This window comes from Sporosarcina ureae, from assembly GCF_029267015.1.
GTDB classification, from domain to species: domain Bacteria; phylum Bacillota; class Bacilli; order Bacillales_A; family Planococcaceae; genus Sporosarcina; species Sporosarcina ureae_D.
Genome location: NZ_JARIEA010000030.1, coordinates 1 through 57,129 on the forward strand (window position 1 = coordinate 1; position 57,129 = coordinate 57,129).

Annotated in this window: 59 protein-coding genes and 1 other RNA gene; 52 read left to right on the forward strand and 8 right to left on the reverse strand. The window is 41.0% G+C overall.

Annotation, left to right across the window (positions count from 1 at the left end):
* The 22 genes from Q7P97_RS04475 to Q7P97_RS04580 all read left to right on the forward strand — a co-directional run.
* Positions 1–210, forward strand: a 210-nt coding sequence (locus tag Q7P97_RS04475; protein ID WP_303967143.1) for an HU family DNA-binding protein, incomplete at its 5' end; no start/stop codon positions are given.
* A gap of 178 nt (positions 211–388) precedes the next feature.
* Positions 389–958 carry a GTP cyclohydrolase I FolE gene (gene folE, locus Q7P97_RS04480; protein WP_303967146.1) on the forward strand — a complete coding sequence of 190 codons (570 nt, stop codon included), beginning with the start codon at positions 389–391 and terminating at the stop codon, positions 956–958.
* Between the two features lie 65 nt (positions 959–1,023).
* A complete protein-coding gene (gene mtrB / locus Q7P97_RS04485) occupies positions 1,024–1,245 on the forward strand; it encodes a trp RNA-binding attenuation protein MtrB (RefSeq protein ID WP_085428802.1) in 222 nt (73 codons plus the stop codon).
* A gap of 30 nt (positions 1,246–1,275) precedes the next feature.
* Positions 1,276–2,007: a heptaprenyl diphosphate synthase component 1 gene (locus Q7P97_RS04490; RefSeq protein ID WP_303967150.1), complete on the forward strand. Its 732-nt coding sequence runs from the start codon at positions 1,276–1,278 to the stop codon at positions 2,005–2,007.
* 18 nt (positions 2,008–2,025) lie between these two features.
* The gene (locus tag Q7P97_RS04495; RefSeq protein ID WP_303967152.1) at positions 2,026–2,721 is read left to right on the forward strand and encodes a demethylmenaquinone methyltransferase; all 696 of its coding nucleotides are present in this window, start codon (positions 2,026–2,028) and stop codon (positions 2,719–2,721) included.
* Between the two features lie 26 nt (positions 2,722–2,747).
* Positions 2,748–3,722, forward strand: coding sequence for a polyprenyl synthetase family protein (locus tag Q7P97_RS04500; RefSeq protein WP_085429114.1), 975 nt, complete (start codon positions 2,748–2,750; stop codon positions 3,720–3,722).
* 90 nt (positions 3,723–3,812) lie between these two features.
* Positions 3,813–4,259: a nucleoside-diphosphate kinase gene (gene ndk, locus Q7P97_RS04505; protein WP_085428805.1), complete on the forward strand. Its 447-nt coding sequence runs from the start codon at positions 3,813–3,815 to the stop codon at positions 4,257–4,259.
* A 114-nt stretch (positions 4,260–4,373) separates the two neighbouring features.
* Entirely contained in the window at positions 4,374–5,147 is a 774-nt protein-coding gene (locus Q7P97_RS04510) for a CheR family methyltransferase (RefSeq protein WP_303967156.1), read from the forward strand.
* 23 nt (positions 5,148–5,170) lie between these two features.
* On the forward strand, positions 5,171–6,352 hold the full coding sequence (gene aroC / locus Q7P97_RS04515) for a chorismate synthase (protein ID WP_085428807.1): 1,182 nt from the start codon (positions 5,171–5,173) through the stop codon (positions 6,350–6,352).
* A gap of 1 nt (position 6,353) precedes the next feature.
* Positions 6,354–7,460, forward strand: coding sequence for a 3-dehydroquinate synthase (gene aroB / locus Q7P97_RS04520; protein ID WP_303967158.1), 1,107 nt, complete (start codon positions 6,354–6,356; stop codon positions 7,458–7,460).
* Positions 7,457–7,822, forward strand: coding sequence for a chorismate mutase (aroH, locus tag Q7P97_RS04525; RefSeq protein WP_303967161.1), 366 nt, complete (start codon positions 7,457–7,459; stop codon positions 7,820–7,822). The genes aroB and aroH overlap by 4 nt, the downstream gene beginning before the upstream one ends.
* Positions 7,823–7,851: 29 nt before the next feature.
* On the forward strand, positions 7,852–8,940 hold the full coding sequence (gene hisC / locus Q7P97_RS04530; RefSeq protein ID WP_303967164.1) for a histidinol-phosphate transaminase: 1,089 nt from the start codon (positions 7,852–7,854) through the stop codon (positions 8,938–8,940).
* A 15-nt stretch (positions 8,941–8,955) separates the two neighbouring features.
* Entirely contained in the window at positions 8,956–10,068 is a 1,113-nt protein-coding gene (locus tag Q7P97_RS04535) for a prephenate dehydrogenase (RefSeq protein WP_303967167.1), read from the forward strand.
* Positions 10,069–10,083: 15 nt separating this feature from the next.
* On the forward strand, positions 10,084–11,379 hold the full coding sequence (gene aroA, locus Q7P97_RS04540) for a 3-phosphoshikimate 1-carboxyvinyltransferase (RefSeq protein ID WP_303967168.1): 1,296 nt from the start codon (positions 10,084–10,086) through the stop codon (positions 11,377–11,379).
* Between the two features lie 27 nt (positions 11,380–11,406).
* A complete protein-coding gene (locus Q7P97_RS04545) occupies positions 11,407–12,669 on the forward strand; it encodes a tetratricopeptide repeat protein (RefSeq protein WP_303967170.1) in 1,263 nt (420 codons plus the stop codon).
* A 1-nt stretch (position 12,670) separates the two neighbouring features.
* A complete protein-coding gene (locus Q7P97_RS04550; RefSeq protein WP_303967173.1) occupies positions 12,671–13,231 on the forward strand; it encodes a ReoY family proteolytic degradation factor in 561 nt (186 codons plus the stop codon).
* Between the two features lie 79 nt (positions 13,232–13,310).
* Positions 13,311–13,766: a DUF2487 family protein gene (locus Q7P97_RS04555; protein WP_303967177.1), complete on the forward strand. Its 456-nt coding sequence runs from the start codon at positions 13,311–13,313 to the stop codon at positions 13,764–13,766.
* A gap of 391 nt (positions 13,767–14,157) precedes the next feature.
* Entirely contained in the window at positions 14,158–14,661 is a 504-nt protein-coding gene (locus Q7P97_RS04560; RefSeq protein WP_303967287.1) for a QcrA and Rieske domain-containing protein, read from the forward strand.
* A gap of 22 nt (positions 14,662–14,683) precedes the next feature.
* Positions 14,684–15,358 (forward strand): menaquinol-cytochrome c reductase cytochrome b subunit, encoded by a 675-nt coding sequence (qcrB, locus tag Q7P97_RS04565; protein ID WP_081244540.1) that lies wholly within the window; start codon positions 14,684–14,686, stop codon positions 15,356–15,358.
* 51 nt (positions 15,359–15,409) lie between these two features.
* Positions 15,410–16,177, forward strand: coding sequence for a menaquinol-cytochrome c reductase cytochrome b/c subunit (locus Q7P97_RS04570; RefSeq protein ID WP_303967187.1), 768 nt, complete (start codon positions 15,410–15,412; stop codon positions 16,175–16,177).
* Positions 16,178–16,269: 92 nt separating this feature from the next.
* Positions 16,270–16,881, forward strand: coding sequence for a lipoprotein heptaprenylglyceryl N-acetyltransferase LhaT (lhaT, locus tag Q7P97_RS04575; RefSeq protein WP_303967290.1), 612 nt, complete (start codon positions 16,270–16,272; stop codon positions 16,879–16,881).
* 66 nt (positions 16,882–16,947) lie between these two features.
* On the forward strand, positions 16,948–17,622 hold the full coding sequence (locus tag Q7P97_RS04580) for a zinc metallopeptidase (protein WP_303967293.1): 675 nt from the start codon (positions 16,948–16,950) through the stop codon (positions 17,620–17,622).
* A 41-nt stretch (positions 17,623–17,663) separates the two neighbouring features.
* Here Q7P97_RS04580 and Q7P97_RS04585 read toward each other — a convergent pair whose 3' ends face one another.
* Positions 17,664–18,536, reverse strand: a complete 873-nt coding sequence (locus Q7P97_RS04585) for a YitT family protein (RefSeq protein WP_303967189.1) — start codon at positions 18,534–18,536, stop codon at positions 17,664–17,666.
* 181 nt (positions 18,537–18,717) lie between these two features.
* Between Q7P97_RS04585 and Q7P97_RS04590 the strand changes: the two genes are divergently transcribed.
* The 14 genes from Q7P97_RS04590 (at position 18,718) to Q7P97_RS04655 (ending at position 32,021) form a co-directional block, all read left to right on the forward strand.
* Entirely contained in the window at positions 18,718–19,050 is a 333-nt protein-coding gene (locus Q7P97_RS04590) for a nucleotide pyrophosphohydrolase (RefSeq protein WP_085429116.1), read from the forward strand.
* Positions 19,047–19,847, forward strand: a complete 801-nt coding sequence (gene dapB / locus Q7P97_RS04595; RefSeq protein WP_303967193.1) for a 4-hydroxy-tetrahydrodipicolinate reductase — start codon at positions 19,047–19,049, stop codon at positions 19,845–19,847. Before Q7P97_RS04590 ends, dapB begins: the two co-directional genes overlap by 4 nt.
* A gap of 25 nt (positions 19,848–19,872) precedes the next feature.
* Complete coding sequence (gene bshA / locus Q7P97_RS04600) at positions 19,873–21,012, forward strand: N-acetyl-alpha-D-glucosaminyl L-malate synthase BshA (protein ID WP_303967196.1); 1,140 nt, start codon at positions 19,873–19,875, stop codon at positions 21,010–21,012.
* Positions 21,009–22,190, forward strand: a complete 1,182-nt coding sequence (locus tag Q7P97_RS04605) for a CCA tRNA nucleotidyltransferase (protein ID WP_303967198.1) — start codon at positions 21,009–21,011, stop codon at positions 22,188–22,190. The genes bshA and Q7P97_RS04605 overlap by 4 nt, the downstream gene beginning before the upstream one ends.
* Positions 22,168–23,151 (forward strand): biotin--[acetyl-CoA-carboxylase] ligase, encoded by a 984-nt coding sequence (locus Q7P97_RS04610; protein WP_303967201.1) that lies wholly within the window; start codon positions 22,168–22,170, stop codon positions 23,149–23,151. The genes Q7P97_RS04605 and Q7P97_RS04610 overlap by 23 nt, the downstream gene beginning before the upstream one ends.
* A 246-nt stretch (positions 23,152–23,397) precedes the next feature.
* Positions 23,398–24,237, forward strand: coding sequence for a 3-methyl-2-oxobutanoate hydroxymethyltransferase (panB, locus tag Q7P97_RS04615; RefSeq protein ID WP_303967204.1), 840 nt, complete (start codon positions 23,398–23,400; stop codon positions 24,235–24,237).
* On the forward strand, positions 24,234–25,106 hold the full coding sequence (gene panC, locus Q7P97_RS04620) for a pantoate--beta-alanine ligase (protein ID WP_369684315.1): 873 nt from the start codon (positions 24,234–24,236) through the stop codon (positions 25,104–25,106). Before panB ends, panC begins: the two co-directional genes overlap by 4 nt.
* Before the next feature lies 1 nt (position 25,107).
* Complete coding sequence (gene panD, locus Q7P97_RS04625) at positions 25,108–25,491, forward strand: aspartate 1-decarboxylase (RefSeq protein ID WP_085428825.1); 384 nt, start codon at positions 25,108–25,110, stop codon at positions 25,489–25,491.
* Between the two features lie 235 nt (positions 25,492–25,726).
* Positions 25,727–28,516 (forward strand): ATP-dependent DNA helicase DinG, encoded by a 2,790-nt coding sequence (dinG, locus tag Q7P97_RS04630; protein ID WP_303967207.1) that lies wholly within the window; start codon positions 25,727–25,729, stop codon positions 28,514–28,516.
* Positions 28,517–28,570: 54 nt separating this feature from the next.
* Positions 28,571–29,050 carry a cell wall elongation regulator TseB-like domain-containing protein gene (locus Q7P97_RS04635; protein WP_303967210.1) on the forward strand — a complete coding sequence of 160 codons (480 nt, stop codon included), beginning with the start codon at positions 28,571–28,573 and terminating at the stop codon, positions 29,048–29,050.
* A gap of 37 nt (positions 29,051–29,087) precedes the next feature.
* On the forward strand, positions 29,088–30,281 hold the full coding sequence (locus Q7P97_RS04640; protein WP_303967213.1) for a pyridoxal phosphate-dependent aminotransferase: 1,194 nt from the start codon (positions 29,088–29,090) through the stop codon (positions 30,279–30,281).
* A gap of 44 nt (positions 30,282–30,325) precedes the next feature.
* Positions 30,326–31,033 (forward strand): DnaD domain-containing protein, encoded by a 708-nt coding sequence (locus Q7P97_RS04645; RefSeq protein ID WP_303967216.1) that lies wholly within the window; start codon positions 30,326–30,328, stop codon positions 31,031–31,033.
* Positions 31,034–31,041: 8 nt separating this feature from the next.
* Positions 31,042–31,689 carry an endonuclease III gene (gene nth, locus Q7P97_RS04650; RefSeq protein ID WP_303967219.1) on the forward strand — a complete coding sequence of 216 codons (648 nt, stop codon included), beginning with the start codon at positions 31,042–31,044 and terminating at the stop codon, positions 31,687–31,689.
* Complete coding sequence (locus Q7P97_RS04655) at positions 31,686–32,021, forward strand: YpoC family protein (RefSeq protein ID WP_303967222.1); 336 nt, start codon at positions 31,686–31,688, stop codon at positions 32,019–32,021. Before nth ends, Q7P97_RS04655 begins: the two co-directional genes overlap by 4 nt.
* Before the next feature lie 54 nt (positions 32,022–32,075).
* On the opposite strand, the gene Q7P97_RS04660 is transcribed toward Q7P97_RS04655, so the two are convergent.
* The gene (locus tag Q7P97_RS04660) at positions 32,076–34,751 is read right to left on the reverse strand and encodes a transglycosylase domain-containing protein (RefSeq protein WP_303967224.1); all 2,676 of its coding nucleotides are present in this window, start codon (positions 34,749–34,751) and stop codon (positions 32,076–32,078) included.
* A gap of 24 nt (positions 34,752–34,775) precedes the next feature.
* Positions 34,776–35,387, reverse strand: a complete 612-nt coding sequence (gene recU / locus Q7P97_RS04665) for a Holliday junction resolvase RecU (protein ID WP_303967228.1) — start codon at positions 35,385–35,387, stop codon at positions 34,776–34,778.
* Between the two features lie 200 nt (positions 35,388–35,587).
* On the opposite strand from recU, the gene Q7P97_RS04670 reads away from it, so the two are divergent.
* The 6 genes from Q7P97_RS04670 (at position 35,588) to Q7P97_RS04695 (ending at position 43,190) form a co-directional block, all read left to right on the forward strand.
* Positions 35,588–35,965 (forward strand): YppE family protein, encoded by a 378-nt coding sequence (locus tag Q7P97_RS04670; protein ID WP_303967231.1) that lies wholly within the window; start codon positions 35,588–35,590, stop codon positions 35,963–35,965.
* Complete coding sequence (locus Q7P97_RS04675; RefSeq protein ID WP_303967234.1) at positions 35,958–38,222, forward strand: DEAD/DEAH box helicase; 2,265 nt, start codon at positions 35,958–35,960, stop codon at positions 38,220–38,222. The genes Q7P97_RS04670 and Q7P97_RS04675 overlap by 8 nt, the downstream gene beginning before the upstream one ends.
* Before the next feature lie 177 nt (positions 38,223–38,399).
* Positions 38,400–40,601, forward strand: coding sequence for a 5'-nucleotidase C-terminal domain-containing protein (locus Q7P97_RS04680; RefSeq protein WP_303967237.1), 2,202 nt, complete (start codon positions 38,400–38,402; stop codon positions 40,599–40,601).
* A gap of 387 nt (positions 40,602–40,988) precedes the next feature.
* Complete coding sequence (locus tag Q7P97_RS04685) at positions 40,989–41,546, forward strand: SMI1/KNR4 family protein (protein ID WP_303967240.1); 558 nt, start codon at positions 40,989–40,991, stop codon at positions 41,544–41,546.
* A gap of 417 nt (positions 41,547–41,963) precedes the next feature.
* The gene (locus tag Q7P97_RS04690; protein ID WP_303967243.1) at positions 41,964–42,404 is read left to right on the forward strand and encodes a hypothetical protein; all 441 of its coding nucleotides are present in this window, start codon (positions 41,964–41,966) and stop codon (positions 42,402–42,404) included.
* A gap of 228 nt (positions 42,405–42,632) precedes the next feature.
* Positions 42,633–43,190 carry a GNAT family N-acetyltransferase gene (locus Q7P97_RS04695; protein ID WP_303967246.1) on the forward strand — a complete coding sequence of 186 codons (558 nt, stop codon included), beginning with the start codon at positions 42,633–42,635 and terminating at the stop codon, positions 43,188–43,190.
* A 144-nt stretch (positions 43,191–43,334) separates the two neighbouring features.
* Here Q7P97_RS04695 and Q7P97_RS04700 read toward each other — a convergent pair whose 3' ends face one another.
* Positions 43,335–43,910 carry a TMEM175 family protein gene (locus tag Q7P97_RS04700; protein ID WP_303967249.1) on the reverse strand — a complete coding sequence of 192 codons (576 nt, stop codon included), beginning with the start codon at positions 43,908–43,910 and terminating at the stop codon, positions 43,335–43,337.
* A 245-nt stretch (positions 43,911–44,155) separates the two neighbouring features.
* On the opposite strand from Q7P97_RS04700, the gene Q7P97_RS04705 reads away from it, so the two are divergent.
* From Q7P97_RS04705 to Q7P97_RS04715, 3 genes are all read left to right on the forward strand, one after another.
* On the forward strand, positions 44,156–44,509 hold the full coding sequence (locus Q7P97_RS04705) for a hypothetical protein (RefSeq protein ID WP_303967253.1): 354 nt from the start codon (positions 44,156–44,158) through the stop codon (positions 44,507–44,509).
* Positions 44,510–44,741: 232 nt separating this feature from the next.
* A complete protein-coding gene (locus tag Q7P97_RS04710; protein WP_303967256.1) occupies positions 44,742–45,110 on the forward strand; it encodes a DUF488 domain-containing protein in 369 nt (122 codons plus the stop codon).
* A 75-nt stretch (positions 45,111–45,185) separates the two neighbouring features.
* Positions 45,186–46,481, forward strand: coding sequence for a DUF2254 domain-containing protein (locus Q7P97_RS04715; protein ID WP_303967258.1), 1,296 nt, complete (start codon positions 45,186–45,188; stop codon positions 46,479–46,481).
* 45 nt (positions 46,482–46,526) lie between these two features.
* Here Q7P97_RS04715 and Q7P97_RS04720 read toward each other — a convergent pair whose 3' ends face one another.
* Entirely contained in the window at positions 46,527–46,973 is a 447-nt protein-coding gene (locus tag Q7P97_RS04720; protein WP_303967261.1) for a DUF4385 domain-containing protein, read from the reverse strand.
* 126 nt (positions 46,974–47,099) lie between these two features.
* Between Q7P97_RS04720 and Q7P97_RS04725 the strand changes: the two genes are divergently transcribed.
* From Q7P97_RS04725 to gpsB, 3 genes are all read left to right on the forward strand, one after another.
* Complete coding sequence (locus Q7P97_RS04725) at positions 47,100–47,321, forward strand: transcriptional regulator (protein ID WP_099693219.1); 222 nt, start codon at positions 47,100–47,102, stop codon at positions 47,319–47,321.
* 280 nt (positions 47,322–47,601) lie between these two features.
* Entirely contained in the window at positions 47,602–48,876 is a 1,275-nt protein-coding gene (locus tag Q7P97_RS04730) for a ribonuclease H-like domain-containing protein (RefSeq protein WP_303967264.1), read from the forward strand.
* Positions 48,877–48,953: 77 nt separating this feature from the next.
* Positions 48,954–49,253, forward strand: coding sequence for a cell division regulator GpsB (gene gpsB, locus Q7P97_RS04735; RefSeq protein WP_083036176.1), 300 nt, complete (start codon positions 48,954–48,956; stop codon positions 49,251–49,253).
* A gap of 62 nt (positions 49,254–49,315) precedes the next feature.
* Here gpsB and Q7P97_RS04740 read toward each other — a convergent pair whose 3' ends face one another.
* On the reverse strand, positions 49,316–49,981 hold the full coding sequence (locus Q7P97_RS04740; RefSeq protein ID WP_303967269.1) for a DNA-3-methyladenine glycosylase family protein: 666 nt from the start codon (positions 49,979–49,981) through the stop codon (positions 49,316–49,318).
* A 33-nt stretch (positions 49,982–50,014) separates the two neighbouring features.
* Positions 50,015–52,279, reverse strand: coding sequence for an ATP-binding cassette domain-containing protein (locus Q7P97_RS04745; protein ID WP_303967272.1), 2,265 nt, complete (start codon positions 52,277–52,279; stop codon positions 50,015–50,017).
* Positions 52,280–52,524: 245 nt separating this feature from the next.
* Here Q7P97_RS04745 and rnpB point away from each other — a divergent pair.
* The 3 genes from rnpB (at position 52,525) to Q7P97_RS04760 (ending at position 56,133) form a co-directional block, all read left to right on the forward strand.
* An RNA gene (gene rnpB, locus Q7P97_RS04750) (RNase P RNA component class B) lies at positions 52,525–52,900 on the forward strand.
* 141 nt (positions 52,901–53,041) lie between these two features.
* Positions 53,042–54,169, forward strand: a complete 1,128-nt coding sequence (locus tag Q7P97_RS04755; RefSeq protein WP_303967276.1) for a THUMP domain-containing class I SAM-dependent RNA methyltransferase — start codon at positions 53,042–53,044, stop codon at positions 54,167–54,169.
* A gap of 62 nt (positions 54,170–54,231) precedes the next feature.
* On the forward strand, positions 54,232–56,133 hold the full coding sequence (locus Q7P97_RS04760; protein WP_303967279.1) for an ATP-dependent DNA helicase: 1,902 nt from the start codon (positions 54,232–54,234) through the stop codon (positions 56,131–56,133).
* A 59-nt stretch (positions 56,134–56,192) separates the two neighbouring features.
* Here the strand turns inward: Q7P97_RS04760 and Q7P97_RS04765 are convergent, their stop codons facing one another.
* Complete coding sequence (locus Q7P97_RS04765; protein WP_085428853.1) at positions 56,193–56,651, reverse strand: chemotaxis protein CheX; 459 nt, start codon at positions 56,649–56,651, stop codon at positions 56,193–56,195.
* 260 nt (positions 56,652–56,911) lie between these two features.
* On the opposite strand from Q7P97_RS04765, the gene Q7P97_RS04770 reads away from it, so the two are divergent.
* Positions 56,912–57,129: dynamin family protein (locus Q7P97_RS04770; RefSeq protein ID WP_303967284.1), on the forward strand; the 218-nt coding region annotated here is incomplete at its 3' end.

The following is a 57,129-nucleotide window of genomic DNA, read 5'->3' on the forward strand; positions in this document are numbered from 1 at the left end:
ACTAAAGCTGTTGAAGCTGTATTCGATACAATTCAATCAACTCTTGCTAACGGTGATAAAGTTCAATTGATTGGTTTCGGAAACTTTGAAGTGCGCGAACGTGCTGCACGTAAAGGACGTAACCCACAATCAGGTGAAGAAATCGAAATCGCTGCAAGTAAAGTTCCAGCTTTCAAAGCAGGTAAAGCACTAAAAGACGCAGTAAAATAATTCGAGATTTTACATAGGAGTCCGTCCAGCAAATCTGTCAATCAGATGGCCATGGATGGACTCCTTTCCATTTTTTTAATGGAATACATAAGGAAGTACAAGTCACTATACGGAATGATTGGAATGTGCTAGTATTTTGGTGAAATAGGTTTTGTTCCTACAAGGAGGACATGCTGTTATGAAAGAGCAAGATGTAAATAAATTAGAGCAGGCAGTTACGATGATCTTGGAAGCGATCGGTGAAGATCCGGCTCGTGAAGGATTAGTTGAAACGCCGAAACGTGTAGCGAAAATGTACCAAGAAGTTTTTGAAGGTCTAACTAAAGATCCAAGAGATTATTTTGATACGGTATTTCATGAAAATCATGATGAAGTCGTATTAGTGAAAGATATACCATTTTATTCTATGTGTGAGCATCACTTAGTGCCATTTTTCGGTGTAGCCCATGTAGCATATATTCCACGTAATGGAGTGGTCGCTGGCTTAAGTAAATTGGCTAGAGCGGTTGAAACAGCAGCACGTCGTCCGCAATTGCAAGAACGCATAACGTCGAGCGTGGCAGATGCTATGATGGAAAAACTGAATCCGCATGGTGTCTATATCATTATTGAAGCGGAACATATGTGCATGACAATGAGAGGAATCAAGAAGCCTGGAGCGAAAACTATTACGACAGTCGCTAGAGGAATCTATGAACACGATGATGTCAAACGGGCTGAAATTTTATCTCTTATTAGAACAAACTAAGGTCTTTGCCGAGCGCTTGCTGTATATGCTATCATTAGAATTATATATAGACTGGAGATGCGAAAATGACACAACCGGATTATCTAATTATCAAAGCAAAAAAAGATGGCGTGAATGTCATTGGACTCACTAGAGGCAATGACACAAAGTTTCACCATACCGAAAAATTAGATAGAGGAGAAGTCATGATCGCGCAGTTTACCGAGCATACATCCGCTATAAAGATTCGGGGAGAAGCTGAAATTCATACAGCTCATGGCGTAGTTTCAAGCGAAGAAAAAGAATGACCGTATATTTTACGGGAATGGAGCTTACTGATGGAGACAAAAGGATTCACTGACCAAGTCGACAATTATATACATGATTTGCGACGCGCTATTTACCAGCCAGTGGTCGAACGAGATGCAGGGCGTGCATCGATTGACAGGCGAAAAGCAGCGTTGCTCCTATTGCCTTTGCTCAATGGAGAGCAGTGGACGGACGAGATGCAGACCGCAGCTTTAGCGATTGGTGCCATCCATACAGCATTTGACGTCCATGACCAAATTGATATCGCAGATGCATCATCCAAAGAACAGCAATTGATGGTTCTCGCCGGTGATCACTTCAGTGGTATCCATTACAAGCTATTGGCATCGATTCCGAATTTCCATCTCATTCGTTCCTTGTCTGCAGCAATCGGTAGAGTCAATGAATGCAAGACGACATTGTTACAAACTCCGCCAACCACACTCGAAGAGCGATTACAGTTGATTACTGAAGTGGAAAGCGCATGTATTGTAGAATTCTTCGACACATTTGGCTTTACACGGTACACACACATCATCGAGACGCTTGTTCCATTCCTATGGTTGCTTGACAGTAGACAGCATGATTTAAATCGGATGAAATTTCCGCATTTAGTGCCAAATACAAGCGATACACAAGACTGGATCGATCAATTGCAGCAACAGCTGAAAGATAGATTAGAAAACAGTTTTTATTTACATACTGAATTAGTGGAAGCGTTGCAAAAAATGACGAACGAACCAGAAAGTAAACTGAAGTGAAGAAAGAAGGGACGAACTGTGGCGGTCTCAAAAGAAGAAAAAGTTCATAACGTCTTTGAAAAAATTTCGACAGACTATGATAAAATGAATTCCGTGATCAGTTTCAATCAACATATTAAGTGGCGAAATGATATCATGGCGCGCATGAATGTACAGCCAGGGGCGAGAGCACTTGACGTTTGTTGCGGTACAGCAGACTGGACCGTAGCATTGGCTGAGGCGGCTGGACCTACTGGTGAAATTGTTGGGTTGGACTTCAGTGCGAACATGCTGGATTCCGGCAGAGATAAAGTAGCACCTTATCCGAATCTAACGTTGATTCAAGGTAATGCCATGTCTCTTCCTTTCCCGGATCATTCATTCGATTATGTGACTATAGGTTTTGGTCTACGAAATGTTCCGGATTACTTAACTGTATTAAAAGAAATGCGACGTGTTTTAAAACCGGGTGGTATGGCAGTATGTTTGGAAACATCTCAACCCAAAATACCTGTCTATCGTCAAGGCTTCCGTTTCTATTTCAAATATATCATGCCGTTATTCGGTAAACTCTTCGCGAAGAGCTATAAAGAATATTCTTGGCTACAAGAATCTGCAAATGATTTCCCAGGCATGAAAGAGTTGGCGCAACTTTTTGTCGATGCAGGATATCAAGAGGTTTCTTATAAGTCTTACAGTGGCGGTGCGGCTGCGGGCCATATCGGTTATAAATAATGAGTACACGGGAGAAGGTAATGGGTTTGGAAAAAATTAAGTTGATGTCGCTTTATACGGATTTCCGCAAAGACATGTCCTATATTGAAAAAGAACTTGAGCGTTCCGTGCAATCTTCTTCTCCCATTGTTCGTCAAGCTTCTTTGCATTTATTGAAAGCGGGCGGAAAAAGGATTCGGCCGATTTTTGTAATTTTGGCTGCGCAATCTGGAAACTATTCGATGGAAAATGCTGCAAAGGTCGCTGTATCACTAGAATTAATTCACATGGCGTCTCTTGTCCATGATGATGTAATCGATGATTCGGATATGCGGCGCGGATTAGAAACTGTTAAAGCGAAGTGGAACAACAGGGTAGCGATGTATGCAGGCGATTTCATCTTTTCACGTGCGCTGACATCTATAGGCAATATCGAAAAAGCTTCTGTCCATCAAATTTTAGCAGAGACAATGCTTGAGATATGCAAAGGGGAAATCATTCAAATTGATTTCCAGCAACAAACTGATCAAGGATTACGTGATTATTTAAAGCGTATTAAGCGTAAGACGGCTTTATTGCTTTCTTCAAGCTGCGAACTTGGCGCATTAAGTTCGGATGCAGATGCAGAAACTGTTCGGAAATTGAAGCGTTATGGCTATTTCACAGGGATGGCATTTCAAATTATTGATGATATCCTGGACATTACTTCTACAGATGCGGAGCTTGGAAAACCAGCGGGAAGCGATTTATTGAATGGTCATATTACTTTGCCGGTTTTATACATAAAAGATGATGAACAATTCAAGCCCTTTATGGAACGTGCGTTTACTGGAGAGATGGAAGAGTCAGATAGACAAGCGATGCTTCGTTATATTCGACAAAGTGGTGCGATCGACAAAGCACAGCATGTGAGTGATTTGTATTTGATCAAAGCGTTGAAGGAATTGGAAAGTCTACCAAATAGCAAATCGAAGAAAGCATTGATTCAAATCGCTGATTTCATCGGGCAACGAAAATATTGACGATGTTTGTTAATAGTTGAAAGAAAAAGGCGTCAATGTTACGATTTAAAAGGGATATTCCCTATACATGATTGAAGGAGTGTTTTAGAGATGGAAAGAACATTTTTAATGGTAAAGCCTGACGGCGTACAACGTAACCTAATTGGTGAAATCGTTGGTCGTTTCGAAAGTAAAGGATTCCAATTGGTTGGCGGGAAATTAATGAACATTTCTCAAGAACTTGCTGAACAGCATTACGGAGAGCACAAAGAACGTCCATTCTTCGGAGAGCTTGTAGAATTCATCACTTCTGGACCAGTTTTCGCAATGGTATGGGAAGGCGAGAACGTAATCTCTACTTCACGCTTAATGACGGGTGCTACAAATCCGAAAGAATCAGCTCCAGGAACTATCCGCGGAGATTTCGCTGTAACAGTAGGCAAGAATATCATTCATGGTTCAGACTCAACTGAGTCAGCAAGCCGCGAGATCAACTTGTTCTTTAAAGAAGAAGAGCTTGTGACTTATGACAAAACAGTGAACAACTGGATTAACTAATTGCCAAAAACAGCCGAGCGAATTTCGCGTGGCTGTTTTTCTTATACATACGATATACTTTTTCCGCTATAATGAGAACGTACATAGAAAGAAAAGGCAACAGGGGGTCATGAGATGTCTGATTATTCGATATTAATTCAAGGCGTAAAGAAGAAGACCGGGATCGATTTATCTTTATATAAAGAAGCTCAAATGAAGAGAAGACTCACTTCTTTATATGAAAAAAAAGGCTTCCGTAATTTTAAAGATTACTCTCAAGCTATTCAAATAGACAAAGACTTGTTGGAAGAATTCCTTGACCGAATGACGATTAATGTGTCAGAATTTTACCGCAACGCTGTTCGTTGGAATGTCTTAGAGAAGAAGATTTTCCCGCAATTATTAGAGAAAAATAAACGCTTGAAAATTTGGAGTGCCGCTTGTTCTACGGGAGAAGAGCCTTATTCACTTGCGATGGTCCTATCCTCACATGTTCCATTGCGTGATATCTCCATCTACGCAACGGATCTGGATATGGGCGTATTGAATCGTGCGAAAGTAGGCTTGTACAATGAACGTGCGTTAAAAGAAGTCCCCAAACCAATCATTGATAAATATTTCATAAAAGAAGGCGCATCTTATCAAGTGGTAGATGATATTAAGAAAACAGTTACGTTTAAACAACAAAACTTGCTTGAAGATCGCTATGATACAAACTATGACTTGATCGTATGCCGTAATGTGATGATCTATTTCACGGAAGAAGCGAAAGACCAAATCTATTCCAACTTCTCCAAAGCATTAAAGCCAGGGGGGATTCTGTTCGTTGGAAGTACAGAACAGATCTTCAATCCTGAAAAATACAACTTTGAATCAGTAGATACATTTTTTTATAGAAAAAAACAATAATCCACGTTACGGAGGAATCGAATATGCGCTTTATAACAGCTGGAGAATCACACGGCCCGAAACTTACAGCCATCATTGAAGGATTACCTGCACAGATGGAACTAACGGCTGAAATGATCAATAAAGAATTAAAGAGAAGACAAGGTGGACACGGTAGAGGTCGTAGAATGCAAATAGAGAAGGACCTTGTGGAAATCTCTTCAGGTGTACGCCATGGTAAAACGATAGGCTCACCGGTCACGCTGACGGTTGTCAACGATGATTGGAAGCATTGGACTGGTATTATGGGTGTAGAACCACTTCCTGAAGATATGAATCCCGAAGATGTGAAGCGTCAGATCACTCGTCCACGTCCAGGGCACGCGGATCTTGTAGGTGGCATGAAATATGGTCACCGTGATTTGCGAAATGTCCTTGAACGTTCGTCGGCACGTGAGACAACGATGCGTGTAGCAATCGGAGCAGTTGCGAAGCAATTCTTGCGTCAACTCGGTATCGAAACTGTAGCGCATGTAACAGAAATTGGTGGCGTTCAAACAAATCCTGCTGCTTATGCAGACTTATCCATAGAAGAACTTCGTGCCATCGTAGAAGAAGATGCAGTGTACTGTGCGGATCAAGATGCGTCAGCCAAAATGACAGAAGCGATAGATGCTATTAAAAAACGCGGCGATACACTGGGTGGCGTAGTGGAAGTGATCATCGAAGGATGCCCTCCAGGAATCGGTAGTTATGTACAATTTGATCGTAAAATGGACGGCAAACTTGCTGGGGCTATGATGAGCATCAACGCATTTAAAGGTGTGGAAGTAGGTCTTGGATTTGATATGGCGAAAATGCCAGGCAGTGAAGTGCACGATGAAATTGCATGGAATGCAGATCAAGGCTATTACCGTAAATCCAATCGTTTAGGTGGACTTGAAGGTGGAATGACGACAGGTATGCCAATCGTAGTTCGCGGCGTAATGAAACCTATTCCGACGCTTTATAAACCACTCGAAAGCGTAGATATCGATACGAAAGAAGCATTTGTTGCGACAATTGAGCGATCTGATCCTTGTGCGGTTCCTGCCGCATCCGTTGTAGCTGAGCATGTCATCGCAACTGAAATGGCAAAAGCTATCATGGAGGAATTCCGTTCGGATACAATGGACGGCCTACAGAAGGATATTGAGCAATATAGACAATATGTAAAGGAGTTTTAAGATGGATAAGTTAACGGTTTCCGTCCGCGATCACCGATATGATGTCTATATAGGTTCGAAAACATATGATTTATTTTCGACTGAATATGCAGAGTTACTTAGTTCAACAGATAAAATTGGTATTATTGCCGATGCGCATGTTGCGGAGTTGCATCTTCCTTTATTACAACAAGCTCTATTACGTTCCGGTCGTGAGGTATCGGTGAAAATTGTGCCTGGCGGCGAGAAGTGTAAAATGCCAGAGGTTTACGTAGAGTGTCAGTCTTTCTTACTGACTGAAGGGTTTACGCGTAATTCACTTCTCATCGCTTTCGGCGGTGGAGCATGCGGAGATCTGACAGGATTTGTCGCAGCTACGTTTATGCGTGGAATTCGTTTCATTCAATGCCCTACAACTGTTCTTGCGCATGATAGTGCAGTCGGTGGTAAGACAGCCATCAATATGCCTGAAGGGAAGAACATGGTCGGTTCATTCCATCAGCCTTCAGCGGTGTTATTTGATACCGATGTATTTAACACGTTGCCGGCTTCAGAAATGCGTTCAGGACTAGCAGAATTAGTCAAACACGCCTTTATTTCGGATGCGCAGTGGACAGAGCAATTATTGGAAAAGAAGGGGTTCTCTACTCCATCCATCGAGTGGCTTGAAAAAGAATTATTACAAGGTATCCAAGTGAAAGCCGACATTGTAGGAGAAGACGAGTTTGAAGGTTCTACCCGTAAGTTTTTGAATTTCGGTCATACATTTGGTCATGCAGTAGAAGCGGCATCAGGATTCGGCGCTCTCAGTCATGGAGAATGTGTCATGATCGGTATGGGATATGCTTTCTTGCTAAGTGAAAAATATGGTGATATTCCTGAAGGATTTACGAATCGTTATCTTCACTTTGCTAACCGTAACGGTTATACATTTAAGCCCGTATTCTCTTATAGTTTCGAAGAGTTATTATCCTATATGCAAAAGGATAAAAAAGCTTCATTTGGCAAGATGAATTTTGTGTTATTGCAAAAAATTGGTGAACCGTTTGTGAAGGAAATTAGTGCAGAAGAGTGTCAGAAAGCATTTATAGAATTCAAAGAGAAATTGGAAAGCGAGGGAATCGTATGAGTGTAAGAGGAATTAGAGGCGCCACAACTGTGGAAACTGATAACGCGCAAGAAGTGTTACAAGCGACAGAATCTCTTGTACTCGAAATGGCAGAGGCGAATCAATTTAAACCCGAAGATATTGGTTCGGTTATTGTTTCAACGACAGTGGATGTCAAAGCAGCATTCCCAGCAAAAGCAATCCGCTCGATTGAAGGCTGGACGTATGTGCCGGTTATGTGCACACATGAGATCGATGTACCAGGCTCTATGCCTATGTGTATACGTGTCATGATGAATGTAAATACATCAAAAAAACAAAATGAAATACAACATATCTATCAAAATAAGGCAGTTCAATTACGACCTGATCTACAAAAATAAATCAACGAAAGTAAAGGAGGAGCCATCCCATGAAGTGGAAACCAATTTTACGTACGATGAAACCTTATACCCCAGGCCGTTCACTAGAAGATGTAAAACATACATACGGCTTGCAAGAAGTAAATAAGCTCGCTTCAAATGAAAACCCTTATGGTTCATCACCGAAAGTCGCAGAGTATTTACGTTCAAAAGCAGCCCAATTTGAAATATACCCAGATGTATACACAGCAGGTTTACGTGGAAAGCTAGCAGAATTCCATCAAGTTGAATCGAATGAAATTCTTTTCGGAAACGGTTCAGATGAAATTGTTACTATCATTTCACGTGCCTTACTGCAACCGGGTACGAATACAGTGATGGCTTCCATAACATTTCCTCAATATGCACATAATGCAAAAATTGAAGGAGCTGAAATTCGTGAAGTGGCCATGCTTGAAAATGGTGACCACGATCTAGAAGGCTTTTTAAAAGTGGCGGATGAAGAAACAGCAGTCATATGGATTTGTAACCCGAATAACCCGACAGGAAATCTTTTGTCGAGTACAGCGGTGAAAAAATTCTTGGATCGAGCGCCTAAGACAGCTCTTATAGTTCTCGATGAAGCATACTTTGAATTTGTTACGGATTCTTCACAGGAAGACGCAATGAAGTGGATTCATGACTACGATAACTTAATTATTCTTCGTACTTTCTCTAAAGCATATGGACTAGCAAGTTTCCGCATTGGGTACGGTGTGACGAACGCGGATGTAGTATCAGAACTCAATAAAGTACGAAATCCTTTCAACAACAGCTCATTGGCGCTTGCGGTAGCGGAGGTTGCGCTTGAAGATCAGGAGTTTCTTCAACATTGCGTGACTCACAATGAGGAAGAACGAAAACGTTATGCGGATTATGCAAAACAGCATTCATTAGCAATCTATCCTTCGGCTACTAATTTTGTATTAATCGCTGTGCCTGGAGATGCAGATGAAGCATGCGAAGTGTTATTACAAAACGGATATATTGTCCGCAGCGGAAATCTGCTGGGCGTACCAGGATTTGTTCGCGTGACAATTGGAACGCATGAGCAAAATACAGGTTTATTCAAAGCATTTGATCAATTATTAACTAACTAGTAAGGATAGATGACAATGAAAACGACTGTAAGTATTATTGGACTCGGGTTGATCGGTGGATCCCTTGGTCTAGCATTAAAGCGAAATCCAGAAGTTCATATTATAGGTTTTGACCGTTCGTACGCTACTGCTGATGAAGCATTTCGAAGAGGAATCATCGATACGGTTGCACCTTCCGCAAAATCAGCTTGTGAACAGGCTGACTTTGTTGTTTTTGCGACGCCTGTGAACACGACAGTGGCTCTTTTTGAAGAAGCGGTAGAGTGGGACTTTAAAGAACATGCAATTGTCAGTGATACAGGCAGTACGAAAAAACCTATTATGGATGCAGCTAAAGTATTGCAGAAAAAAGGGATTACCTTCATTGGCGGTCATCCGATGGCGGGTTCTCATAAAAGCGGTGTGTCTGCTGCGATGGAGCATCTCTTTGAGAATGCGTATTATATTCTCACCCCTAATGAAACAACAACTGAAGAACAAATCATGCATATAGAAAATTTGCTATCTTCAACTAAAGCGAAATTAATTGTATTACAAGCAGAAGAGCATGATCGTATGACAGCAATTATTAGCCACTTCCCGCATATTGTTGCCTCTTCATTAGTCGGTCGTTTAGCTGCACAAGAAGAAGGTCAACCCTTCGTAAAAAAATTGGCTGCAGGTGGTTTCAGAGATTTAACACGAATCGCTTCGGCAGATCCTGTCATGTGGCGAGATATTACTATTCAAAATAGAGAAGAGTTATTGTCACAAGTGGATGGTTGGCTGCATGAGATGAATTCGATCCGCGATATGCTGGAAGAGAATAATCCAGAGCATATTTTTGATTTCTTCGCACAGGCGAAAACGTACCGCGATCAATTGCCTTCCACAAGTCAAGGTGCAACGCAAGGGGCACTTTATATGACATTTGATTTGCACATCGACGTACCGGATCATCCTGGTGTTATTTCCGAAATTACTAAAATTCTAGCGGATTCGAATATTAGTTTGACCAATATACGTATCGTCGAAACACGTACAGATGTGTACGGTATTTTGGTTATTAGCTTTCAATCAGCTTCTGAACGTAAGCGAGCTCGTCAAGTGTTGACGTCAGAAACGGATTATTCCATGCACGTACTTTAAGAGGGGGAGAGCGCAATGTCAGAACAACAAACCGTTTCATTTGAAAAACCGGTCCTCCGTGGCACTTTGCAAGTACCTGGAGATAAATCTATTTCCCACCGTGCCGTAATGTTGGGGTCAATCGCAAAAGGCAAAACGACTATCAGTGGATTTTTGGATGGTGAAGATTGTCTGAGTACGATTGAAATGTTCAAACAGCTTGGTGTGAAGATTACTCGTAACGGAACAGATGTCACTGTTGAAAGTCCTGGCATCGCGAATTGGCAGACGCCTGCGAATGCATTGGATGCAGGCAACTCGGGAACGACTGCCCGTTTAATGTTAGGTATTTTATCAGGATCTTCGGTTACTTCTGAAATGTGTGGAGATCAATATTTGTCGAAGCGACCGATGAAGCGTGTAACAGATCCTTTAGAACAAATGGGTGCTACTATTACGAGTGAAGGTAAGGCGGATTATTTACCTCTGACTATCACTGGAAAAACGTTGCAAGCCATCGACTATTTAATGCCTGTTGCCAGTGCGCAAGTGAAGTCTGCCATTTTACTGGCTGGTCTTCAAGCGCAGGGCACGACTTCTGTTACTGAAATTGCTGTCTCTCGTGATCATACAGAGCGTATGCTAGTCCAATTTGGTGCGGAGCTTGAACAACAAGATAAAGTGATTCGTATAGAAGGTGGACAGCAACTGACAGGGACTGATGTTGTAGTGCCAGGGGATATTTCATCCGCGGCATTTTTCATGGTAGCAACAGCATTAGTGGAAAATAGTGATGTTTCGTTTCTAAAAGTTGGATTGAACCCTACTCGGACAGGTATACTAGACGTACTGGAATCGATGGGTGTACAGATCGAACTATCGGATGAACAAGGGTTTACAGGTGAGCGCTACGGTACTGTGCGTATCCGACATTCTAAACTGCGAGGGACGGAAATTGGTGGCGAATTGATTCCAAGACTGATCGATGAACTTCCCGTACTTGCATTGTTGGCAACACAAGCGGAAGGAAAGACCGTGATCAAAGACGCGGAAGAACTTCGTGTTAAAGAGACGGACCGTATTGAAGCAGTTGCTACAGAATTACGGAAACTCGGAGCGAATATCGAGACCACGCCGGATGGGATGATTATACAAGGACCGACACCTTTAACGGGAGCTACACTGCAATCATACGGTGACCACCGTCTCGGAATGATGGCAGCCGTTGCAGGATTGATCACGTCTAGTCCTGTTCAAATCGATAATCCATCTTGTATTGCTATTTCCTACCCTCACTTTTTCGAAGATCTATCGGAGCTAGTGAATCAATAAAGTAGAATAGAAAGCTCAGGTGAAGAAATGAATGTACTGCAGGAGTTGGAGCAAATTTTACTCGACGGAGATTTAGATGCTCTACAGGATAAAATACAGAAACTGCAAGCGGCGAATGAATATGATGCCCTATATGATGTCGCGAATAGGTTAGTCGAATATGGATTTGTCGGACAAGCAGACGGGATATTCTCAGAACTACTAGTAGTATTCCCGGATGAAGCGCAGCTGAAAATAGATCGAGCTGCTGCTTTGCTTGAACTAGGTGAAGAGGATGAAGCGCTATTATTGCTAACGGATATCTCACCAGACGAGGAAGAGTATGTTCAAGCGTTGCTCGCGCAGGCGGATTATTATCAAATGCTCGGCCTTGCTGAAACAGCATTAGCTAAAGTACGGGAAGCTGCAGAACTGGCTCCTCATGAACCGGTAATCCAGCTAGCGCAAGCGGAGCTTCTATTGGACTCAGGAAGATACAGTGAATCGGTTAGGATTTATCAGAAGCTTCACGAGTCATCTGACGAGGTTGCGGGCGTACGTCTGTCTTCACGTCTTGCGGAAGCCTATAGCGCAGGTGCTGCGTATGAAGAAGCCATTCCTTTCTATGAGGAATTACTTGAGAATGCATCAAATCCTGAAGAATTATTCGGATTGGCTTTGGCTTACTACCAAACTGCACGCTATTCTGAAGCCGTAACACGTCTCGAGCAATTAATTGAAATGGATCCAGATTATTTCTCGGCATATATGCTAGCAGGTCAAAGTTATGCCCAGCAAAATGAAGATGATAAAGCGTATGAGATGTTCAAAAAAGGTATTGAGCGTGATGAATTTGATAAAGAATTACAACTCGCTGCAGGTAAATCTGCTTTAAAACTGCAAATGCCCGAACAAGCAGAAATACATTTGAAAGAAGCACTCGTACTGGATCCGGAATATATCGATGCACTCGTAACGCTTGCTGCAGTCTACGAAAATCAGGAAGAAGACGAGGCATTAATTGAATTGCTACTATACGCAGAAGCAGATCAATTGGAGATACCTTTACTCGATGCTTTTCTTGCATATGCCTACGAGCGTAAGGAAGATTATAAAAAAGCGAATGAAATGTATTTGAAAGCATATGATGGGATGAACGAAGATGCTGCTTTCTTAGATCAATATGCACGATTCTTGCTAGAGGAAGGCAAACGCGATGAAGCATTGCCGATTATCCAGCAGCTAGTTAGAATTGCACCGCATGAAGAAGAATGGACAGCATATATCGCGCAATCTGAAGAGGAGGGGTAAGATGAATGCCATGGTTCCTGTAGCTGCCAAGAAAGAATTTTTAAGGTGGTTTTTAAAGCGCTATCGATTAAAGCGACGGGAATGTGTATGGATTTTAAATTATCTTCTCAGCAACGAACATTTATTGACTAATGTTCACTTCACAGATGAAGCTCATCACTGTCCGCGGGCTATGATTATTTCCACGACAGAAGTGGATAGTATTCCCTTCCGTTTCTACAAGGGGAGTTTGATGACAGCTGACGCAGAAAAATCATTTCACGACCTTAGGCTGCATCCAGATGAAGATATGTTCATCCAGCTGAATTTCAAAAACAGCAATAAGTGTCCGGAGTATGCGAGTGTGGCAGAAGAGAATCCTTATTTGCCTGAAGATCTCTTGAAGAAAAAGAAGGACCAGCAAATAGCGGAAAAACTTCTCGAAGAGAGCTTCACATTGACGACGAATGAAATGTTGCTGAAGAAAATCGACGAAGCGCTAGACAAAGGCGACCGTGAGCTATTCATCAGCTTAACGGCTATGCTGAATGAAATGAAAAAAGATAAAGACATTCACCTATGATTTCACCCTTCGCGGTGGAATCATTGGTTTGCGTTGAGGGAACATATGCGCTAAACTTTACTAAGTAATGTAAGGAGGAATGACAATGAACTGGGTTCCGAAAGATGTAGATACCTACATAAATCAGAAAGAATATATTGATACAATCGTTGTGCCTTTGATTGCCATAGATACGCGACCTGAAACTATGAAAAACAGCGCTTCCTCTTCCGAATTCTTGATGAATCTTTCCATGTTCATCGAGAAGCAGTTCAAGGGGCGTATGATGTTCATGCCGCCTGTGTCCTATACACAGTCGACAGACTTGCAGCAAATGGCAGATACGCTGTCAGAGGACTTGCAGAAGTCTTCCTTTACGCATGTTTTCTATCTCACGACGGATCCAAAGTGGACAAGCGTCACAGTGGAGGGTAAGATTGTCTGGCTGCCGTCTATCCCACTGGAGACAATGGATGACCATCTACGTCAGACCATCATGGAAGACCAACTACGGCAAGTTCTGACACACTTCATGGAGAGTTGGAACGTGCAGTGAGAAGCTGATTGTGATTAGTGAATGATTGCTGAGCTTTTGGGAGATGTTTCTTACAGTCGATTGAAGCTGAAGTGGTAATCGATTTGGAAATTGAACTATGTTAAACTTTACTCTGTATACGTATTAAACATAAGTCCAAAGGCCACGCTATTTGACACAAAGTAATCACGCAGAAATACCGCTATCAAGAGGATGCAAGCATTATTTTGTACGTAATTAAAGAACTATGTCGGTTTGTCACCAAATCTTAATATTTGTCCACAAACTTAAGCACCTACTAAAAGCATTATTGAATTTAGTTTCATATTGATATATCATAGATATGTCCTAGTATTACAATTAGCAAAAGAATGTCCGTGGGACTGACTTTGGAGTAAGAGGAGGGAAATTACTGATGAGCAATAAAGTGTCAAGACGCACGTTCCTAAGTTATACATTAATGGGAACTGGTGGGTTCATGGCCTCTGCAATGCTGATGCCGATGATTCGTTTCGCAATTGATCCCGTTCTGGCTAGCGCTGGCGGTTCCGACATGATTCCAACACCGCAAAAAGAAGCCGATCTTTCAGAAGTACCAGTTCGTGTAGACTATACAATCAAAGATCGACAAGATGCATGGTATACTTCTGACGAATCTAACACGGCTTGGGTCTACAAAGAAGGCGACAAAGTCATAGCACTTTCTCCAGTCTGTAAACACTTAGGGTGTACAGTAAACTGGGAAGGCGACGAGCATAAAAACGAATTTTTCTGCCCATGTCACGCTGGACGTTACAAAAAAAATGGTGATAACATTCCAGGAACACCACCGCTTGGACCGCTTGATGAGTTTGAAGTAGAAATCATCGACGGATTTGTCTATCTTGGTGCAACAATACCGAACACATTAGTCTAAAGGGTAAGGGGGTACGACCGCAGTGTTAAATAAAATTTATGATTGGGTGGATGAACGGTTAGATATCACACCAATTTGGCGAGATATCGCTGACCACGAAGTACCTGAGCACGTAAACCCTGCACATCATTTTTCTGCATTCATCTATTGTTTCGGAGGTTTGACGTTTTTCGTAACGGTTATCCAAATCTTGTCTGGTATGTTCCTGACAATGTATTACACACCGGATATTGAAAACGCTTGGAAATCAGTTTTCTACCTTCAAAATGATGTTGCATTCGGTGAACTTGTGCGAGGGATGCACCACTGGGGAGCTTCGTTAGTTATCGTAATGATGTTCCTACATACTTTGCGTGTATTCTTTACAGGGTCTTATAAGAAACCTCGTGAATTGAACTGGATCGTCGGAGTGTTAATCTTCGTCGTTATGCTAGGTCTTGGATTCACAGGATATCTATTGCCTTGGGATATGAAAGCTTTATTTGCAACAAAAGTTGGGATTGAGATTGCCGCGTCAGTACCTTTCATCGGAGAACAGATTAAAATTCTTCTCGCGGGTGATTCCACGATTTTAGGTGCACAGACGTTAACAAGATTCTTCGCGATTCATGTATTTTTCCTACCAGCTGCTTTGCTTGGGTTGCTCGCAGCACACTTTATCATGATCAGAAGACAAGGTATTTCCGGACCACTATAAGAACCAGTTTTTTGGTTAGGGTCATCTGAAATTTAAGAAGGAGGGAATAACATGCACCGCGGAAAAGGGATGAAATTTGTTGGTGATTCGCGTATCAAAGCTTCAGGCAAGATGGCGAATACACCAAAAGACTACTCAGAATATCCGGGTAAAACCGAAGCATTCTGGCCAAACTTTCTATTGAAAGAGTGGATGGTTGGATCGATTTTCTTAATCGGCTATCTAATCGTCACACTTGCACATCCGTCACCGCTTGAGCGTCAAGCGGACCCGACGGATACAATGTATATACCGGTTCCAGACTGGTATTTCCTATTCATGTATCAATTATTGAAATATGAATTTGCTTCCGGTCCTTATAACGTGATCGGCGCAATCGTAATTCCAGGATTGGCTGTTATGGCTTTAATGCTAGTTCCTTTCATGGATACTACAAAGGAAAGACGTCCATTTAAGCGTCCATTACCAACTGGATTCATGATTCTTTCATTCTTGGCGATCTTCTACTTGACTTGGGAATCAGTTGAAAACCACGACTGGGAAGCAGCAAAAGTTCAAGGTGCAATCGTTGATGAAGTAGAATTTGATGAAACAGCAGAAGGGTATGAGATCTATCAGGGCTCTTCCTGTATTGGCTGTCACGGTGACTCTTTCCAAGGTGGATTGGGCTTACCGTTAACTAACACAGGTATGACACCTGAAGAAATCATCGAAATCGCTCATGATGGCCGAGGTTCAATGCCTGCTGGTACATGGGAAGGTTCAGATGAAGATCTTCAAGTACTTGCTGAATTTATATCTGAGCTAGAAACGAAGTAAGAAAAAAGAGTCAGGAAACTGGCTCTTTTTTTCTATCTATTTATACGTAACCAAATTATACATAGAAGTAGGATAATTCAATGGAAGAGGTGATGTTTTTGCGAATGCTATGGGCACAAATTTGGATGATTCTTTCACATAAATCATTCTTATGGATTCTTCTCTTTATTAATATAGTAGGGTCCGTGTATGGATATGATTGGTATATGTGGCAACTGGAAATTACTGAACCAAAGTTTTGGGTTTTCGTACCGGATAGTCCGACTGCTACATTATTCTTTTGTTTCGCTATCATCGGCTGGCTACTCAACCGAAACTTCAAACTGATGGAAGCTCTTGCACTCATTACACTAGTCAAATACGGATTATGGGCAGTGGCTATGAACTTGCTGACACTTGTTGTAACGGGTTCTATTGGCTGGGTTGGTTGGATGCTAATTGGTTCGCACTTTGCAATGGCTTTGCAAGGCATTCTGTATTTACCGAAATATAGGTTCACTGGGTGGCATATTGCCATTGCCACAATTTGGACACTTCATAACGATGTAATTGATTATGTGTTTGGGCAAATGCCTATTTACCATGACCTGACGCAATTCAGTCCCCAAATCGGTTATTTCACATTTTGGTTATCGATCGCTTGTATTGTAATTGCAATATGGGATTATAGATCAAGATTGAAAGCACGGGCTTTGAAAGTGTAGCTAATAGTTGCAGTAACCAAGCAAACATTATAAAATGTAGGATAGAGAGAAAGAGAAAGGGGAGAGATTGACGTGTTCTGGATTTACTTTGCCGTCATTTTATTGCTACCTATTTACGCGCAATTTAAAGTGAAAAGCACATATAAAAAGTATTCGAAGATCCGTTCTACTTCCGGAATGACCGGTGCTCAAGTAGCAAGGCTTATATTGGATCAAAATGGTTTACATGATGTGAAAGTAGTAGAAAGCCAAGGATTCTTAACGGATCACTATAATCCATTGACAAAGATTGTGGCATTGTCCACAAGTAATTATCATGAAGCATCTGTAGCTGGCACAGCAGTAGCTGCGCACGAAGTTGGTCACGCTATTCAAGACAAAGAGGCTTACTCTTTCTTGCGTTTCCGCCACAGATTGGCGCCAGTCGCAAGTATAACTTCTAACGCATCTTGGGTATTCATCATGATCGGAATTATCTTCTCAAGCATGAATTCTTTGCTAGGTATCGGGATTCTGTTGATGGCGGTTGGGGTACTATTCCAAATTGTCACATTGCCAGTAGAGTTTAACGCATCATCACGTGCGATGGATCAAATTGTTCAACTAGGTATCATCCGTAACGATGAAGAACCACAGGCGAAAAAAGTATTGAGTGCAGCCGCGATGACATATGTTGCCGCAACTGCAGTAGCTGTACTTGAGCTAGTGCGTTTGATCTTAATCTTTACAAATCGCGACTAATAAATAGCGAAAATCCTTCTGCTAAATGCAGAAGGATTTTTTTAATCAGCAATTGGCCGTTTTTGTTCATCCAGTGTGAAACCTTCACCCATGACATCATGTACTTCCATCATGGAGACAAACGCTTCAGGATCGACGGAGACGATTAAATTCTTCAATCGAATCATTTCATTTTTACCGACTACACAATAGAGTATTTCACGATCTTCCTTTGAAAAATGTCCGTATCCTTTGAACACAGTCACGCCGCGTTCCATTGAATCCGCGATTTTACTAGCAATTTCATCGGGGAAGTTCGTTACGATGAAAGCACCTCTTGCGGAATATGCACCTTCTTGAACGAAATCAATGACTCGCGCACCAACGAATAACGCAACCAATGTGTACATCATCGAACGATAGTCTAAATACACAGCCCATGACAATAAGATAATGGCCGCATCAAATGTGAACATCGTCTTGCCCATTGTAATGCCGAATTTCTTATGTGCAAGCCTTGCTATGATATCCGAGCCGCCTGTCGTACCACCGCTTCTAAATATAATACCGAGCCCAACACCGATGAAAACTCCCGCAAATAATGAAACTAAGAACAGATCGCCTTCCATATGGATATTCACTTCATATTTCATAAACAATTTAATGAATACGGAGACGGCTACTGTACCAATGACGGTATAAATGAAGGAGCGTCTACCAAGCATTTTCCATCCTATAATGAACATGGGAATATTCAGCAACAAGTTCATCAATGCGGGATCCCAATTGAAGGCGAACAGTAAGATCAACGTAATTCCCGTGAATCCGCCTTCCGCCAATTCATGTTGGATCGTAAAGTTTACGAGTCCGAAACTAAATAATGCTGCACCCAAGAAAATTAATAAGATATTGCGTACACGAATTCCAGCGAACAAATACAACACTCCTTTGATAGATGCACTCTTGATGTCATCAAGCTTTTGTTTCTAGATAGCTTGTCCATTCAACGCACGTATTTTCATGTCACAATTCGTGCATTATACATAGTATGTGCTAAATATTATATTTTGACAATAGCCAGAAGAATGCATACGATAGGAAGGGGAGTTGATTGCGATGACTAAAACGATGGAACAACTGCAACAGGAAGTTGACACATACATAACAGGCTTTAAAGAAGGATATTTTCCTCCTATGGAACTCATCGCGCGATTGACAGAAGAGTTAGGGGAATTATCACGGGAAGTACAAGATCGCTATGGTATGAAGAAGAAAAAATCTACTGAAGCTGTGCGGACTTTGGAGGAAGAGACAGGCGATCTATTATTCGTCCTTATCTGTTTCGCCAACTCACAGCAAATCGATTTATCTACAGCACTTGAGACCGTCCTGACAAAATTCAACACAAGAGATAAAGACCGCTGGACTAAAAAGGAGGAAATGGAATGACGATTAAATTAGCGATAGCAGGTGCACGTGGAAGAATGGGTGGAACTGCGGTAGTCGCAGGTACGGAAGCAGCAGACATTGAAATCGTAGCGGCGCTAGATTATAAACACGATGGAGAATATTTACATAATGGCTCAGTAACAGATACGAAAGACGGGATTCCAATTTATACATCTCTTGCAGCGTTACATGCGGCACACCATCCAGATGTATTACTCGATGTGACGGATCCTGATGCGGTATTCGCTAACGCAAGCGAAGCATTATCTCTAGGTATGGATGTCGTGATCGGAACATCAGGATTAACTGCTGAAATGCTAAAGGACTTGGAGAACCTTTCCAATGAACAGCAAAAGAGCTGTATTATCGCACCGAACTTCTCAATAGGCGCTGTGTTAATGATGAAATTTGCTCAACAAGCTGCACGTTACTTGGGAGACGTTGAAATACTTGAAATGCACCATGATCGGAAACTCGATGCACCGTCAGGAACTGCTGTTAAAACTGCAGAAATGATTCGTGAAGTCCGTGCAGCTCATATTCAAGGTCATCCTGAAGAACAAGAAACGCTAAAAGGGGCACGCGGTGCAGACGTAGAAGGAATGAAGATTCACAGCATTCGGTTACCAGGATTGCTTGCACATCAAGAAGTGCTCCTTGGCGGTGAAGGAGAGTTACTCAAAATCCGTCATGACTCATTCGATCGTAAGTCCTTTATGCCAGGGATATTACTGGCGATTCGTGAATCCGTTTCTACACCACGATTCGTATACGGGCTTGAAAAAATTATAGATTAAACTTTTGCGGTGAGGCGGTTAATGTATGCAACATAGAAAATTAAAAGTAGGGGTCATTTGTTATCCTTCGCTCGGAGGATCAGGCGTAGTGGCAACGGAATTAGGACTGAAAATGGCGAGTAAAGGTCATGAGATGCATTATATTACATCGAGTAAACCTTTTCGCTTTTTAGATGTTCATCCAAATATCCAGTTTCATGAAGTGACGATCGAAGGATATGCGGTATTCAAGTACCCTCCTTACGACATTGCCCTTGCGAACCGTATTGCGCAAGTCATCGAATCGGAACAGCTGGATTTGCTCCACGTTCACTATGCGGTGCCACACGCGATCTCTGCTATTCTGGCAAAAGATATGGCAGAATCCTCTATCGGTATTATAACGACCCTACATGGTACCGATGTGACGATTCTCGGCCACGACCCTGCATTACGAAATACATTGTCGTATGGTATTAATAAATCGGACCGTGTAACAGCTGTTTCACGGTCATTACGCAATGAAACGATTGAGTTGCTACAACCGAAGACGGAAATACGAACGATTTATAACTTTATCGATGAGGAAAAGTATTATCCACGTGAAGTAGCGCATCTGCGTGAAGAACTAGGTATTACAGAAGATGAAAAAGTATTGATCCATATATCTAATTTCCGTAAAGTGAAGCGTATTCCCGATATTATCGAAAGCTTCCGTTTAATTGATAAGCAACATAAAGCAAAATTGCTATTAGTTGGTGAAGGTCCTGAAAAGTTTGATTTGGAAGAGTATGTAGAAAGTATTGGATTGCAGAACGATATTCTGTTCTTAGGGAAACGGGATGATCTACCTGAATTATTATCAATCAGTGATGTGATGTTGTTACTTTCCGAGAAAGAAGCATTCGGTCTCGTCTTACTCGAAGCTTTTGCATGCGGTGTGCCTGCCGTAGCTAATGCAATAGGCGGAATCCCGGAGGTTGTTCAGGATGGTGTCAACGGATTCTTAGTGCAACTAGGCGATGTACAAGCTGTTGCAGATCGGGTCACACAGTTGCTGAGCGATTCAGCTTTATATCAACAAATGAAGAAACATGCGATTCAAACAGTGCAAGAAGAATTCAGTTCTGATTCCATTGTAGAACAATATGAGGAATTATATTATGAAGTGGCGGCGATAAAATGACGTCTACATTTGGTTCTGCAGCAAGCCGGCAAGTCATTATTGAATTAACTACGGCAGGCTACGAAGCGGTCTTTGTCGGCGGTGCAGTACGTGATGCTGAACTCGGTAAAAAGCCGCTCGATATCGATATTGCAACGTCTGCTACACCACATCAAGTTAAAGAAGTGTTTAGGCATACTATCGATATCGGCATTGAACACGGTACGATTCTGGTGCTGATGCACGGTGAGCCGATTGAAGTGACGACGTACCGTACTGAATCTACATACAGCGACCAGTGTCATCCTGAAATCTATGTGAATTCATTGAAAGAGGATTTACAACGACGTGACTTTACGATCAATGCGCTTGCGATGACAGTGGATGGTGAACTCATAGATTTATTTAATGGGCTGAAGGATTTGAAACAAAAGATCATTCGTTCCGTGGGAAACCCTGAAGAACGCTTTCGGGAAGACCCACTGCGTATTTTCCGCGCTTTGCGTTTTTCCTCTGTCTTGGATTTTGAAATTGAATCAGAAACATTGCATTCGATGAAAAACCTAGCTCCTTCATTACGGCATGTCGCAATTGAACGCATCAAAACCGAAATGGATAAACTGTTTCTAGGGAAGAATCCTTCCCGTGCATTTCATTACGGACGTCAAATTGGCTTACCCGAACTTTTTCCGGAGTTACTTGCGGCATTTGATACACTGGATCGCTACACACCGTTTCTTCACGCGCGTCATGGCTTCGCAGCAATGCTTGCAGTAACGGACACGGATGCCGCAAATCTCTCAAGACAGTTCAAATTGTCGAACGAGGAAAAACGCTTCTTGAAACAATTTGAGGAGGCATTTGCGCTCCGAGTACATCATGTATTGGGTCCATGGGAATTCTATAGCTATTCAACCGATGTTTTAGAAGTTGTAGAAAAAGTGTATCACGTGAATCATGAACAGAATGAATTAACTACAAAGCAAATTGAACAATATAAAGAGCAATTACCGATTAGAAGTCGTACAGATCTCGCTTTCACTGGAAACGACTTGTTGAAGTGGTCAGACAAAAGTGGTGGAAAATGGACGAGCGATTGGATCAAGAAAATCGAACGAGCAATTGTCTTCGGACGAATTGAAAATGACGCACAGGCGATAAAGGACTGGTTTATAAATGAAATCACCCGTGAAAAGTGAATTATTAAAACGATTATTTGCAGCGCAAGGTGAACCTATATCGGGTCAAGATATTGCCGATGAATTCGGTCTCTCACGCACAGCTATTTGGAAATATATCAAAGAGCTTGAAGAAGAAGGCTATGAAATTGGGTCGCAACGAAAGAAGGGCTATTACTTAATTGAAGCCCCAGATTTGGTCAACCAAGGAAACATCACGGAGTATTTAACGACAGAACGCTACGGAAGGACCATTAAATATTTTACAACAGTCCCTACTACGCAGACGATTGCACATGAAGACGCACAAAATGGAGCGGAAGATGGCACGTTGATTATTTCTGAAGAACAGACGGCTGGTAAAGGACGTTTGGCCAGACCATGGACGTCAAAAGCAAATCGAGGCATTTGGATGAGTTTGATTATTCGTCCCGAACTGGCACCGCAGTATGCTCCTCAATTGACACTGGTAGCGGCAGTAGCTATTGTTCGTGCAATTGAAGAAGTGGCAGATATTCAACCTGTTATCAAGTGGCCAAATGATATTTTGATCAACGGTAAAAAAGTTACAGGTATTTTGACGGAGCTTCAGTCAGATCCCGATCGTGTCAAAGCGGTTATTTTGGGAATGGGCATCAACGCAAATCAACAGCCATCCGATTTCCCTGAAGAATTACAGACGATTGCTACATCATTACGTATCGAAAAAGGGGAAATGATTGACCGAGCACAATTAGTGGCGGCCATCCTAAAGTACCTCGAGCAATATACGGACTTATATGTCGAAAAAGGATTTGCTCCAATTAAAATTTTATGGGAAAGTTATGCCGCCATTACAGGCAAGAAAATCAAAGCGAGCATGGTCCATGAAACAGTTGAAGGAATTGCACTTGGTATTTCACATGAAGGCATGCTAGAACTACAACTTGCTGACGGAACGATTCGCGGAATTTATTCTGCAGATATCGAGATCAAGAATTAAAACTATACAGAATCTGACTGTTTTGATATAGTATACGCATAGGGCGGTATCAATTATGGAGCTGCACCTGCTTGGCAAATGAATTATATAAGAAATCTGCCTTGATCTTTATAGACAGGGACGGAGGAAGCTTGATCAAATGCTTACGCAACCCTTCTGTCCAAATTTGGATCAGTAGGGTTTTATTTTTGGTTTTTTTGCCTACCAAACGCCTGCTGAAATCAGACGTAAAGGAGAAGATTAACAGTGAAATCGACAACAGATTTTTCGAAAATGAAAGCAAACGGTGAGAAAATCAGTATGCTGACAGCGTATGATTATCCGACAGCACAAATTGCAGAACAAGCGGGGATTGATGTACTTCTTGTAGGAGATTCATTGGGGATGGTCGTACTAGGTTATGATTCGACATCACATGTGACGCTTGACGAGATGTCCCATCACGGCAAAGCAGTTCGCCGAGGTGCAAAAGATACATTCGTCATCGTAGATATGCCGTTTGGTACGTATCATGGTTCAGCTGACACAACCTTACAGAATGCTTTACGGTTATTCCAGGAAACTTCTGCGAATGCACTTAAAGTAGAAGGCAGTGGTGCGGTCATCGATAAAATCAAGTTGTTGACGACAGCGGGTATGCCAGTATGTGCACATTTAGGATTGCTTCCGCAGTCTGCTGGAGTCACGGGTGGATATAAAGTACAAGGTAAAACAGCAGCGGCAGCTAAACAGCTGATTGATGATGCTAAAGCTTGTGAAGCAGCAGGAGCATTCATGATTGTGCTCGAGTGCATTCCTTTCCAATTAGCGAAAGAAGTCTCTATGGCCGTATCCATTCCTATCATCGGAATTGGTGCAGGCGCTGAAACAGATGGACAAGTACTTGTTTTTCATGACATGGTTCGCTACGGCAATCATAAATTACCAAAGTTTGTTGAAAGTTATGCGGAAGTTGGTAAAGACATCGAAGGTGCCATGAAGTTATATAACTCAGCAGTAAAAAACGGTTCATTCCCTTCTGAGAGTCACCGCTTCACAATGAAGGAAGAAGAACTGGATGCGTTGTACGGGGGGAAGACACTATGAATGCCAGTGCTACTATGCAAATAGTTCGTTCAATCGCTGAACTGAAAAATATTCTTAATCCAAGACAACGGGAAGGACGCACAGTAGGTTTCGTACCGACAATGGGTTTCCTTCATGAAGGGCATATGGCATTAGTGAAGGAAGCGCGGAGAGATCACGACATCGTGGTGATGAGTATTTTCGTGAATCCTGCACAGTTCGGACCCGGTGAAGATTATGATGCCTATCCACGGGATGAACAGCATGACGCGGAACTTGCATCCACTGCAGGAGTGGATTATCTATTCATTCCATCTGCAGAAGAAATGTATCCTCGTAAAAGCGGAATCAGTATTTTGCCAGGCGAACAGGCATCTCGGCTATGTGGTGCTTCTAGACCAGGGCATTTCGATGGTGTATTGAAAGTGTTATTAAAATTATTCAATATTGTTGATCCGGATGAATCCTATTTTGGTATGAAAGATGCACAGCAACTTGCGATTATTGAAACATTCGTACGTGATTTCAACTTACGTACGTCGATTACTCGTGTACCTACTGTGCGTGAAGAAGATGGTCTTGCGAAAAGTTCCCGTAATGTTCGATTACTTGAACATGAAAGAAATGAAGCGAGCGCGATTTATCGTGCACTGAGCTTGGGAAGACGCAGTTATTATGAAGGCATTCCAGTGCAAGAGGTAGCGAAGATCGTGCGCAGAACAATTGAAGAAGAAACGTCAGGAACGATTGATTATGTCGAAGTACTGGCCTATCCATCATTGGATGAAAATATCAATGACGCGGCAGAAGTGATCATGGCCGCAGCGGTGCAGTTTACTTCTGCAAGATTGATAGATAATATTATTATGTCAAGTATAAAGGATGAGTAGAATGTTTAGAATGATGATGAATGGAAAATTGCATCGCGCTACTGTTACAGAAGCTGACTTGAATTACGTAGGCAGCATTACAATTGACGGAGCTTTATTAGAAGCAGCGGGTATGTTGCCAAATGAAAAAGTGCAGATCGTCAATAATAATAACGGTGCCCGCTTTGAAACGTATATTATCGAAGGAGAGCCAGGTAGCGGTGTGATTTGTGTGAACGGGGCTGCTGCGCGTCTTGTGCAGCCAGGAGACATCGTCATCATCTTATCCTACGTGTATGTGTCGGAGGAAGAAGCACGCACGCATCGACCGACTGTGTTGATTATGGATGAGAACAATCGTGTGAAAGAAGTTATTACGGAAAAGCCTGGCGTCGCTATATTTTAAAGAGTACTAAACCCCCATTTGAGAGTTATTCGAATGGGGGTTTAGTTTGTAGAATGTGAGAGTTGGGAAGGGGAAGAAACGTTGATCTGCGTTCCGAGCTGGAGCTTTAATCCAAAACTACTACCCAATGATCCTTTTAATTTTTTCTTCTCGTTGACTCCGATGCAAGACGTGAGTCGCTGTGGTAAGTGTGATACAATTTGCTTTAGAAACCAAATAGGAAGTTGATGATGGTATGTCTACAAGCAAATATGCAGTTGTCGATTTGGAAACAACTGGTCATTCGCCTTCAAAGGGAGATCGGATTATTCAAATAGCAATTGTCTTTATTGAGAACAATCAAATAATTGATACATATATGCGCTATGTGCATCCGCAGCGCTCGATACCGCCCTTTATTCATCAATTGACATCAATCGGAGATGAAGACGTTGCAGACGCCGCTCCTTTTGAAGAAATCGCTGAAGAGGTGGCAGATTTGCTTGCTGGGTGTATTTTTGTCGCGCATAATACAGACTTTGACGTATCATTTCTACAAAAAGAATTCATTCGATGTGGCATGTCACAGTGGTATGGCAAGACGATTGATACAGTAGAACTCGCGAAGATTATGTATCCTACATTACCTAGTTATCGATTGCAGGATATAGCCGAATCGTTGGAGATCCCTTTACAGCAAGCTCACCGTGCGGATGATGATGCGGAAGCGACTGCATGGTTCTTGTTGAAGGCACTTGAGAAAATTGAAACGTTACCTAAAGAAACGTTAAGTCGTATGCACGAGCGTTCATTTGCGATGAAATCTGAAATCTCGACGTTATTCTATGAAGCACTTAAGCGTTCCCGAGGACATGAAACATCTAGTGATTACGCTTTGTTCCGAGGAATTCCGTACGTAAAATCACAGCTCCAAACTATGGCATGGCCACAGCCTATAGAATTTCCAGCAGACGACATGGCGAAAGAACAAGTGATGCAGAAAATTAATCCGTCTTATCATATTAGAGAAGGTCAAGCACAGTTGATGGATTTGACGTGGCAATCATTCGTTGAAAAGAAACAAGTTGCTGTTGAGATTCCTACGGGTGCAGGCAAGACGATCGGTTATTTAGTACCGGCATTAATTCGTGCATTTGAAACGAAACAACCCGTTGTTATTAGTACGTATACTAACCACTTGGTCGATACACTTGCCGAAGAAGTCGCAAGGCTTGAAAAGGCTTTGCACGTAACGATTCCAACGACTGTGATCAAAGGTATGTCAAATTATATTTCATTAGGAAAGTTTGAAGAACTTATGCATTTTAATGATGAAGTGTATGATGACTCGATCACGATCATGCAGTTATTGGTCTGGTTGACTGAAACCACTACAGGAGATTTAGATGAAGTGAATGTTTCAGGAGGTGGTCAGCTGTTTGTTGACCGTATCCGTAAGCGTTCGATGCGAGTGAAGAAAGATGAACGAATAGCCGATTTCTATACACATACATTGAAAAACTGCCAGCAGTCGATGGTTTTGTTGACGAATCACTCGATGTTACTAAATGACAAACAGCGCTATGATCCGTTATTCCATTCCATTAGTGGTTTAGTGGTGGATGAAGCGCATCAAATGAATCAAGCAGCTATTCGCACGCATCAGCAAGTGTTTTCCTATACAAATTGGAAATATGTAATGAGTCAGTTGAACGGCTTAAGTAATTGTCAGTTGCTGTTTGACATACAGGATGTCTTAGTACGCTTTCATTTTAATCATAAAACTTCTACTGAACGCCTACAACACGCGTTTGATGAATTCATGTTGGCATTCGATGAGTCGATGCTCGTCCTGATCAACTCGAACTCAACTAACGGGGATAAACAGGTGACAAAATCGATACAGCCTTTGTCCAAGCGATTGAGGACAAATGAAATTTTCACTAAAGTTTTGCGTAAGATGAATGAATATATTAGCGCATCTGAAAAATATGCTGCACCACTAAAAAATCTCTCGAGTGAATTAACCGTACATGAGCTTGCTGTACTGAATGAATGGTCTTATTGGGTCAATGAAATGAAAGTCAAAGCAGGAGAATGGGTTGAACTATTTTTGGAAAAGCCAAAAATGAGCTCGACAGTTTGGATGGAAAAAGACAGCCGCAGTTTGCCAGGTAGTTTACAGATCAAGAAAAGCCCAGTTAACGGTTCTGAAGTCATCCGGGATTTCATTGATACACTTGAAGGTGAGGCAGGTATCGTCTGGACATCTGGAACGCTAACTGCCGGACAGCAAGATCGCTTCGTGCTGGATCAAGCGGGACTGCCGCCTTCTGTCCCATTATATACATTTAAAGCACCTGCTAACTTTTACGAAGGCGCGCATACGTTAATTGTGGAAGATATGCCGGATATTCAGCAAGTATCGAATGATGAGTATATCGAAGCGGTGGCGGATGCGTTAATTCAAACGGCCGTTGCGATTGAAGGACGAGTATTTGCATTGTTCTTGTCGCATGACATGTTGAAGAAGACTCATCAAGCGGTAATCGACAGTGAATCATTGCAAGAAGATTATGTATTGATTGCACAAGGTGTTAGTTCCGGAAGTCGTCACAAGCTGTTAAAGACATTTAAACAGCAGGAGAAAGCGGTGTTATTCGGCACGACAAGCTTCTGGGAAGGCGTCGATGTACCGAGTGAACAATTATCCGCGGTAGTTGTGGTTCGTCTGCCGTTTACTTCACCGGATGAACCCCTCTTCAAAGCGCGTTCTGAAGCATTGGTCGCAGAGCGTAAAAATGCATTCATGCATCTAGGTTTGCCTGAAGCTATATTGCGTTTCAGACAAGGATTCGGCAGATTGATTCGCTCATCTGATCAGCAAGGGTTCTTTATTATATTAGATCGCCGTATCGATACCAAATCGTATGGTAAATCCTTTTTAGAGGCATTACCAAAGTCATTTGTGAAAAAAGTATCTCTTGAAGGTCTAGTTAACGAGATCGAAAATTGTTATAATGATGGATGTACCAAAAGAAAGTAGGTTGAAAAATGAATCGAAAAAAATCAACGGTTCATTCGATAGGAAGAGTCGCTTATGCTTAATTGGATTAAGTTTCTATTTCTATTTTTACTCACACTTGGAATCACGATTACACTGATCGTTTTCTACCAAGCAGAGAAACCGTTCGCTGCATCGAGTAAGGTAGCGGAAGAAGCTGTATTGGCAAATAATGTTCTTGAAAGGGTAAATAAGACGAATCATTTTCATGGAAAGACTTCATGGATCACGGTCTATGGAATAGATAAAAAAGGACATGAAAAAATCATTTTCGTTGAAGAACAAACGACGAAAATACTAAAAGCCGTTTCAATTAAAGATGGTATTACAGAGCAAAAAGCTATTGCTAACGTCAAAAGAGATGATGATGTGCAGAAAATACTGAACGCATCATTGGGTCTTGAAAATGACACACCGTTTTGGGAAGTTGGTTATCTGGATAGCGAGGATACCTTAAACTATGCGTATTTAAACTTCACGGATGGAAAGCGGCTTAAGCATATTACAAAATTATAGAGTAAATTGGAATTAGAACTAAAAGGGAGCGGTCAATTTGAGAAAGCAATTAGCGTCCAGAGTAAGTACTTTAACACCATCTACAACATTAGCGATTACTGCAAAAGCAAAAGAAATGAAAGCATCCGGCATAGATATTGTAGGGCTCGGAGCAGGCGAACCGGATTATAATACACCTGAAAACATTTTGGCAGCAGCGTATCAATCAATGAAAGATGGAAAGACAAAATATACTCCTGCGGGCGGTCTTCCGGAATTAAAAGACGCCATAATTGACAAATTGAAAAGAGATCAAGGCTTGGACTATACACGTAAGGAAGTGTTGGTCGGTATCGGAGCGAAGCACGTACTCTTTACACTATTCCAAGTCCTACTTAATAAAGGTGATGAAGTCATCATTCCTTCCCCTTTCTGGGTGAGTTATCCGGAACAAGTGAAGTTAGCGGAAGGCACGCCAGTATTTATTGAAGGCACAGCGGCCAATCAATTCAAAGTATCGGCGAAGCAAATCAACGAGGCGATTACGGATCAAACGAAAGCCGTGATCATTAACTCGCCAGGTAATCCGACGGGAATGATTTATTCCAAGGAAGAACTGGCCGAAATTGCCGAAGTATGCCGTGAAAAAGACGTGTGGATCATTTCGGATGAAATATATGAAAAACTGGTTTATGATGGACAACACCATGTATCCATTGCGCAACTTTCAGAAGATGCAAAAGAGCGTACATTCGTTATAAATGGAGTATCGAAATCCCATTCGATGACAGGTTGGAGAATTGGTTATATTGCAGGTGACGCAGAAGTAGTAGGTGCGATGACGAACCTCGCTAGCCATTCGACGTCTAACCCGACAACGACTTCACAATACGCTGCGATCGAAGCTTATAACGGACCGCAAGATGCTGTGGAAGTTATGCGGAAAGATTTCGAATCCCGTTTGAATCAAGCGTATCCTAAGCTTGCAGCTATCCCAGGTTTCCATGTGTTAAAGCCACAAGGAGCATTCTATTTCTTGCCTGATGTCCAAGAAGCATTGAAGAATACAGGCTTTGCAAATGTCGATGTGTTCGCACAAGCGTTATTGACAGAAGCGAAAGTAGCAGTCATTCCAGGTACTGGTTTCGGTTCTGACTCGACGATTCGACTTTCGTATGCAACGTCAATCGATCAATTGGAAGAAGGAATTGCACGTATTGATAAATTTGTTAGAGATCACTGGAAAGCGTAAAACAGAAGCAACCCATTAGTTGCTGATGAGAGGAAGTTTCAAATATGCAGCAAGATGAGCGGCTGAAAATCTGGATTGAGCAGGGGAATGTTTCTATTTCCCAGCTCTTTTTTCAACATTATAAAAAATTACTGATCTCAGATAATGATGCCATGGTATTACTCCATATGATTGCATTTCAGGAAGCGGGGAACTATTTTCCTACGCCGACCGATATTGCGAATCGTATGCAACAACAAGAGAAAGATGTTACGAATTGCTTACAGCGCATGATGCAAAAAGGATTATTTTCTATAGAACAGAGTACCGATGAAAATAAAGTATTGCATGAAAAGTTTTCATTTTATCCTTTATGGAAACGATTGATAGAAGAAGTTGAAAAACAGAAGATGCAGTCAGAAGAAGAAGTAGTCAAGCAGGATGAGGGAGAAATCTTCTCGTTATTCGAGCAAGAATTCGGTCGCTTCTTATCACCGATGGAATTTGAAACCATCGGTATGTGGATTGATAAAGATGGTCATTCTACGGAAATTATCCGTGCAGCACTACGAGAAGCCGTTTTGGCACAAAAGATGAGCTTGCGTTATATTGACCGGATTTTATTTGAGTGGAAAAAGAAAAATGTCAAAACGATGCGAGATGTTGAAAAGCAGACGAAAGCGTTCCGTCCGACAACTGTAGCAACAGCTCCGCAAGTAAAAACTGCAATTAAAGATGTACCTTTCTATAATTGGCTTGAAGAACGGGAGTAGGTGAAACGATGCTGACAAAAACACAATGGAACATATGCCTGCAAAAGTTCGAAGAGATGTTTCCAGAAGCGCATTGTGAACTCGTTCATAAAAATCCTTTTGAATTACTGATCGCAACTCTTTTATCTGCGCAATGTACAGACGTATTAGTCAATCGCGTCACAGCAGAGCTGTTTAAGAAATATCAAACACCAGAAGATTATCTTGCTGTACCTATTGAAGAACTGCAGGACGACATACGTTCAATCGGTTTGTTCCGTAATAAATCAAAGAATATACAGGCACTCAGTCTCCAACTGCTTGAAGAGTTTGGTGGAGAAGTACCTCCAAACCGTGATGAGATGATGACGTTGCCGGGTGTTGGTAGGAAGACAGCCAATGTCGTTGTATCAAACGCATTTGGTGTTCCAGCTTTAGCTGTCGATACACATGTGGAGCGCGTAGCGAAAAGGCTTGGTATGAATCGCTGGAAAGATCGTCCGCTTGATGTAGAAGAAAAAATCATGCGTTGGACACCAATGGAAAAATGGACACAGACTCATCATCAAATGATTTTCTTCGGTCGTTATCACTGCAAAGCACAAAATCCCAACTGCCCAGAATGTCCACTGTTGGATTTATGCCGTGAAGGCCAGAAAAGGATGAAAGCGAAATGACACCAGAACAGTTAAAAGAACATGTCCAACAAGTACTTGCTCGGTGGGAACTACAAAAGCCGGAGTTAGAAGAAGCGTATGCTATCAATGACGAACGCAAATTGCTATTAATACAGCCAGCAATCGAGCAGTTAGAATGGTTGATCGGCCAAAGTGAACTAGCAGAGAATTCTCATACAGGCAAGATGCACCATGCACTTGAGCCGAATAATTACGAGGAACGAATCGAATTTATCAAACTGCAAAAAAATAGTCATTATGCGATGATTCAACTGACGATGCTGTATGATGAGATGAAGAAGAAGGCGGCACGTATACGTGTTCAACAATAAATAAAAAGAGCGGATCGACATTATATGTCGATTCGCTCTTTTTTAGTTGATCGGTTAATCAGAAGGATTGATGTTGGAATCATTTTGGTTTTGACCTTGGTCTCCTTGATTCCCTTGATTTCCTTGACCTTGACCTTGATTTTGATCTTGGTTGTTTTCGTTATTGTCGTTCTCATTATTGTTCGAGTTGTTGCCGTCTGGATTATTGGGGGTATTTTGATCCGATTGGTTTTGATCTTCGTTATCGGATTCATTGTCTGAATTCGAATCATTATCTGATGGATCATCGTCCGGATTATTTTGATCATCCCCGTTATCGTCAGGCACAATGATTGGCTCGTCTTCAATTTCTGGTTCATTTGCATCTTTTATCGATAGGCTAGCCGTTGCTGATCCGCTCGTATAGCCGCCCATATTGGCACTCACGTAGAATGTATAGCTCTTGCCGTATTCTACACCTGAATAGGTCGTCTGCTGATCAGAAGTAGTGGTAATACTTTGTGCTGCTCCGCCATCAACAGAGACGCTTACGTTGAACGTAGGACTTCCTAGGCTATCATACGTATTCGATACATCGTAATTCCAATTCAATTGAACGGTGTTGGAATTTGCATCGAATTGTGCGGTTAACCCTTCCGGACTTGGGATGGATATTTTTTCAGGGACTGCAGCTTTGTTGGGCAGTGTTCCTCTGACAAATAATTCAGTACTGATCTGATTCCGATAAGTAAATGAACTCGCTAGCATAATAGGGTCACTGCCTTTGACGATATCCGCCTCTTCTACAGAGTCTGGTTGAACGAATGTACCTGGATCTTTTGCAATTTTGCTCATTACATCACGGAAAAGATATTGTGGAACGTAACGTCCGTGCTCATATGTCGTGATGGGTAAATACTTCCCATACCCGCCCCATGTTGAAATGGTATATTCACTTGTATAACCTGTAAACCACGTATCAGGCACGTAATGACTTTTCATATTGTCTTTTTGCATTTTTTTAGCATCAAAATTTGTTGTGCCAGTTTTTCCTGCTATATCCATATTACTGATATTTGCTCGAGTACCTGTTGCTTCATACTCGGTAAGTACATCACGCAATACATCGGTAATCATATAAGCTGTAGAATCTTTCATTGCAGTTACAGGATCCGGACGTAAATTCTTTTCTGTTTTTCCGTCACGCAGTACTAGTTTAGTTACGGCATGGGGTTTTGTGTAAATACCGCCATTACCGAAAGCTGCATATGCGCCAGCCATTTGGACTGTAGAGAATTCAGCTCCGCCACCGAGGGCATTAGATGAATCTATATTTTCATAGGTAAACCCAAGTTTATTCGCGAAGGCTTCTGCTTTCTTAGTTCCTACTTTTTCAAAAGCCTTGACTGCGGGTACGTTTCTAGACCAATACAGTGCTTGTCGCATAGTTAATGAACCAAGGAATTTACCATCTGCGTTACGTATGGGCGTACCCGATCCTGTATAACTGTATGGTTCATCAACCACTTTTTGTCCTGTAGACCAGTCTAGTTCTTCAATTGCCGGACCGTAAGACAAAATTGGCTTTATACTAGAGCCCGGTGCACGTTTTACTTCGGCGTAATTCAAATTTCGACCTGAATAGTTTCGTCCGCCTCCGATTGCAACGATAGCGCTAGTTTTCGTATCCAGTACCGTCATACCCGCTTCCATTTCATCCGATTCATAATAACTCGGATCATTGATGGCTGCTTCTACGGTTTCTTGTACTTTTGTATCAAGCGCTGTTTGCACTGTCACACCTTCAGCTAGAAGGTCGGAATAACCTGCCTCCTCAATTTCATCAAGTACCGCATCCACGTAAGCTGGGTATTTACCGAATACTTCACGGTCTTCTGCTGCCAATAAAGTAGAAGTTACCGGTACTTTCTTTGCTTCATTCATTTCAGCGGTCGTAATCTTCCCGTGACGTTCCATAAGAGTCAACACGATGTTACGGCGTTTTTCTGCACGTTCGGGATGTTTAAACGGATTATAACCGTTTGGAGACTGCGGCATACCTGCAAGCATAGCCATTTCAGGTAATTCCAGTTCGCCTACTTTTTTCCCGTAGAAGAAGTTTGCACCTGTACCGATGCCATAACGTGTACCGGACATAAGGACTTTATTAAAGTACATTTCGAATATTTCTTCTTTTGTATATTCTTTTTCGAGTTTGTGCGCAAGCCATGCTTCTTGTGCTTTGCGCTTTAATGTTTTTTCGTTTTTTAAGAAAGAGTTTTTGATGACTTGTTGCGTCAAAGTGGAAGCCCCTTGTGCTCCAAATCCACTGCGGAAGTTGGCAACTACGGCTCCGCCTAGACGATAGAAGTCTATACCACCGTGTTTGAAGAAACGAACATCTTCCGTTGCTAGAATTGCGTCTTTCAACTGATCAGGGATTTCCTCGTACGGTACAAACTCCCGTTTTTCAGCTCCGAACTTCATGAAAATATCGCCATCTTTTGTGAGGAAGTTTGACGTCAAAGGATCTTTTAATAATTCCTCATCTAGATCAGGCGCTGTACTTGCATAGTAAGCAAATAAGGAAATGCCGCCAACTACTACTAATAGGAAAAGGGCTGCAATCCCCAGGAGAATTTTCTTCCACAACTCTTTTGGGAACTTTCTCTGGGGCTGTTTTTGTCGTTCCGTTTTAACTGTTACTTGTTTCTTTCGTCTTTCCGTTCTCGAGTTTATATTATCACTCATAATAGTTCCTGCCTTTCGCTCTCGTTAATCTGTCTTGCGCTTAATCCAATCCGCCACGGCTTGTATATAATCCAACCGGGGTTGATAGCCTGTATTGATCTCGATGGATCGTTCTTCTATTTCTACTAACGTAATAGACTTTCTTCCACCCTCTTCCATGCGTTGCCATAGAGGATAGAATTCTTGAAACGGTAGTAAGAAATACCGATCCAATAAAGTAAAGTTGACGATAAAAAAAGCCAGTCCCGATTGGTCAATTACTTGCTTCATATGTTGCACTTGATGCAAATGAATGTTTTGCAATGGTAATGAAGTTTTATTTTTTGTTTCTTTTGCTTCAAAGTCCACATAATAACCGTTCCAAATACCATTATAGTCAGTCGTTGAAGGAGTACGGAAATAGGCTTCTGTAATGACCGCAGCACTTCTTGCCGGATACCGCACGTTCACAATTTGTATAGGGACAGGTTTTTTATGGATGACAGCCAAACCATGCGCTAAATAGTATTCATTTGTATCATTTAGTTCGTCTTCCAATGACTTACCCCGATTACTAAAAGAGTAGTCAAACATTTTCTTTTTTGAAGAAGATACGGAAGGAGTGAACTTTTTTCCGTTTGGATAACGTATCGCCAATGTGACCACCTCGTACTCTACATCATACCATACCCACTACTGGACGAGTTACCGAAAGGAAGGTTTCCGGAGAACTAAAAGTAGTCGATTTCGTGACGGCTTGGAATGTTTGTTCGCAATAAGTGGAGGTGTGCTACTATTTCTGATAAAATGAATAGAAGTCCGTTTTTTATGATAGACACTAAAGGAGTTTTCTATAGATGAACAAGATAGCAGATACAAAGTTATTACTTACGATTTGTGATGAATGTGAGCAACGTTTTTACAGAATGAGAGAAACCGATCATGAACCCGATTTCTTTGGAGAAGTAAAACCATATGCGGATCGTAGCCACAAGGCGATTGCCGATTGGGCGGATGAAATGAAAGTATGGATTAAGAAAGATAAACCTCTTTATGTACATGAGGTCCAAATCGATTCGTTGAAAGATTCGATGACACAATTCGTCGTGCAATCTTTTTATAAAGCGACCGGTAAAAAGCGTTTTATCTTATCTATACGTGCAGCGCGCTACACATTAATGACGGTTTTGGACGCGATGAACGCAGATAAAGGAGTGGACCATGTGAATGAATAAACAGAGTATACCGGATACGATTCAAGAGCTATTCGCGGATTCACGCTTTGGTCCTAATATCGCCTATATAGAAACACTAAAAGAGCAAGAGGCGGTCATTGCCGAGTTTCCTCCGAAGTTGCATCCTTCCATTCGGAAAGCTTTGGCGATGAAAGGTATTACACAGTTATATAGTCACCAAAGACAAGCGTTTGACTCAGTTAGCGAAGGGCACTCCATTACTGCCATTACACCGACCGCATCTGGCAAATCACTTTGTTATCACTTGCCTGTATTGCAGTCAATTTTGGATGATCCATCTTCACGCGCACTTTACTTGTTTCCAACGAAAGCATTGGCGCAAGATCAACTAGCTGATTTACATGACTTGATTGAAGCGAGTGGAGAAACGATTTTAAGTCATACGTATGACGGTGATACCGCTCCAGGCTTACGAACGAAAGTCAGAAAATCAGGACATATTATTTTGACGAACCCCGATATGTTGCATTCAGCCATATTACCCCATCATACGAAATGGATTTCATTGTTCGAGAACTTGAAATATATTGTCGTAGATGAACTTCATACGTATAAAGGTGTATTCGGTAGTCATGTGGCGCATGTTCTAAGAAGGTTACAGCGCATTTGTAACTTTTACGGCAGCGATCCGATTTTCATTTGTACGTCTGCGACGATTTCGAACGCAAAGGAACTAGCAGACAATTTAACGAACAAAGACATGGTATTGATCGATCAAAACGGAGCACCCCGCGGCAAGAAGCATTTTGTTTTCTATAATCCACCCATCGTCCATGATGTTTTTGGTATCCGTAGAAGCGCAGTGCTTGAAGTACGTGATTTAGGTGCGTTTTTATACCAGCGCCATATTCAGACGATCATTTTTGCACGAAGTCGGGTGCGTGTAGAAATGCTTGTTACGTATATGAAAGAATTGACGAAGAAAAAGTTGTTTGATAAAACGGTAATGGGATATCGTGGCGGCTATCTTCCGTCAGAACGGAGAACGATAGAAAGTGGCTTAAAGAACGGTGATATTCGTACAGTAGTAAGTACGAATGCGCTAGAGCTCGGTATTGATATTGGACAATTGCAAGCATGTATTATGACAGGTTACCCGGGAAATATTGCGAGTGCCTTGCAGCAAGCCGGTCGTGCCGGTAGACGTCAGGAAGATGCGTTAATTATTTATGTAGCGCAATCAATGCCGCTAGATCAGTATATTATTCAACACCCGCAATACTTGCTCGGACGGCAGCCCGAGGAAATTCATATTCATCCGGAGAATATGTTGATTTTGATGGATCATTTAAAATGTGCTTCATTTGAATTACCTTTTAGTTCTACTGAAACATACGGTGAATTTGAAGTACAGGAATTATTAGCATTTCTACAGAGCGAAGGGGTTTTATTACAAACGTCTGATAAATGGCATTGGATGACAGATCGCTTTCCAGCAGGCGAAATCAGTTTACGTTCAGCATCGCAGGAAAATGTCATCATCATTGATCAAACATTTCCAAAAGAGACGCGCGTAATTGGAGAGATGGATCGTTTCAGCGCGATGACATTATTGCATGAAGAAGCCATTTATTTACATCAAGGGACGCAGTATCAAGTGGAGATGCTCGACTGGGAAGAAAAGAAAGCTTATGTCACGGTTGTTGATGTGGATTATTTCACCGATGCAAATCTTGCAGTGGAATTGAAAGTTATAAGTGAAGACAAACGCATGGAGGACGGAGAACGAACACTTGCATATGGAGATTTAGCAGTGCTAGCGATCCCGACAATCTTCAAGAAAATAAAATTCGATACACATGATAATATTGGCTCGGGTCCGATTTCGCTACCTGCAGAAGAAATGCATACGTCAGGTACTTGGCTTACATTCGATGTACCAGAGGACTGGGAGAAATCGGACTTGACGGATGCCATGACTGCTGCAGCATACGTTATTCAGTCGTTAGTACCGTTATTTATCAAATGTGATCGCAATGATATTCACGTAGTTCCGCAAGTGAAAGCGATTCATATGGAAAGACCCACGTTCTTTATTTATGATAGTTATCCAGGCGGAATTGGATTAAGCGAGAACATTTACAGTCGTTGGAGAGAATTGTTGATGCTATCTGCAGATCACGTGGCAGAGTGTCCATGTGAGTACGGTTGTCCGGTATGTATCGGGGCGCAGGAAGCAGGGCAGAAGAACAACAAACATCGAGCGCATAGTTTGCTGGCAGAGTTGGCGAAATGATTGGGGAGAGTTGGAGCTTACGGCTTCGGCTCTTTTTTATAAAACATCCATTCGAATGAATAGAAATTTCTATTAATTTTAGTAATAATTACAACGCCCCTTACTATATCTAACTATATTCTGCTATTATGAGTATGTAGAGCTATTAAACTACTAAAAAATAGGGGGTACAGACCAATGAAGGAAAGAACATTCCGGAAGTTTGGCGCGACGTTTGTTGTCGCTAGTGCAGTAGTAGTAGCAGGGGCATCAGTTGGTGCAGCGGAGCAGTGGTATAGTGATGTGTCGAAGGAAAATACACATTACGCTGGAATTAAATCTTTGACAGATCAAAACATTATCCAGGGGTATTCTGAAAATCTATTTAAGCCAGGTAATTCAATTGAGCGTCGTCATGCCGCGTTGATTTTAGCCAAGCTAGGGGACTTTGAAGAACCAACTAATGTAGGGGAAGTATTAAAAAAGTATAAAGACGTATCCGGTACTAGTTATTATGCAAAAGAAATGGCGACACTGACGAATGCAAATGTGTTCAATGGTGATGCAAAAGGTAACTTCAACCCGACAGCAGCGCTTACTCGTCAGCAAATGGCTAACGTACTTGTGAAAGCGCTTAATTTGGAGAAGTATGATACGGGTGAGAAAGTTCAAATCAACTTATCGAATGTAGGAGACTCACATAAAAAAGGTGTACAAATCATGGCGAACCTTGGTTTGACAGATCAGCTAAATAACTTTAGACCGAATGAGCCTGTCACGCGCGGCGCATTTGCGTCATTCATTCACCGGGCGCAGCAATTACAACCAGAGTCAGGCGACTTTACATTGTCATTGATGCATATGAATGATACGCATGCGCGTGTTGCGGAAATGCCGAAAGCGATTACCGCTATTAAAGAAGTTCGAAACGAAAAGCCGGATGCATTGCTTCTTCACGGCGGAGATGTATTCTCAGGAACATTGTATTTCTCAGAGTTTGAAGGACAAGCCGATCTAGAACTGATGAATTTAATGGGTCTAGATGCAATGGTATTTGGTAATCATGAATTTGATTTAGGTAATAGTGTAAACGGTCACGAATCATTGGCGAATTTTGTGAAAGGCGCTAATTTCCCTGTAATTAGTAGTAATATAGATTTCTCTAAAGATGCTCACTTGAAAAGCCTTGTAAGTGAAACGGACTTTACAAGCACACCGGCATTGGGAGAAATTCATAAAGGCTTGATTAAGGAAGTGAACGGAGAAAAGGTTGGGATCTTCGGATTGACGACTGAAAGCACAGCGTTCGTTGCTAGTCCAGGTGCTGTGGAGTTCTTGGATTATAAAGAGTCTGCTGAAAAAGCTGTAGCCTATTTTGAGAGCCAAGGTGTCAATAAAATTATTTCCGTAAATCATCTAGGCTTTGACAGTGATCCGTCTGTAGGGAATGATTTACTTCTAGCTCAAGCGGTTGATGGAATCGATATTATCGTAGGTGGGCATTCACATACGAAACTATCTGAACCTGTTATTGTCGATAAAAAAGCAAATGGAGATCAGAAGGATCCTACCGTCATTGTTCAAGCAGACCAGTACTTGACTCATCTAGGAACATTGGATGTAGAATTTGATAAAAACGGTGTAATTACAGGACAAGCAGGTAAATTAATCAGCTTGAAAGATAAAGAGAATGACGCTGAAGCAGCGAAAGCACTTCTGAAGTATTCAGGTAAAATTGATGAAACGTTTGGTAAGGAAATCGGCGCAACGTTAGAAGTAGATTTGCCAAATCCGAGAAGTCGCGGAGAAGAAGGTCCGACTGATAGTGTCCGTGCCAATGAAACAGCGCTTGGTAACTTAGTAACAGACGGAATGCTCGAAAAAGCGAAAGAATATGATCCGAAAACGGTAATTGCTCTACAAAATGGTGGAGGTATTCGCAATCACTTGAATAAAGGGCCTGTTACAGTGGGCGCTGTAATTGAAGTACTACCATTTGGTAATACATTATCTCTTGTCACGCTGACAGGTGCAGAAATTAAAAACACACTTGAACATAGTGTTCGAAACTCTCCTAATGAAGAGGGCGGTTTCTTGCATATGTCTGGAATGAAAATGACATTTGACAGCAGTAAAGAAGTAGGCAAACGTGTTCAATCTATGAAAGTAAAAATGAACGGTGAGTTTGTGGATATCGAAATGGATAAAGAATACGTGATTACGACAAATGCCTTTACAGCAAGAGGCGGAGATGGGTTTGAACTGCTTGGAGAAGCATATGAAAACGGACGAGTAACTGATCTTGGTTTGGACGATTGGGTCAACTTACGCGATCATATGGTTAAGCTTGGAACAGTTAAGCCTGAGATTGAAGGACGCATTATCGATTTGAATAAGTAATATGTTCACTGAAAAGCGTTAGTGCTTAATCTAACGGATTCGGAACATGTGAAGGAAACGTTAAAAAGCATAATAAATGAGGACGCAATTCACAATTGAATTTGCGTCCTTCTTTTTATCGTTGAATTAACATTTTTATGCTACATAATGATGAATTGGGTACGCAACAGTGCTGCCTGTCAGCTTGTTAATTGACAGTTGGAATAATTTTCCTGTAAGTAATTCTGAAACAAATGAAACGTTGAAGGCAATAAAGTGTTTTATGATAAAGTAGATTATGAGAGGATGGTTTGTTCAACGAATGGCCAAAACGTTGAATATAAATTCTTTGTTATATTAAAAAACACAGGACGGTAGTTTTGATATGGATGAAGGAGGTAGATTACCTTGGCGCAAAAGGAAGGTAGTGTAGTTATACAAACTTTGAGTTCTTTAAAAAAACGTTTAAATGAAAACAATAATATTCTTCAAATCCAAGAAAAAGAAGGTTATTTATATAAAGCTAAATGCACATTCAACTCTCCAGTAAGTGATGAGGAAATAAATATCTTTGAAAAACAAACCGGATTTATAATTCCTCCAGACTATAAAGCTTTTCTTAAAATAACGAATGGTTGTCGTTTATTTGATGATATTAATTACGGTGGTGAAATTGAACTTTATAGTTTAAAACAAATTATAGAATTAAATAAACACTACGATCAATTTGAAGGATGTTATGATATTGCGAATATTTATCAGGATAACATTGTAATAAAGTCTGAATCTTATTCACAAAATAAAAGAAATTATCTATTCTGGAAAAGCCATATAGAATCATTTGAAGAAGTTAAACCATTGGAAATGAACTTTGAATTATGGCTGGATAGATTTGTTGTAAGTCAAGGTTCAAAGTTTTGGTGGTGGTCTATATACACCGCAGAAAATTATTATAAACTATCGTAAATTATACAATCGGGCCATTTAGTTTAAGATTGAGTTCCAAATAAAAAGATATAAAAACATAAACAAGGTGGTTTACTGATGGTTGTTTTATCCTTAATTGCAGGAGTTATTTGTATAGTTATTTCGTTGTTTATGTTCATACCCAGTATAAAGAAAGCTAATTCTATTAAGGAAAAGTGGGGTGAGTTTTTTGATTTTTTTTTAGACCCTTTTACAGGATTAACAGCTTTGTTTTATTTAGGACTTCTACTAATGCTATATGGCTTATTAAGGATATCAAATTTACTTTGAGTATTTTACTATCGGGCGCGATTGCTGTATAAGGATTATGCTTCAATCGGGCCGTTTTATTGTGAAATATACTAATTTAAATTATGGATTATAGAAATAAAGTGCATGTGGAGTGAGGTGAATGAAATGAGATTACCTATGTATATTACATGTATAGAAAATCACAATATTGACTTGAAGAAGATGGATGGATACTTATTTAAAAAGTTAGGATACGAAGTTGCCAGGAAATTTCATGGTGAAGTAATTGGTTATATTTTACCTAAGTATCCGTTAAATTATTTTCGCCTAGATATAAAGATAGGTGAAAATATAATGTCCATTTTACTTCATGAATATTTTCCTTATGTAGCTACCGCTTCATATGAAAATGAACTTCAAATCCATTATTTTGATTCTGAAGATATAATAAACGAATTACGACCATACTATACAGTTTTGGAGATGGAATTTCTTAACGAATCCTTTATTCCTAATTTTCATGACTTATCAGAGACTGAATTAAAAAACGAGAAATATTGGAGACCGAATACAAACGGACAAGTTATTTTTAATTGTTGGGATTAGCATATTCTTTTATCTGGAGTAATTGTGAAATAAAGTTCAGAAGCGCTCGCTTAGCTGCTCTTCGTTACAGCTAGCGACTCCAGGAGGACAGCAAGAGCTGTAACGAAGAACGGCTTTTACGGGTAGTTTACCGCCTGCCCATAAGTGATCGCTCTATATCGCAATTGGACGATATTGTTGGGAATCACAACGTAAATGTTAAATTAAGTTAATGGAGTGTGAAAAGAAATGGTGTATGTAGGTCATAAACCACTGATAGAAGGAGAGAAAGTTGTTCTCAGACCTTTTAAGGATGAAGACTTTCCTTTTATAGAAGAATGCTTAAAGGATCCCGAAGTATTAAAATTGACAGGAAGCAGTTCGGATTTTAATAGAGAATCAACTCTCCGCTGGTACAATACAAGAAATGAACAAACCGATCGCTTAGATCTTGCTATAGTTGACCAATCCCAGGGCTTTCTAGTCGGAGAGGTAGTGGTCAACTTATACGATGAAAAAAATCACAGCATGAATTTTAGGATTCTTATTGGACCGAGGGGGAGGAATCGTGGATTAGGAACTGAAACAACCCAACTTATAGTCGATTATATATTTAATAACACCACACTGAACGAACTTACTTTAAGTGTTTTTGATTTTAATCCAAGGGCCAAGCATGTCTATGAGAAGGTTGGCTTTGAAATAGTAAGTATTGATAAAAATGATTTAGAATTTGAAGGAGAATGGATAGATTCTATCAATATGAAACTGGAAAAAGAAAGTTGGCTTAAAAGAAAAAACACTTAAAATAATCTTGAGCAGGGTAAATTCCCTACATAATGATCATCGGCAAACTAGGATGCATATCCGTATCGTACCCACGTTTTTTCTATCTGTTTGCGATGAAACCGGTTATGTGAAATAAAAGTTACATACATCAACCTTTTTGGGTTACTGGACAAATGTTTTTTCGATTCGTTTATCTGGGATGAACCAAATAATCGCAACTACTAAATACAAAGTATACGAAACAGCTGGTACCCAAAATGCAAACACTACCCCCGTGATATAAAGTAGCATGGATACTTTACCTTTCCAGTCAAAACCTATTTCTTTCGCTAAATCTGACTTGACCCCTTCGCATTGAACGACTTGTTTTTGTAAGAATAAGTACGAAACAGCACATAGGAAAAGAATTACACCATAAAATAATGTCGGAACTGCTTCTAACGGATTCATTCCTACCCAAGCGGTCGAAAACGGAATGAGCGACATCCAAAATAACCAATGCAAATTACTCCAAAGTACGCGGCCGTTCAACCGATTTAATTTATAAACTAAATGGTGATGGTTGTTCCAATAAATACCCACGTATACGAAACTTAACATATAACTTACGATGGTCGGTATGAGTATGAGGAACGCTTCTTGATCAATGGCGGTTGGTGGCTTCAGCTCTAAAACCATGATAGTAATGATGATTGCTAGTACACCATCACTAAAAGCTTCCATGCGACTTGTCTTCATGTAGTGACACTCTCCTTTTATCCTTCTTCTTTCTATTCACAAATTTGCTCTCTTTCAAACGGTCATGATGTTATTTTTTATAGTTTCCCTGTAACTTTTTACTATGGAATATTCAGTAAAGCTCAATATCACTTGTCCTGAAAATAATTTTAGTAGATGTATCCTTTACCCCATTATGCCTCTATATAGCATATGAGGAGATGAAAATGTATCTCCTACATTTGATTTCATTAGGAGGAAACTATATGTATTTATTACTCGATGAACCATCATTTACGTTGCAAACAACTTTGGTTATGGAAGTGGGATTTAATGAAGCTTTTTTACTGCAGCATCTGCATTATCGTTCACTCATTTCAAAAAACAAACGCGATGGATATACTTGGGTGTATAAAACTTACGAGGATTGGAAGGAAGAGATTCCATTTTGGTCACTCAATAAAATTCGGCGTACTATTTACAGCTTAGAATCTCAAGGGTATCTACTTTCGAATTCTTCGTATAATAAAATGAAAATTGATAGAACGAAATGGTATCGCATCGATTATACGAAGCCGATCTTCCAAACTCAAAATGGTACGGTGGGTGTTTCAGATTGAAACGACTGCATCACAAAAAGAAACGACGGATGCACTCAAAATGGACAAATGGATTTATCCGTACTGGGTATACCAATAACCAATGTACTTTAAGTAAGTAAAGAATAAAGATAGTGTCGAGATGAATCTCGACGTTGCATTTTTTAACAAACTATTTTCAAACGCAAATATTATGTTAATTCATAGAATTTAGGGTAAAAGAAATAAGAGAGACAAACAGGAGGAGATCTATATGCCAGTTCAAATTAAACGAGTTTACGAAGAAGCAAAGAAAGCAGATGGACTGCGCGTTCTAGTTGATCGTGTGTGGCCACGTGGAATGAGTAAGGAAGATGCACAAGTGGATGAATGGTTAAAAGAAATAGGACCGAGTAAAGAACTTCGTCAATGGTTTGATCATGATCCCGATAAGTTTGATCAATTCAAGGAAAAGTACAAAGAAGAATTAAAGAATAGTGAACAACAGAAGGAAGAGTTAGAGAAGTTGAAAGACTGGACGAAAGAGCATAAGAAGAATATAACGCTAGTGTTTGGAGCGAAGGATGAAAAGAATAATCAAGCTGTAGTATTAAAAGAAATCTTAGATCATCAACAAGTTTAATCATGACATGCAAGAAATGTCGCTACTCCTTTTGAAAGACAGAATACAATAAAAAATAATTAAGGGGTGAAGAAAATGTCCATGTTCAAGCGTTTCGCAGTGAGGATGCGTGAAAGTATTTGGTTTATTCCAAGCATTTATACGATTCTCGCATCCATTTTTGCGCTAACCACGGTTTTAATCGACACCAAGTATAACAACGCCTTGAAAGAGTACATACCTAGTTATTTCCGAACAACAGTGGATTTAGCACAAACTATTTTAGGGACGTTATCAGGCGCATTATTAACTATGACAACCGTCACGTTCTCAACGATCATGGTCGTACTGACGATGTACTCGTCGCAATTTTCACCTCGAGCACTTCAGAACTTCTTGAACAAATCATCTACTCAACGTGTGTTAGGAATTTTTATGGGAGGCTTTGTCTACACCATATTATCGTTACTATTCATGCGTAAAGCATCAATTAATCATGAAGTCATTTCTGCTTCTGTCGGAGTTGTGATTGCCGTGATCTGTTTAGCGTTCTTCGCATTCTTCATACATAATGTGGGAACTTCGGTTCAAGTAAGTCGGCTTATTCGTGAATTAACTGATGATGTACTCATTGCGCTCGACAGTGAAAAGGATGGAATGAAAGAAAATCGCGTCGTGTGGAGTAACGAGAAACCATTCTTCGCACAGAGTTTTACTTTTGTTACTGAAGTAAAGAGTGGAAACTTTGGGTACATACAATATATCGAATATGAAAAAATGACGAAATGGGCAAATGAACACCAAGCGATCATAGATATAGTAAAGCCAATTGGTGCATTTTGTGGAACGCATACGAGTATTGCCACAGTGTACTCTCAGAAAGAACTATCCATTGATAATCTTTCATCATATTTTGTATTAGGTGAAGAACGCTCGATTTTACAAGATGTAGAGTATGGTATCGAAAAAATTGTGGAAATTGCTTTGCGTGCGCTGTCTCCAGGAATCAACGACCCGAATACGGCGATCCGGTGCATTCATTCGATAGGGGAAGTGTTGCAGCGAGCTGCTTTATTACCAGGAGGTATTGCGGTGACGTATACCGAGGAGAACAAACCGTGTTTGGTCGTGGCGTATCCAAGTTCGGAAGACTATTTTTATGCAGCGTTCAGCCAAATTAGTTATTACGGTAATGAAGATGCAAGCATTCTCAATGCTTTATTGGATGCTCTTCTGTATATTGCACGTAATTTGGAAGATGACAAAACGAAAAAAACCGTTCAGTTGATGACCAATTATGCATGGAATCATTTCACTCATTCAGTACTTGAACCGTTAGATAGCGCAAGACTGCAAGAGAAGCGTCAAGTAATAGACGAACTAACGAAGTAAAAAGCAATACATGCCTAGTAAGCATATACTGCTCTTTACTAGATATTATCCATACGCTTTCTGATGTGCTTTTTTACGCTTAATATAATCTTCATCTGCACGAATAGCATCCCATCGTTCTTTGAAAATATTCGCGGATTCTGCCTTGATAGGATCCAAATCACGTTCCTTTACCGTCCCATCGTCATTATACTTTCGGCCGCTTTTATGATTCGCATAACGTCGTGCACGCGTATAGCCCATCTGAATGAATTTTCGTGCCATATCCATGCCAACAAAGTCGTCGTGTTTTCGATATTCTTCAAACAGTTCGCAAATTTGATCTGCAGACTCTTTTGCGATTTCAGGTGTTTTAAATCGCCAATGAGGTAAAATTTCACTTTTATAAGGCTCGACCAATAACACACCTTGTTCTCCTTTACCGACTCTATATAATTCGGGGTTTTTGCGTAAATCTAACGTACTGTAATCCAAATCATAATTGAAAGGCATATACTCACATCCTTTTACTTCTATTTACCCACGTTGGAATGTTAAAAAACGTGAGAATAAATCATGTAAAATACTTTACAATCGAACGTACATTCTTTATACTCAAATAAAAGGGAGGGAACGAATGTGCGGTATTCATTAGAAAAGGCATTACAATATGGTGAAGTTCTCGAAGTAATGTATGAAGCAAAAGATGGTTCCATTAGCAAACGGAAAATTCGTGTACTGAATATACATGGTAAAACATTTACAGCGTATTGTTTTTTGCGTAACTCCAAACGGACTTTCCTAATTGATCGTGTACTGGCAGTTGTTCCTGTGACGGTGAAAGAAGCGATTGTCATTTAATAAAAATAGTAATAGAAAGAACTCACGCGATGTATCCGTTTGTCAGGATCCATCGTTTTTTTATTGATTTACGTATAAAGTACTGAACCGACTGAAAATCAAATTTCATATAAAACTAAATAAATCATGTATAATTTAGAGAATAACGATTATTTTTGAGGTGAAGGTATGATAAACCAGAATGTACCGAACATAAAAGTGAATCCGTTCTATAGTCAAACGGTTCAGCATATAGTGGATAGCCAACAAATAGGGGAACAGATAGATGAGTTGAATCGTCATGTCATATGAGCAGAAATTAATGGCGATGAAGTCGCTGTTGAAGAAGACGACAGTAGTTAAAGAAGTGGAAGAGACGTTTAAGGTGCCACCCGCACCTAGTTATGAAAAACGTTGGTTGACAACGGGCATGGAGAAAATAGAAAATGAATTCGGAGTCGTCTATAAGCGTGTAATTCATTATCCGCTAGATACGATGCACGGTGATTTTTGTTTGGGCGATGTAAAGCAAAAGCTGATGAAATGGTCTGAAGCTGATTATATGCATCCATTAGCTCCGAATGCGGGCAAGCTTCTGTTTTTTGATACGGAGACGACGGGTTTAAAAGGCGCTGGAGCCGTGATTTTTCTCATTGGATTATTGGAATTACAGTCCGATGAATTCGTCATGACGCAGTACGTCTTACCGAATCCCGACCATGAAGCGGCGTTTCTTTATGCGTCAGAATTATGGAAAGAAGGACTCACTCTCGTCACATATAACGGGAAAAGCTTTGACTTTCCTCAACTCCAAACTCGTTGGTCTTTGCATCGGAAACTTTTACCGCCACTGCCTGTCCCACATCAAGTCGATTTATTACATGGATCGCGCCGAATTTGGAAAGGACAGATGGAATCATTCAAGTTGACGGAAGTAGAGCGAACGCAGCTAGGTTTTCATCGGAAAGATGATATACCTGGCCATATGGCACCTATTATTTATCAAGACGCGGTGAAAAACGGTCGTGCTGAAATTTTAATGAAAGTCATGTGGCATAATGAATGGGATATTCTATCGCTTGTGACGCTGTTTAGTCTGTCTACGGATATTGTCATGGAAGAAACTAGTCAACATAACGCTCAAATCGCAACAAATATTGCCAAATGGTTCCAAGACCTTGGTTTGAAAGATCATAGTTATAAGGAACTTCAACGAATAGCGAATGAGTACGGGACGAGTTATCCTATAACGCATTATCATTTAGGATTTTTGTTAAAGCGTCATAAAGAATTCGACCGAGCCATACAATCATTTGAAATCGTCGCAACACACGGTACTGGCAGAGAACAAGTACTAGCTTACGAGGAACTCGCCAAATTATATGAACATCAAATAAAGGACTACTCGCTCGCATATGAGCACATACTACGTGCAGATCAACTCTTGCAGCAACCAAATGTTTTGACCATGCGTTTTAGTCATCGCATGAAGAAATCGTTAGCCAAGCGGGAAATGCGAGTGAATAGAAAATTATTTCCTGGGCAAGCGCAAGAAGCGCCACAAGAAGAACAATAGTCTTTTTCAGTAAGACAAAGAATGACAACATATGCTATAATGACCTTATGGAATCATAGATGGAAGGACGTTTTGTCATGGAATTAAAGCTAGATACGAAAACGATCTTAGAAAAAGAATTTAAGCAAGCTATTCGAGGGTATAAACAAGAAGAAGTAGACTGGTTTTTGGATGACGTCATTCAAGACTATGAAACATTCAAAAAAGAAATCGCACGTCTACAAGAAGAAAATACGAGATTGAAGTCAGAAGTCAATTCATCTCAAAGACGCTCTCAAACACCAGCTCCTCAAACGACGAATATTGATATCATTCAGCGCATCGCGAATCTTGAAAGAGAAGTATTTGGCGACAAATTGGTTCAGCCTGAGCAGTGAAAATTAGATAGTGAAATGAAAGAACCGCCACAGTAAAAAGTGGCGGTTCTTTTTCGATGTATTCATTTTCCCGTTTCGAGGACTTCTTCTAGCGATTGAAACTCTTGAACGAAGTCTAGATGAATGGCTTCCCATAAATAGTGGGACGCAATGGAACGTTCAGGCGCCCATAGTGGCGATTTCTCAATGAGTAGTTGACGTCGTTCCGCCTTTTCCACTCCGTACAGCCACTGTGCAGATCGCTGGATTCCTACGTCATCTACAGCAAGTATATCTGGTCGGCCAAGTGATAAGATCAAAAACATCTCGGCTGTCCATTTACCGATGCCTTTGACATGGATTAATTGTTTGAGAATCTCGTCATCGTCATATGATGCGATATGGTGTAGATCAAGATCACCATTCGCTATTTTGTCTGCAAGATCCTTGACGTAGTCAGACTTTCTCATAGTCAAGCCTACTTCTCTCAACTGTTCTTTTGACGTCATGATTAAGCCGTCCACCGTGATATGCCCGCCAAGTAAATCGAGCAAACGAGCGTAGATCGCACTTGCAGCGTTTACTGAGATTTGCTGACCGATGATGGATCGAACGATAGACGATACATAATCTGTTCGTAAAGGTATTTCAATATCGCCAATGAGCGATATCAACTGTTTCAGTCTAGGATCTTTTGCGCTAATCGATTGAACTGCTGGATCCTCTGTCGTTATGTGAAGTGTTTCCAAAATGTTCACCTCTAGTCTTCAAAATGTAATGAATCAGACACCATCCTTCATCCATTTGGCCGTCAGCGTATCAGCAGACAACATCTCTTGCGGTGTGCCTTCGAAGAGAATCGTTCCTCCTCGTTTTCCTCCGCCTGGACCGAGTTCTATTACCCAGTCACTCGCTGCGATAAAGTCTAGATTATGTTCAATGATTATGACTGAATTGCCTTTGTTTACGAGTCTTTGGAACAATTCAAGTAGCTTGCCATTATCACTCATATGCAATCCTAATGACGGTTCGTCTAATAGATAGATTTGTCCTTCGTTTTGTAAGTGGCTAGCCAATTTAAGTCGCTGTATTTCCCCACCGCTCAATGAACTCGTCGTTTGTCCTAACGTGAGATAATTTAAACCGACTTCATCCAGCATATCCATCCTTTTTAATATTTTCGGCATAACGAAATGTTCTTTCGCTTCGTCTACTGTTAACTCTAAAATTTCTGCAATGTTTTTCCCTTTGTACACATAGGAAAGGGCTTCATCCGAATAGCGCAATCCACCGCAGGCTTCGCAGACAACAGTTACCGGATCCGCAAATGCGACGTCAGGCGTAGTCACCCCTTTTCCGTCACATACAGGACAAGCGCCTAACGAGTTAAAGCTAAAAAGTCCTGCGGGTTGTCCTGTTTCTTTCGCTAGGATTTGCCGAATATCATCCATGATTCCCATATACGTAGCGAGTGTAGAACGGCTAGAGATCCCAATACGTCCTTGACTTACTTTAATGATGTCAGGATATTTTGCCGAAAATGCTTCAAATAATAAAGAACTTTTACCTGAACCTGAGACACCACAGACAGAAACGAGAACATTTTTAGGGATATCAATGGATACATCTTTGAGGTTGTTAGTATTCGCCTTCGTCACGACAAAATGATCGTTTGATTCGCGTGGATGCATATTGATTTCTAATTTGTGATCGAGTTTTGTTAGTGCAGAAGCTTTCTGTAATCCATCGGGTTTCCCTTGATAGACGATTTCTCCGCCTGCTGCACCTGCACCGGGACCCATTTCCACAATTTCATCTGCCACTTTTATAACAGATAAATCATGTTCGATGACAATGACGGTATTATGGTTAGCTTTCAGACCTTTGAGCATGCCTATTAACATATCCACTTCTTCTGGATGAAGACCTGCGCTTGGCTCATCGAAAATATAACTTATATTGTTTAAACTGCTTCCTAAATGTCGTGCGATTTTGACTCGTTGTGCTTCGCCACCCGAAAGTGTTCCCATTTTTCGAGACAAGCTTAAATAGCCGAGACCTAAGTCAATCAGTTGTTGTACATTGGGAATTGCCTGTCGTGCGATAGACTCGCCGAGAGGATCGGATATATTTTGCAGTTCGGGCAAAAGCTCTGTTAATTCCAATTTATCGTATTGCGCAATATTGAAACCGTTAATTTTAGACTTCAACACTTCTGGGTTTAATCCTGAACCTTCACAAGTAGGGCATAATGTATGTGTTGACACCGCCAGCACATCTTCTTGTGACGTTTGTTTAAGTTTTGTAATATCTCGATTAATATAAAGACGTACAAATCTAGGCAATAATCCATCCCACTCATGATCATGCGGACCATCTTTCGTGTGGAATGGCGCAAACACTCTTTCGCCTTCAGGTGGTCCATAAATCAATAAATTATATTGATCTTCAGGATACTCTTTAATTGGCAAGTCGGGATCGAATAACCCACCGGTCATCATCCACCTACCTTGCCATCCAGAAGGGGATAAAGGCTTAAACTTTACAGCGTATTCTCGAAGCGACTTGTCCAAGTCGATAATTTTATGCAAATCAGGGTACACTACTTCGCCAAAGCCATTACACTGTGGACATTTACCGAATGAACTTTGATTAGAGAAGTCCGTAGCCGAACCAATTGCGGGTGTACCGATACGCGAGAACAATAGACGAATCAATGGATGAATGTCCATATACGTCCCAACTGTTGAGCGAGTATTACCTCCAACCGGCTTTTGCTCTACTACAATAACTGGGCTCAAATGCTGCATTAAATCTGCACGCGGTCGTTCATAACGAGGCATTTGGTTTCGTACGTAGAGCGGGTAATTCAATGTCATCTGCCGTCTACTCTCCGTTGCAAGCGTATCAAACACTACCGAACTCTTGCCCGATCCAGACAAGCCAGTAAACACCGTAATCTGTTCCTTCGGCAAATTTATATCTATATTTTTCAAATTATTCTCTCGTAATCCACGTAAAACAATCTCATCTTTGTTTTCCTTCATATAAGAGCCCTCCTCAAAACAGTAAATAGTAGTTCTGCTAGATGATTTCCCTAAATTACAGAAGTTACACTATGTAATTTGAAGAATTGATAGGTAGGAGTATGCTGGAGCTTCAATCCCGAACCACTCACCAATTCACTCTCTATTTTCTTAACATTTCACAACAACAATTAAATCTAACACTTTCCAAACGAATCCATTGTGTAAATTCGAGTTCTGGTGTATACTCAGGAGTGCCATAGAGAGTATTCAGGTAATCGCTGCAACTTCGGTTGTAGAGGAAAGTCCATGCTCACACGGATCTGAGATGACCGTAGTGTTCGTGCTCGGTGAAAAAATAAGCCGGGGCAATGCATTTGCATTGATGGCGGGAATAACTCCTAAGTCTTCGGATATGGACTAGATTCTCTGAAAGTGCCACAGTGACGTAGTCGGCATGGAAACATGTCGAGTGGAACGGGTAAACCCCACGAGTGAGAAACCCAAATTATGGTAGGGGCGTTCTTCCGAAAGAATTCAATGGAGGAAGGAACAGGCAATTGTCTGTAGATAGATGATTACCACTTCAAGTACGAGGCGCGAGCCGTTTGAGTACCGAAGAACAAAACATGGCTTACAGAATATTCTATGGCATTTATCTTACAATTTGCTCTCCTACAGTTTTGGGAGAGTTTTTCTTTTTATAGAAGCGAACGTATACATATACCTTTCTGAAGATAGAAGGGACATATTGACCGAAACAAAAGAATGGAGAGTTGAAACATGAGTAAATACAATTTAGTCGCAACCGCTGCCATGGGGCTCGAATCCATCGTAGCATCTGAAATAAAAGATCTTGGCTATGAATGCCAGACAGAGAACGGAAAAGTCTATTTTTCGGGAGACGAAGAAGCAATAGCAAGAGCGAATATGTGGTTGCGCGTAGGCGACCGTGTACGAATTATTGTGGGCGAATTTAAAGCCTTCACATTTGATGAGTTATTCGAACGCACGAAAGCTTTGCCATGGGAAGAGTTCTTGCCAGTAGATGCAGCGTTCCCTGTGTCTGGTAAATCTGTCAAGTCCAAATTATTCAGTGTACCTGACTGTCAGGCAATCGTGAAAAAAGCCATAGTGGAACGTTTGAATAGCGCCTATAAACGTACTGGATTCTTAAGCGAATCAGGTCCGCTCTTTAAATTAGAAGTTTCTATATTAAAAGATACAGTAACATTGACAATAGACTCAAGTGGCCAAGGCTTGCATAAACGCGGCTATCGTTTGGCACAAGGGGATGCACCATTGAAGGAAACGATGGCTGCTGCACTCGTTAAACTTTCAAAATGGAGCCCGAATCGTCCATTTGTTGACCCGTTCTGTGGATCGGGTACAATCGCGATCGAAGCGGCAATGATTGGACAAAATCTAGCTCCTGGTTATAACCGTTCGTTCTTAAGTGAAGAATGGCCATGGATGCAAGCGGATGTATGGGATCGTATTCGCGAAGAAGTAGAAGACGTTGCGAAGTATGATTTAGAACTTGATATTCGCGGCTTTGATGTAGATCACAATATCGTCTCTGTGGCACAACGTAATGCGATGGAAGCAGGATTCACAGATTTGATTTCATTCGAGCAACGGGACGTGCGTGACTTGAGACTTGAAGGAGAAAATGGCGTCTTGATCGCCAATCCGCCATATGGTGAACGACTCGGTGAAGTTGAAGAAGCAGAAGATATTGCAGAAGTTCTTGGTGAGATTATGACACAATATCCATCCTGGTCCGTATATATTTTATCTTCACTTGAAAACTATGAAACGATGTACGGCAAACGTGCAACGAAAAAACGTAAACTATTCAACGGATTCATTCGGACGGACTTGTATCAGTTCTGGGGAAAACGTTCATAATTAAACGAGCAGGAAGAGGAATAGATGCCTCTTCCTTTCGCTTGCATTCAGGAGGAGTCAGTATGAAAACAAAAATTCCATTTGAGTTGGATAAAGGTCAAACATTTTTTGAATCTCTCAACGATTGGCTCGGCGATACGCTATATGATGATTTAACAGAAAAAGGGTTCGAATGCCGTGATGAGCAGATTTATATGGCATTTCAAATAGAAAAAGCACTGAAAGAAAAGAATGTATTGCTTGCGGAAGCGGGAGTAGGTACGGGAAAAACGATTGCGTACTTATTGCCAGCCATTGCCTATGCGCGTTATACAGGGAAGCCAGCTGTAATTTCCTGTGCAGATGAAACACTGATCGATCAATTGATCAAAGAAGAAGGCGATATTCAAAAATTGAGTACCGCTCTGAATATGACAGTGGACGTCCGTTTAGCTAAAGCGCGTAATCAGTATATTTGTTTGAAGCGTCTAGAAGAAACTAGCATGAAGACGAATGAAGATTTTGTCGATCTAGTTGAAGATCAAATACCGGAATTTGTTCATGCAGAGCGTTCATTGCAGTCGGTATATCCTTACGGTGTGCGTTCGGATTATCCTTATTTGGCTGATGAAGAATGGGAAATGATTAATTATCATCCGATCATGCAGTGTGCGGCTTGTGATATTCGTAACCGTTGTGGGCAAACTATCCATCGTAATCATTACCGTGAAGCTGCGGACTTGATCATTTGCTCGCATGACTTTTATATGGAGCATTTGTGGACTAAGGAATCGCGCGTCAGACAAGGACAGTTACCTTTATTGCCTGAAGTTTCGATGGTGGTCTTTGATGAAGGACATTTGCTTGAGTATTCCGCTCAGCGTGCCTTGACATATGAAGTGCAAGAGCAGACGATTATCAATTTGCTGGAGCGTATTATGGTCGATGGTATCCGTGAGAAAACATTGCAGCTCATGGAGCACCTGCTTGAAACACATGAACTATTTTTCACCCAGCTGAAAACGAATGCAATTCAAAATGACAATGAGCGCCTGACAATCGAAAAGAACCAAGAAATGATGAGTCTCGCTGCAACTGCTGTTTCATTATCTCATGAGCTGCTTGAAGAGTTTGTCTTTGAAGGTGAATTGTATGTCATTCCAGAATATGATTTAAAAATTGTTGAAGAGTATTTGGAGCAATATATCTATTCCATGGAATTGTTTGCCGGCGACAATGACGCGGTGGATTGGCTTGAAAATCGACGTGATGAAAGTACATTACTGATTATGCCAAGACTTGTCACGTCTATCTTGAAAGAAAAGTTATTTACGGGGACTATGCCGATCGTCTTCTCCTCTGCCACTTTATCAGTTGAGAAATCATTTGATTATTTGGCGTACAGTTTAGGTATCGTCGATTATCAATCCTTCTCCATCGCTTCACCGTTTGATTACGAAAACGTTATGAAAATTCATTTGGAACAAGGAACTACTGAAGAGCATGTCACACGTCTTTCCGAGTTATTAGAAGTTGAGGAGCAGACATTGGTGTTATTTAGTTCTAAGCAATCGATGATGGATGCATACGAACAATTACCGCTTGAACAGAGCGTTATGGTGACGTATGAAGGGGAGCGTTCACTTTCTTCATTGGTGAAAGACTTCCAGCAACGCAAAGTGAATGTTTTCTTCTCCTATCATCTCTGGGAAGGTTTGGACTTGCCGAACGATGCGTTGACGCGTGTCATCATCTTCGACTTGCCATTCCCGCCACATGACCCATTGTTTGAAGCAAGAAGAGAGTTTGCGGAAGATCCGTTTGACGAAGTCGATCTACCCTTTATGCTGTTGCGTTTGCGACAGGGGATTGGTCGATTGATCCGAACAAGCGATGATTATGGCTCGATTCATTTGTTTATGAAACCTGAGAATACAGAATTGCTGCCGGTCATTGAACGTGTACTTCCTGTACCGTTCTCTTGATCGCAATAGAAAAAGCGTGCAGACGTCGGAGTTTTCCGGCATCTACACGTTTTTTTATATTATCGTTCTTCGTCAATTGTAAGCAATAAATTGAGGATTTGGTCATCTTCAAATTTAACTGGGATTTTAAATGCTTGTTTAAAGCCATAAAATTTCGTTTGGCCCGTCATGACAGTCGGTGGTGAAATATCTAGCGTCAACTCATCTTTTTCCAAGACGGTACAAAGATTTCCTGCAATCATATTACCAAGCTCGCCAGTGAAGGATTCGGCCATCTCTCCTTCGATTTGCATGCCAAACATCGCTTGACCGATTTCGCTAATAATCGAATGAGTAGGTTCTACAATTAAACGGCCTTTGATATCGCCAATCAGTCCAATTAATACACTGATTTCACGTTGTTCGTATGGTTGTTGTATAAGGGCGGGAGAGAGGACTTGGAATTTCAGTGGTACGACAGTAGTGAGTGATGAAATCGTCGCGTTCAAAACTTTTTGTACGTTTGTTGCTGTATCCATCTAAAGAAACACCCTTTCACAAATGCGTTAGTAGTTCAATCATATCACCAAACACACCTAAAAGACTAGAAGAATTTGATGGAGATAGTCATACTGTCATGATTCCTTATGATTCTTCCTGTTTATCTATTTTTCGTTTAAGTTCAAATGAGGTACTTATTGCTTTCGCCCTCTAAATAATCAATCTTCTAAAGTAACTATCTATTTTTTCACGCATTAATGGTATGATGAGATGAGTTTAAATTGAAAGGACGACGATTATGTCTACAAACCATGAATTTTTACAGCAAACTGCTACATATGGACAAATTTTCTCAAATAATGAAGACGATGAACGTAAAGCAAAAACGACGTTACTTGCTAATAAAATAATCGACAAAGAATATACGATTGCTTTTGCCGGACACTTTTCGGCAGGAAAATCTTCGACAATCAACGCATTGACAGGTGATGATCTTTTACCATCCAGTCCGATTCC

What these genes read in the sequence shown, in the direction of transcription:
- folE (WP_303967146.1), top strand. Translation starts at nt 389, where the DNA reads ATGAAAGAGCAAGATGTAAATAAATTAGAGCAGGCAGTTACGATGATC.
- mtrB (WP_085428802.1), top strand. Translation starts at nt 1,024, where the DNA reads ATGACACAACCGGATTATCTAATTATCAAAGCAAAAAAAGATGGCGTG.
- Q7P97_RS04490 (WP_303967150.1), top strand. Translation starts at nt 1,276, where the DNA reads ATGGAGACAAAAGGATTCACTGACCAAGTCGACAATTATATACATGAT.
- ndk (WP_085428805.1), top strand. Translation starts at nt 3,813, where the DNA reads ATGGAAAGAACATTTTTAATGGTAAAGCCTGACGGCGTACAACGTAAC.
- Q7P97_RS04510 (WP_303967156.1), top strand. Translation starts at nt 4,374, where the DNA reads ATGTCTGATTATTCGATATTAATTCAAGGCGTAAAGAAGAAGACCGGG.
- aroC (WP_085428807.1), top strand. Translation starts at nt 5,171, where the DNA reads ATGCGCTTTATAACAGCTGGAGAATCACACGGCCCGAAACTTACAGCC.
- aroB (WP_303967158.1), top strand. Translation starts at nt 6,354, where the DNA reads ATGGATAAGTTAACGGTTTCCGTCCGCGATCACCGATATGATGTCTAT.
- aroH (WP_303967161.1), top strand. Translation starts at nt 7,457, where the DNA reads ATGAGTGTAAGAGGAATTAGAGGCGCCACAACTGTGGAAACTGATAAC.
- hisC (WP_303967164.1), top strand. Translation starts at nt 7,852, where the DNA reads ATGAAGTGGAAACCAATTTTACGTACGATGAAACCTTATACCCCAGGC.
- Q7P97_RS04535 (WP_303967167.1), top strand. Translation starts at nt 8,956, where the DNA reads ATGAAAACGACTGTAAGTATTATTGGACTCGGGTTGATCGGTGGATCC.
- aroA (WP_303967168.1), top strand. Translation starts at nt 10,084, where the DNA reads ATGTCAGAACAACAAACCGTTTCATTTGAAAAACCGGTCCTCCGTGGC.
- Q7P97_RS04545 (WP_303967170.1), top strand. Translation starts at nt 11,407, where the DNA reads ATGAATGTACTGCAGGAGTTGGAGCAAATTTTACTCGACGGAGATTTA.
- Q7P97_RS04550 (WP_303967173.1), top strand. Translation starts at nt 12,671, where the DNA reads ATGAATGCCATGGTTCCTGTAGCTGCCAAGAAAGAATTTTTAAGGTGG.
- Q7P97_RS04555 (WP_303967177.1), top strand. Translation starts at nt 13,311, where the DNA reads ATGACAATGAACTGGGTTCCGAAAGATGTAGATACCTACATAAATCAG.
- Q7P97_RS04570 (WP_303967187.1), top strand. Translation starts at nt 15,410, where the DNA reads ATGCACCGCGGAAAAGGGATGAAATTTGTTGGTGATTCGCGTATCAAA.
- lhaT (WP_303967290.1), top strand. Translation starts at nt 16,270, where the DNA reads ATGTTTTTGCGAATGCTATGGGCACAAATTTGGATGATTCTTTCACAT.
- Q7P97_RS04590 (WP_085429116.1), top strand. Translation starts at nt 18,718, where the DNA reads ATGACTAAAACGATGGAACAACTGCAACAGGAAGTTGACACATACATA.
- dapB (WP_303967193.1), top strand. Translation starts at nt 19,047, where the DNA reads ATGACGATTAAATTAGCGATAGCAGGTGCACGTGGAAGAATGGGTGGA.
- bshA (WP_303967196.1), top strand. Translation starts at nt 19,873, where the DNA reads ATGCAACATAGAAAATTAAAAGTAGGGGTCATTTGTTATCCTTCGCTC.
- Q7P97_RS04605 (WP_303967198.1), top strand. Translation starts at nt 21,009, where the DNA reads ATGACGTCTACATTTGGTTCTGCAGCAAGCCGGCAAGTCATTATTGAA.
- Q7P97_RS04610 (WP_303967201.1), top strand. Translation starts at nt 22,168, where the DNA reads ATGAAATCACCCGTGAAAAGTGAATTATTAAAACGATTATTTGCAGCG.
- panC (WP_369684315.1), top strand. Translation starts at nt 24,234, where the DNA reads ATGAATGCCAGTGCTACTATGCAAATAGTTCGTTCAATCGCTGAACTG.
- panD (WP_085428825.1), top strand. Translation starts at nt 25,108, where the DNA reads ATGTTTAGAATGATGATGAATGGAAAATTGCATCGCGCTACTGTTACA.
- dinG (WP_303967207.1), top strand. Translation starts at nt 25,727, where the DNA reads ATGTCTACAAGCAAATATGCAGTTGTCGATTTGGAAACAACTGGTCAT.
- Q7P97_RS04635 (WP_303967210.1), top strand. Translation starts at nt 28,571, where the DNA reads ATGCTTAATTGGATTAAGTTTCTATTTCTATTTTTACTCACACTTGGA.
- Q7P97_RS04645 (WP_303967216.1), top strand. Translation starts at nt 30,326, where the DNA reads ATGCAGCAAGATGAGCGGCTGAAAATCTGGATTGAGCAGGGGAATGTT.
- nth (WP_303967219.1), top strand. Translation starts at nt 31,042, where the DNA reads ATGCTGACAAAAACACAATGGAACATATGCCTGCAAAAGTTCGAAGAG.
- Q7P97_RS04655 (WP_303967222.1), top strand. Translation starts at nt 31,686, where the DNA reads ATGACACCAGAACAGTTAAAAGAACATGTCCAACAAGTACTTGCTCGG.
- Q7P97_RS04660 (WP_303967224.1), bottom strand. Translation starts at nt 34,751, where the DNA reads ATGAGTGATAATATAAACTCGAGAACGGAAAGACGAAAGAAACAAGTA.
- Q7P97_RS04670 (WP_303967231.1), top strand. Translation starts at nt 35,588, where the DNA reads ATGAACAAGATAGCAGATACAAAGTTATTACTTACGATTTGTGATGAA.
- Q7P97_RS04675 (WP_303967234.1), top strand. Translation starts at nt 35,958, where the DNA reads ATGAATAAACAGAGTATACCGGATACGATTCAAGAGCTATTCGCGGAT.
- Q7P97_RS04680 (WP_303967237.1), top strand. Translation starts at nt 38,400, where the DNA reads ATGAAGGAAAGAACATTCCGGAAGTTTGGCGCGACGTTTGTTGTCGCT.
- Q7P97_RS04690 (WP_303967243.1), top strand. Translation starts at nt 41,964, where the DNA reads ATGAGATTACCTATGTATATTACATGTATAGAAAATCACAATATTGAC.
- Q7P97_RS04695 (WP_303967246.1), top strand. Translation starts at nt 42,633, where the DNA reads ATGGTGTATGTAGGTCATAAACCACTGATAGAAGGAGAGAAAGTTGTT.
- Q7P97_RS04700 (WP_303967249.1), bottom strand. Translation starts at nt 43,910, where the DNA reads ATGAAGACAAGTCGCATGGAAGCTTTTAGTGATGGTGTACTAGCAATC.
- Q7P97_RS04705 (WP_303967253.1), top strand. Translation starts at nt 44,156, where the DNA reads ATGTATTTATTACTCGATGAACCATCATTTACGTTGCAAACAACTTTG.
- Q7P97_RS04710 (WP_303967256.1), top strand. Translation starts at nt 44,742, where the DNA reads ATGCCAGTTCAAATTAAACGAGTTTACGAAGAAGCAAAGAAAGCAGAT.
- Q7P97_RS04715 (WP_303967258.1), top strand. Translation starts at nt 45,186, where the DNA reads ATGTCCATGTTCAAGCGTTTCGCAGTGAGGATGCGTGAAAGTATTTGG.
- Q7P97_RS04720 (WP_303967261.1), bottom strand. Translation starts at nt 46,973, where the DNA reads ATGCCTTTCAATTATGATTTGGATTACAGTACGTTAGATTTACGCAAA.
- Q7P97_RS04730 (WP_303967264.1), top strand. Translation starts at nt 47,602, where the DNA reads ATGTCATATGAGCAGAAATTAATGGCGATGAAGTCGCTGTTGAAGAAG.
- gpsB (WP_083036176.1), top strand. Translation starts at nt 48,954, where the DNA reads ATGGAATTAAAGCTAGATACGAAAACGATCTTAGAAAAAGAATTTAAG.
- Q7P97_RS04745 (WP_303967272.1), bottom strand. Translation starts at nt 52,279, where the DNA reads ATGAAGGAAAACAAAGATGAGATTGTTTTACGTGGATTACGAGAGAAT.
- Q7P97_RS04755 (WP_303967276.1), top strand. Translation starts at nt 53,042, where the DNA reads ATGAGTAAATACAATTTAGTCGCAACCGCTGCCATGGGGCTCGAATCC.
- Q7P97_RS04760 (WP_303967279.1), top strand. Translation starts at nt 54,232, where the DNA reads ATGAAAACAAAAATTCCATTTGAGTTGGATAAAGGTCAAACATTTTTT.
- Q7P97_RS04765 (WP_085428853.1), bottom strand. Translation starts at nt 56,651, where the DNA reads ATGGATACAGCAACAAACGTACAAAAAGTTTTGAACGCGACGATTTCA.